Raw genomic sequence first — 56,819 nt, forward strand, 5'->3', positions numbered from 1 at the left:
TTTTTGCTCATGGGAGAGGGTAAAATGATCCTTGTCCTTCTCATAAACGTTCCCAGATAAAGTGAGACGCCACTCCTCACCTTCCACTTTCACAACTTCCACATCCACAGACGTCGACTCCACTTGCAGGTTCTTGATTTCCTCAGTAAATCTTTCCTGTTTATGTAGGTGATGGGTCTTTCCTCCATTGGAGCGCTGATAAAGAAGCGCTACACCAACAGTGGCAATCATTAAAATCAGTATAATTTCCATAAATGTTTCTCCTTTATCTATCAGAATGGACTGTTCCCCCTCCTAAAAATTCGACAAAAGTTTCCAATTCCCTTTCAATGGCAGTAAAAATCCCTGGTCCATAACGACCAGGGGTTCATATTTTATCAGCTTTTACTTGCTTGACGTGTGTTGTTTCAACATCCCCTAATTCAGGTTTAATGTCCTTTAACTCGAGGTCAATATCCTCTATCGCCTAAATACACGCTCTTTCACCCTCATCATCCGAACACGGTTATATCTTTGCACAATAATAAAAGGAAGATTGAACAAAATCGCATAGGCTACCATGATCCAGCCGGCCCACGGCGGGTTGAACAAAAAGAAAAAAGGAGCCGCGAACATCTGGAGCCAATGAGAAAGCTCCGAACGATTCGTCTGCTTTTCAAAGAGATCCCATTGCGAAGGGTTGCGCAAATGTGCTGCTGTTTTCCCTTTCCTAAACCACCTTCTTGCTTCAGGAATTCGGTCTTTCCACTTTTTCACACCTAGCCGTTCATAAATCTTCGCCCGCGTTTCCCATCTTTTCACACGATATAACCCGGCGAAGGCCTTCACAAATGCCTCCGGAGCAAGAGATACAAAACTACTCACACCAAGATGGATGCACAGCCAGGCGACTACATTGACAACCATTAAGAGGAACTCCTTTTTTTATCAACAATCGAACGTCCTTTCCATGTGGTTTGCCGCACGAAAAAGGTCTTCCACAAGGAATATGCAAAAACAAACACGAAAAAGAAGAAGTGTAGCGGAAACAACAGGGAATCATACCATTTGAAGTTTCCGATCCCGCCCCAACTCCTATGCATCAGTATAGCTAAGGCTACATACCCCACATCGCCCCACACCCCAAGGACAGGCAGGTTGATCAAAAAAGACAAGACAGCGGTGAGCCAAACAACGTTTGCAAACGTCATGATTGGAGACGCTGTCTTAGCCCCTGTTGAAAAGCTTTTGGCCCAGCCCTCCACCACTTGTTTCAGGTCAGAGTCATACATCCGCATATTTAATACACCACGGCCGCTATAGGCTTTCGTTTTTAACCCCTTGGAAGCTGCTAATCTAGTAAAGGCCAGGTGCTCAACAATCTCTTCCCGGATCGTTTCGTGACCTCCAAGCTTCCAATAGGTATCAGCAGCTATGACAAGACAGGGACCGAAACCTCCCTGGGTCCCGAGTCTTTCTTTAAACACAGTCGTTAAACCAGAGGAAGCCATAACAACCAGATGAAAAACGCCGGATAACTTTTCCCAAAACGAGCGCATTTCATGAAAAGGATGAACGGTGAGGACGGAACCTTCGCCGTCAAAAACATCCACCAGACGATCGGTCCCTCCATCAGAAAACCATGTGTCTGCATCCAAGAACACGAACGTCTTACCGTTCGCTGCTTTGGCTCCGTTATAGCAGGCCCATGACTTTCCCATCCAACCAGGAGGTAAAGGCGGGTTGTCCACCACTTTCACGCCAAAACTCTCCGCAGCAACCCACGTCCCATCTTCTGAATCATCGTCGACGACAATGATTTCCCGTTGTGGATCCTCAGACACTATAGTCGGCAGCAGACGTTTCAAGTTTTCTGCTTCATTCCGAGCTGGAATGATCAATGTGTACATCTCTGTATTCTTACGTTTTCTTTTAGGAAACGATAATTTGTGCCAAAAAAGGAGCAGGGTTGACAAAACTGCCAGGATCATCCCCCACATTCAGGCCACCTCCCTATGTACTTCCATTGTCGCCTCAGGAACTCTTGATTATACAAGGACAAGACCGGGTACAATGGTTATTAAAAAAAGAGGGTTCAATGATGCTTAAATTATGGATGGCACGATTACTGCGACTTTTCCCCAATCAGGCAGAAAGAAACCTGATGGTCCCGTTTCGATATGTACATAAGAAAGTAGACTTGATTGTCGATACCGGAGTCAAACCGACATCCATCAGCTTGTATTATCCGGATGCACCTGATGGAAAGCGACTCCCCGTTTATATGAACATGCACGGAGGCGCCTTCATTATGAATGAAAAAAGAATGGACGACCCCTACTGCCGTTTTCTTGCGAATGAAACGGGAGCTGTAATCGTCAATGTCGACTATGCCAAAGCGCCCGAGTATCCGTTTCCAAAACCAGTCGAACAGTGTTACGAAATCTACCAATGGCTCCAATCCCATGCTGAAGAACTCCATCTCGATCGCGACTACATGATGGTCGGCGGGCAGAGTTCAGGCGGGAACATGGCTGCGGCACTCTGCCTTCTATTGAAAGAGCGCTCCGAACGACAGCCGCTTCTGCAAGTGCTCTCCTATCCGATGCTCGACTTCGTCACCCCGCACGGTGATAAACCGGAGCCGGATAAATGGCGGGCGAAGTACCCGGAGGCCGCCCATTTTCTCAACTACTGTTATGTCCCAGAAAAAAACCAGGCCGAGCACCCGCTCGCTTCCCCTGTGAAAGCAGAAAACGTCGAAGGATTGGCGCGAGCGCTTTTCATCATACCTGAATATGATGCTTTTACTATGGAAGGAAAAGCCTACGCGGATAAGTTGAAACAAGCGGGTGTCGATGTAGACGTTCACGTTTTTGAGGGATGCTCACACGCATTCACCCACCAGGGGCCACAGGATCAAGCAGAGGAAGCTTGGCGTATGATTGCTAAAACAATAGGCCAGGTCACAGAATCGTAACAAAACCAGACCGATTATCCTTTGCCACCCCCTGCTTTTTGACTTATAATGACGGTTAGTGTCGTATTGAGTTTTATTAAAGCAGGTGATCCCTTGTTAGAATATAAAGTGTTAGGCTCCGACCCGTCCAAGGAGTATGTCATCTTTCTCCATGGCATCGGTGGAAGCGTCAACATCTTTTTCCCGCAAATGAAAGCTTTCCGCAAGTCTTTTAATATCATCGTCGTAAATTTACCCGGTCACAAAAATTCACCGAGTCTGTCCAGTTATAAAGAGAAGTTTTCCTTTGATACTGTGACAGACGAAGTCCTTGGTGTCCTTGATGACCTCGGGGTGGAAAAAGCCCACTTCGTAGGAATTTCTCTAGGTTCCGTCGTCATCCAACACGTATTGTCCACCGCCTCTCACCGCGTCCAGACCGCCGTGTTAGGGGGAGCTATTACTAGAATCAACCTTTTAGCAAAATTCCTTCTTGTTTTGGGGACGATGCTTAAAAATGTCACCCCGCACTTGTATTTGTATTCGTTGTGCGCGCGCATTTTGATGCCGAGGAAAAACCATAAAGAGTCTAGAGACGCCTTCATCCATGAAGCTTCCCAGATGAAAAGAGAAGATTTCTTAGGCTGGTATAACATCGTCTACTCGGTTCCGGACACGTTTACACACGTGAATGAGAACGCTGCTTCCGTACCCAAGTTATACATCACAGGCGAAGGCGACCACATGTTCAGAGATGATGTGATGAAAGATACCCAGCACATGCCCAACACCTCTTTCCTCCTTTTATCGGAAAGCGGCCATGTCGTGAACTTAGATAAAACCGAATCGTTTAACAAACTGGCCATTTCCTTCATTCAGTCGGAAGGTCAGATGGATTTGACGGACGTCACTGAAGAAGTCATCAACTCCAACCATTAGAAAAGCGCCGGCAGATTGCCCGGCGCTTTCTTTTTTATTTTGACTCCCAACTCTTAATCACACGAATTGCCCAATACAAAACAATCCAGGGAAGGACGAATTTTGTCACCCATTCCACAATCGCCATCAGGGTGAGGAAAATAAAATAAGGATTTACTCCAAATTGCGGGAGCGTAAAATAAAGGACGAGGATGAAAGCCAAACCAATTATCAAATCTTTCCTTGCTATTTTCCATCTTCCTATTTGCATTCTCTCAAACCTCATTCCCGGCTTAAATGTTCTTCCAATATCTTAATGACGTGTACGTTTCTGCTTCCTTACTTCCATATCCTCTTTGACTATGAGAGAATTCAAACCCTTTTGCTTCATAGAAAGGAATGCCCTGTTCATTGCCTTCCTGTACAGAAACCCATAGCTTCTTCGCTCCGTACTCCTCTTTTTGCTGTTTCACAAAAGCTTCCAGCAGCTTTGTCCCGATCCCCTCCTTTTTTCTGGATGGATCAAGGTACATGACATAAAGCTCACATGCCTCTTCATCGATCATCCCGCCACCACAAGCGCCGACAACCTTCTCCCCGTCTACAGCGACGATATATCCGCCCCATTCTTTCCCTGTATATGTGACCTCATCCATAATCCTTTCCTGTGTGTAAAACTGTTGGATAATTTGCTCTATGTAATCCGCGGGATATAACTCCGCATATGTCGTACGGTTACCCTCTGAACAGACACGCACAATCCCTTCAACATGAGGCGGTTCTGCTTTTAAGATTTCCACGATATCTTATCTCCTTTCTACTCTTTTTATAGCTCTATGGAATCGTGTTTTCACTGATTTATTTAAAAAGCCCAATCTCTCCAAATAAAAATTGAGTGATTGAGCTTTCATTCATTTCATTCCATGCTGGGTGGTTTGATATACAGCCACAAGGTATTCATAAATGAATTCTCAAAAGAGGGTGACTGTCGTTTGAATTACATCCTCTACTTCCATTATACCGCCAATAAAAAAAGATTTACAGACTACTTTTTCCGTCTTTCACCTCCTATACTGTTACATACAAATCTAAATACGAGGTGTTTCCTTATGAATGAAAAAAAAGATGTCATCGATCGCGGTCCTTTCTTTCATGGTACGAAAGCAGACTTGAAAATCGGAGACCTATTAAAGCCGCAGCACTTATCCAATTACCAGGACAAAAAATCCAACTATATCTACTTTACTGCCACATTGGATGCGGCTAAATGGGGGGCTGAATTAGCGAAGTCTACCTCTCAAGAGAGAATTTACATTGTAGAACCATTAGGGGAGTTTGAAAATGATCCGAATGTGACGGAAAAAAATTCCCCGGAAACCCAACACGTTCTTATCGATCAAAAACACCTTTGAAAATAACAGCGGAGTTAAAAACATGGGAACGACATTCCGAAGAAGAAATAAACAAAATGCTTACCTTCTTACAAAAGTTACGTGAACAAGGAAAAGATGTGATCTACGATTAATTTTTAACACCTATAAAGTTAAAACCCATTCATGAATTCGTAAAATGAATAAACTCCCCACAAAATAGAATTCACCATGAAAATTCATGGTTTACTTAAAACTTGAAGAGACCCTCGATCTAGAGGGGCTCTCCACGCTCCCCCCCCCACATTCACCCATTATCGTCTCTTACATTCCTAAGAGGTGCTTTTGAGTTCTGCCTCTTCTTTGAAATAGTCGGATTTGCTTGGCATAAGGACCAACTTGACCTGCCAAAAGCTCAGCACCAGCATGAACATCGAAGCAGCTATGATACTGTATCGAACCGGAATGATCTCACCTGTAAAACCAATCAATAAAATAAAGATAACCTGAAGAACACTTTGAAAGATTCCGTAGATGCTTGAGATCCTGCCCATCATTCTTACCGGAACGTTATTTTGATAAAAAGTCATGAATCCAGTACTAGAAAAGGAGTTAAAAAATCCTAAGATCATAAATCCAGTGGCTACGGTCCAGAATGAAACGGAGAAAGCATAGACTAAATAGCCCACCGATACCAGCAAATATCCACTGGCCATTAAAGCTTTGATCGACAACTTTTCAGCCACAAGCGACACAGTGGCTGCTCCTAAAATAGAACCTACTCCTGTCAGACTTATGAGTAAGCCGTAGTCTGTCTCAGATAAATGTAATACCTGTTGAGTAAAGACAACCTCCTGAGCATCCATGCCAAGGGCAACAATCATAAAAAATTGAGCTAAGAAGTACACTTTTACGATGAAGAGGTTGCTCTGACTGAATCGAAACACTTCTTTCCAATCGCTTTTTAACATGTTCACACTAAATTTATGTACGGTTTGATCAGCTTCCGTATCCACGTTTGGTAGCAAAAACACCATGATACCAGAAACAACAAAAGAAAATGCGTTGATCCAAATGGATAGATGTACAGAGGTAATAAGCAGCAGGGCACCAGAAATAGCCGGGCCGATCAAAAAGGCGCTTGAAGTAATCAAACTTCTAAACGAGTTAAATTGTTTTCGTCCCTTCTCAGGAACAACCTTTGTAATATAGGTAAGGGCTGCAGGTTCAAAGAACGCTTTTGAAATGGAGAGGAAAAATAGACATACATAGATAGGCCATATCGAGTTGAAGAAAGGAATGATCGCAACCAGAGCTGCACGAATGAGGTCTGTGCCTATCATGATTCTTCGAATGTTCACACGGTCGATCATACTCCCAGACCAAAATTTCGTGACTATCGAAGCGATCGGACCGATCATCCATAATCCAGCTACTGCAGCAGCTGACCCTGTGAGTTGTAAAACTAGGACATTTATGGCAACAAGATAAATAAAGTCCCCTAAAGTAGAGATGCCCAATCCAAACAGTAGCAAAAACGAATTCTTCTTTTGGGAGAAGCTTGGTTGACGAATAATAACACCCCATTTAAGAATCCTTTCTACAAAAATTGGAAATCACCTTTGGATATCAAGAGGTGTCACAAAACTTTCATAACTAAAAAAAGAAACCTCAGTCAAGCAGGCTCCCATCTTCTTGGTCTAAACGTAGTTACCCTAATAAATTCCACATTATTTTATTTTTTACTTGAATAATGGGTGAAGCACCTGCTAAAATTAGGGAACATTTGTTAATAATTACCACAAACGCAATAACTCCCTTCTTATCATCGATATTAGAATCAGCTTTCACTTTTTTCATGATCCTCTGACCGCTCAGTTCCATATCCTATTAAACTATCATTTCCGGTTGAAATTGAACGATCCATAAAAGGCACGCCCTGTCATGCCTTCTAAAAAAACATTTGAAAAGCAACGAACTGAAAAAGTTTCGGCTCTTGAACTTCCGTCATTATGAAGCCCTTTAAATTCTAATAAAGGGTTTAAAGTTGCATCATCACTTTTTTTTAGGAGGCATATATAAGATGAGATCTGTAGGTGTAAGCTTAGTTATTCTTGCAGCTATCTGTTGGGGCGTTAGTGGGGGAATTGCCGATACTTTAATGAATAAGGGCTGGGATCCTATTGTGATCTCCCTTTATCGAGGGGCTGTTGGATTTGTGTGTTTTTTTGTATGGTTTCTTTTAAGCATGAAACAAAATTGGAGCTCTTCTAGCAAATTGTACATATGGTCCTTATTGGCTGGTGCAGGTGTTGCTGGGAACTTCACTTTTTATTTTCTTACAATCCAGGCTTCAAGCGTGGCTGTTGCTTCTACTTTAATGTACACGGCACCGGTTTTCGTCCTTGTCATCTCATTTTTATTACGAATCGAACGTTCGACTTGGTTTAAATGGGGGTGTATATTGGGAGTACTAATGGGGATTATCCTCCTTACAGGTGCTTACAACACCGATTCGATATCCGTGGGTATTTTAGGGGTGGCCTCCGGGCTTGCTGCCGGCCTTTCCTATGCATTATTTATCTTCGGATTTAAAAACGCCTCTTCCATCGGAAAGCCACAAACCACTTTAACCACCGCATTTTTTTCATTTTGTCTTATCCTTCTGCTTTTCGCGGACATGGGAGAAGTCGCTAGGGTAATGACCTCAAACGACATAGGCTGGTTTCTTTTATTGGGGATTTTAGGGGCAGGAATTTCGTTCATATTGTATGTCATTGGCATTCAGTGGACGGCTCCAACGACAGCTTCGATGGTCGCTATGGTTGAGCCCGTAACCGCTTCATTATTTGGCTTTCTGCTTATCGGAGACCATTTGACCATCATTCAACTTTTTGGAATGGTGCTCATCCTGTTTACAGTTGTCGTGCTTAGTTTAAGAAAGCCTCCTCAACCTTCAGAGGAAAAAATAGCGGTAAATCAATATTAAATTATGCCACCCTATCATAAGATGAACGGTTGTTATTTAATTGTCAAGCTGTTCATAGACTAGCTTATCTATATTTATAGGGGGCAGGGTTCTATGCATAATGTATTACTGTTCTGCGACCCAGGGATTGATGATTCACTAGCCATCATGTACGCACTTTTAAATCCAAAAATAAATGTGGTCGGTATTGTTTCAAGTTATGGGAACGTTCCTCAGAAACAAGCCATTCAGAATGTATCGTACCTCTTAAAGCTGGCTGGGAGAGAAGATATCCCTATCATCGGCGGCGCAAAAAGTCCACTCAGTGGGGAAATCGCTGTGTTTTATCCGGAAATCCATGGGGAAGAAGGACTTGGACCCATACGCCCTCCGGAGACAATAGAAGGAGAAGTCGTAAATTTCGATGAGATCTTTAAAATTATCGATTCATACGCAGACAATCTAGTCATTCTGGATGTAGGAAGGTCTACATCTTTGGCGATTGCTTTTTTATTGGGAGGCCAAGAGAAATTACGAAAGGTAAAGGCCATTTATTGTATGGGAGGCGCCTTTTTAGTACCTGGGAACGTTACCCCTGTTGCAGAAGCTAACTTTCATGGTGACGCAATCGCTGCCAACCTCGTTTTAAACAAATTAAATCATATCTATATCACTCCATTAAACGTAACAAACCATGCCGTCATTACGCCCGAAACCATCCAGAAAATCACTTCTCAGTCTTTTAATGCTTTCACCCATCTTATCAAGCCGATCTTTGATTACTACACCACGGCTTATAAGAAGTTGAACCCGGGCCTTTCGGGCAGTCCTTTGCATGATGTATTCACTGTGTTTGCCTTAGTCAACCCAGAACAAGTCCGGTATATCGAACGCCAGGCTTCTGTATCCATAAACTTTGATAATACAAAAGGTGAAAGTATAGCCGACTTCAGGGCGAATTCCAGTGAACAAGCGACAGAGAATACAGATCATATCGCCATATCGTTCAACTACAAGGCGTTTGTAAAAGATTTTGTCACGGTGATGACTACTCGATATATATAAAACGGTTATAACCTTTTAAAATGATCAACCTCTTTCCTTCTGCCATCAAGTCCCAAGTATTAATGCTTATACATAAGGACAGGGCCCCTCTGCATATCTTCATAAAAAAGCGCAAAAAGGAGGGGCGAAATGATCATTCATGCTGTAGAAAACGGTGACTCCCTATGGAGGATCGCTCAGCGATATGGAGCCGATATCAATCAAATCATCCTTTTGAACCAACTGAACAATCCAGATGTGGTCGTGATCGGTCAGGCGCTCGTCATCCCTGAGCCAAATAAAGAATATGTCGTCCAGCCGGGAGATAATCTCTGGAACATCGCGAACCGCTATGGTGTCCGTGTTCAGGACCTTGCTGAGAAAAACAACATCGCGAATCCGGCACTCATTTTTGTGGGCCAAATGCTCCTTATTCCTTTTACAAATTATACGGTTCAGGCAGGAGACAGCCTTTGGAAAATCGCTAACCAGTTCGGCGTGTCTGTTTCGGAAATTGCTGAAGCGAACGGCATTGAGAATCCAGCCGTCATTTCTGTCGGTATGACACTCGCCATCCCTTCCCCTCTTCGTCCTGTGAAGGAAATCAACGCTTACATTACGAGAACGAATGCAGAAGGCGCGAGGGAAGTGAACACCCTTGGCAGCCATTTCACCTTCCTCTCTCCTTTCACACGGACTATCCAAACAGATGGAAACCTGACCGATTTGGATGACGCAGCGGTTTTACAGGCGGCGGCAGCTCAAAACATTGCTCCATTGCTGGTGGTCACCAACTTCGTCGGAGGCAGCTTTGATTCGGATCTAGCCGCCACCTTTTTACGAAACCCTGGGATTCAGGATACCTTCATCAACAACCTTTTGGGACAGATGCGTTCAAAGGGTTATTCAGGAGTAAACTTCGACTTCGAATATGTGTACCCGGAAGATAAGGAAAACTACAACGCTTTTCTCAGAAAAGTCGTCAGTCGTCTGCGTCCCGAAGGCTTCAGCGTCTCCACTGCCCTCGCACCAAAAGTACGCGAAGATCAGCAGGGACTGCTTTATGAAGCTCATGATTATGAAGCGCATGGAGACATTGTTGATTTTGTTGTGCTCATGACGTATGAATGGGGATGGTCCGGAGGAAGGCCATGGGCCATCGCACCGATCAACAAGGTACGTGAAGTGCTGGATTATGCCGTCACCGTCATATCTCGCGATAAAATTTTAATGGGGATGCCTCTTTATGGACGGGAATGGGAAATTCCATGGGTGCAGGGCACATATGCTCGAACGGTCAATCCTCAGGAAGCGATTCAACTCGCTGCAACCTACGGCGTTCCTATCCAATACAATGAAGAATACCAATCTCCTTTTTTTCGATATACCGATGAAAATGGGCAGCAACATGAAGTCTGGTTTGAAGACGCAAGAAGTGTGCAGGCTAAATACGATACGATTGAAGAGTACGGTCTGAGAGGTGCAAGCTACTGGGTGTTGGGCAGTCCCTTCCCACAAAATTGGCCGGTCCTTCAGCGTAATTTCAAAGTGAAGAAAATGTGAGGCCTCCTTTCCTTGGGAGGTCTTCTTTTATTCTAGTATTTTTAAAGTGAACCCGCCTGCTTCTACTTTCCTCCTCTCTCCCTCTACTTCTACGATATAAATGAACGGTTCATCTGTGGGATGGATCTCTTCCACTTTTTGATTTCTTTCTTTAAAAAAGAAGCGGATCTCTTGTTCATCCTCCGGGTCGACCTTTGAAGTCTCTTCCACTGCCTGTTCATATGTAAAATTAACCTCTGCAGCTTCATGCTCATGGCTTTGATCATAAATGCCCTGCAGCAAATGGATGACTTCTGCAAAACCTAAGAACAAAATTCCTGTGACGAGGCTGCTGATTAAAACAGTCAATCCTTGAACTCCTGCACCGAAGCTTTGACCAAGAATAATCACAAAGAACGAAAACGTCCCGAGGACCATGATCCCAAACGCACAGTAAGTCAAAAGCTTTGCAATCCTATTCGATCTTTCCAATGGTTTTTCTCTCCTTAATATCCTCTTTTTTGAATGGTCCACCAAGCTCTTTTTCACGATTACATTCTGTCTTTAACCTAAAAACAACCTTCGTGTGTATCCCTATGATGCCTCCTAAATGTTATGATTCACCCACCAATAAAGGCAGACAGGTGTAAGACAATCAAGATGGGCTTTTTCCCTTAATCAGATAAACATAGTCGAAACATAAAAGCCTACAGGGATGGTTAACCACAACGTAACGTTGGTCAGCACAATGTCCATATAGGTGACGCTTCCCCACCCTTTTTTCAAAAAATACCGCCAAACCAAAAAAGCGCCGGCTCCCCATACAGGAAGAAGCAGAAAAAAATCCGTTTCTCCAATGATTGCATCCGTGCGCCCCACTACCAACGGTCCGCTTGCAAAATGATAAGCCAGCCACAAAGCAAACAAACCGCTTCCCACGATGTTTCCAATAACAAGAAAAGACTTCAAAGCTTCCCCTCCTTTTTGTAAAACTTTTATAACCTAGAAGTCTATGCCCTTCCTTGTTCTTCCTCTACCGTGTACAGCCCACCATTCCAAGAGGTCCTGACTACGAAATCATGGGACAAAATTATGTAATAAGAGTGTTTCACTCTCGTGAACTAGTTCAACGTATTGAGTCCCGACCCGGAACGCTGCAAAAGCATATAAAGATATGGCTGCACCGACCATCACAGGCTTCCATTTATCAGGAATTTTTATTAACCCTTCCAGAGATACTTTCCATACCCTGGATAACCATCCCACCACGATGGAGTACACAAGCGTTAGAAAAAGAAGAACACTTGCAGCAAACGTCTTCTTAAAATTACTTTCTAAAATAAGGATTTCCACCTCTTCTTTTGAAGTGATCCCTTGAATAGGAAACTCATCGACGACATTCCCCCTCCGATCGTACCTCTCTACCATACGCTCGTCCTCAATTAGTCCAACGCCAAGAGGAACAGCATAATCCCCAACCGAAAGAAACATATGAATCCCCAAAATCATTGGCATCACAATAAGAGGAGAAAACCGTAACCACGTCTTCTTCACAATGATCCCCCTTTTACTCTTTCTTCTCAGCGAGCAGTTCCCTGATTTCTTTTAAATGTTCGATTTGCTCCTCTTGTTTATCTGTCACCCGTTTCGTCACTTTTTCCAACGTCTTCGTTATTGACCATAAGGAAAGAATGATAACGATACTTATGAAAACAGCCACTTGTACAACCCCCTTCCATTACTTTACGGTGCGAAATTAAATTAGTTTCATAGGAGAAGAGACTTTTTTGCTATCATGGAGTTCTAGTAAAGAATAGCTCAAAAGAAAAGGATCTTATGAACAAAAAGAAGCACTCGTCATTCCCTTAATCCTTAAACTCGTATTGATCGAATAAAACGTTTAGGATACTCGTATTGAAAATGTTTCTTTAGTTTCTTTTGTGTTCAGTATAGATGCTTTCATTAGGTGACTAGGAAAGGGCATTATTTACGATACTATATATAGCACATGTTGAGTCATCCATACGATACTCGCACCTATGTATATAGTTAAGGAGATTATAAGAACATGAATTTTGATCAATTAAAATATATCTTAGAAGTTTCAAAAGAAAGATCTTTAACAAAAGCGGCAAAAAATTTACACGTGTCAACACCAGCCATTAGTAAGGCCATCACTCAGCTTGAGAAAGAGTTTGGCATCACGATTTTCAACCGTACTCGTCAAGGGACAATTCCCACCTTAGAAGGCAAAAAGTTAATAAAAGGTAGTATGGACATTCTCAAGAAAACGGAAGATCTCTATAAAGAATTTCATCCAAATCAGTCGAAACCTTTGAAGATAGGATGCGGACCAGCATTAACCTATGTAATTTACGATGCATTTCTACTTTTCAATAAAGAAAACCCTGATATTGAGGTGGAAATCGTTGAAATGGATAAAGACGATATTCTGAAAGCACTCAAAGATAATGAAATATCTATAGGATTCTCCCAGTATGACCCAGAAGAGTTCCAGCGATCAGATATTACAGAATCGATTGATTATGATTTCCTTTTCAACGGTTATACATGTGTTTGTGTTAGTAAGCACTCTCCCCTTTATCACAAGGACCGCTTAACCGTTGAAGATATAAGAAATGAAAAATTCGTTCTCTATAATTCAGAACGTGTAAAAGCGATTAATGAATTGTACGTATCCAACATGAATCTTCTCTTCACTTCCAATAATATTGAAGTGTTAAGATCGGCGGTGCTGAATGGACATGCTATTGTGATTGTACATAACCTTACCTTTGTGAGACATCCGGATGTTTTGAATGGAAATCTCAGGGTCATACCTCTAGAAAAAACAGGTTTAGAAAGTTACAGTTTCTGGGGAGTGCGCTCCAAAAAAAGCGAGGTCTCACCCGAAGCAAAAGAATTTCAATTAAAAGTACTTCAGGCATGCCGTCTGTAAATAGTAAAAAAGCATCCATTCCCGTTATTGAATGGATGCTTTTTCAAACGTTTATGACCAAAAAAGCTCATGACTCATATTCTTTTTCTATTTCTTTATGGCTTCTCACAGTGTCAATGTGCCGGACGGCTTTTTCTATAGCCTCACGCTTCGGCTCTAAAAAAGGAGGCAAGGATAGTTTCTCACCAAGGGTTTCATAGGGTTCATCCCCCATGAAGCCCGGACCATCTGTAGCTAATTCAAATAAAATTCCTGGTGCAACATTTGTATATAAGGATCCGAAGTAATACCTTTCCACGTAACCAGAGTTTGGTAAGTTGACCTCTTCCAGACGCTCCTGCCATTGGTCTAATTCTTCTCTATCATTGACCCGGAAGGCCACGTGATGCACTGTACCAAACCCTTGTTGGGCGTGAGGCAGCTCATTGTTGTATTCAAGAATGAGTTGGGCTCCGTTTCCCCCTTCTCCCATCTCAAACAGGTGAAGGGATCCCTCCTCTGCAACTTCGTGCATAGCGAATACTTCATCTAATACCTCTTTAAAGTAATCATAGAAGGCTGTTCGGATATAGACAGGACCTAAACCGGTAATCGCATACTCAAGAGGTACGGGACCCTTTTCCCAAGGACTTCCTGAATCGACACCTTTATTATGTTCATCCGAAATTAACTGATAGTGTTGGTCATCAAAATCATAGAAAGATAAAATTTTCTTGCCAAATCGTTCACTGATGCCTGTGTGGTTGACCTGCAGCCGGTCAAAGCGTTTCTGCCAATACTCTAATGCCGCATCACTTGGTACACGAAACGATGTTTTTGAGATCTCATTTTTCCCATGGACTCCTTTCGGTGACCCAGGAAAATCAAAAAAAGTCATATCTGTGCCAGCAGTCCCCTTATCATCCGCAAAGAATAAATGATACGTTTGGATACTATCTTGATTGACCGTCTTTTTAACTAATCGCATACCTAACACATATGTGAAAAATTCAAAAATTTTTTCAGCACTGCTTGTAATGGCTGTGACATGGTGGATTCCTTTTAATGGATTCATAATTGTTCTCCTTCACATATAATCAATTTACTTCTTGAAATACACGTTCACCTCAAAGTATAAAAAGCATAAAATATAAAAAAGCAGGCGATCTCTACAAACAAAAAGATTTCAGAGACAGACAAAATCAGACTGAATGTCCAAACACCGGTAATGATCCCCGCTAGGAAAAGGTAGTTTTTCACTCCTAGCCTTTCTTGATGATATCGGTACTTATGGAAGACCAGCGATGTCCCAGTTACATAGATGAGGGTGGCCCCGAGAGCTAATGATATAAGTACATTTTGATCAATATCATAGAAAAAACCAAGCTGAATAACGGAAGCCATCACACTCATTGACATGTAGATGAACAAGTGACCATAAACAATAATTTGCCCAGAGGTTTTGATTTCTTTATCAATCTTTTTCTCTAAATTATCGAAGTACTGCCACCACATAGCAATGACTAACGTAAACGAAAGGAGTAAAACAATAAAATTCTCTCCTAGCTGGCTTTCTTCACCTAGCACCGCTACGATACTAACAATAAATTCACCAAACAGGATGATGGTTAATAGCCCGAACCTTTCTAACAAGTGAGGAGTGTTAATAGGTACTTTTTTCATATACTTACGTCCCAGTAAAGGGACCATCATATCGACAAAAATCCCCAAGTACAACACGAAATATCTGATCCAGGAATCAAACAAACAAGATCCTAACGAAATAAACGTTCCGATCAGGAAGCCATACCCAAGAAACTGAGCCAGCTTTTTCTTTTCCAAAACCTCTTTTCGGCTCACTTGGATATACTGCATGGATACAATGAATCGAACTCCTATATAACCGACAAGAAATGGTAGGAAATAGGCATCAAAATCCACAGATAGACTAGCAGTCATCAGAATGACGAAAACCATCTGTATGCTCATCCATATGCGATCACCTGTCATATCTGTTCCGAATCGGTTGATAAACAGCGTTTGACCCACCCAAGCCCACCAAATCGGAATAAATATCAGAACAAATTTAATGATATACTCGATAGGAATGGTATGGTTTTCGACATGCAGTAAGGTATGTGTTGCTGTGGCAATGGCGGCAACAAAGATCAAGTCATAAAACAGTTCTATCCAATTCACTTTTTTATGAGGCACTTCAAACCCTCCGTTTTTACTGCTCCTTTTGATACATTTCAACAAAGGCTGTAAACCCATGAATTAATGATTGGAGATTACTTAACGTTCTAGGATCGGTGATCTGGTTCGTCTCAGAATCGATGATTTTGTGCACTTCACCTACTAGAACCTTTGGACCACTCATGACATTGGCTTCCATTGCGACAAGTGTTTGTCTTAGCTGCATTTGAGCAAGCGCCGTCCCTGCACGCCCTGGGCTAGCTCCGGCGACAGCAGCCGGTGTGTTCTTAAAGACTGAATCCTGAACGGGACGAGAAGCCCAATCCAAGGCATTTTTAAGGCCTCCCGGCATTCCCGAATTGTATTCCGGGGTAATAATGAGAGTTCCATCGGCCCCTTTTAGCTTCTCTTTAAAGATAGCCACCTCTTCAGGGTCTCCCCCCTTTTCAATATCTTCATTGAATAAAGGCAATCGGTTGATTTCCACAAACTTTATCTTCCATTTTCCTTTTGACTCACGTTCCACGGCCTCTAAAAGTTTTTTGTTGAACGAGTCTTTTCTCAAACTTCCGCATATGGCTGCGATTTCTAACATATCCATCTTCCTTTCAGTACTTTTCATTATTTTCACTCCACCAAGATGATGCCTTGATGAATTCAGTCGTTCTTAATTCGTGCCCGTAGTCCGTCATATGAAGCGATACACGTGCCCCCATCAGACTTAGGTGTTTTTTTAGTTGTACAGCTTCACTCGGAAGAACCATACGGTCCATCGCCCCCGCGGTTATGAAAATGTCCAGTCCATCCAATTCGGCATCATCGTATGATTTTAGAGGGTGGCTGGGGTGGAACAATAGAGCCGTACCAAACCAATCGGGTTCGTGCATCAATAAGCTCACCGCCACATTGGCCCCATTCGAATAGCCGATGATGTGAAGGTCCTTCATTTCAAATTGATACGTTTCGGATGCTTCTTGTATAAACTCCAGAAGATCCTTTGTTTTTATCATTAAAGAACCTTCATCCATGGAACCGTCTGTGTTCCTTTTAAAATATCGAAACTGGTTATTTTCAACGACGTCTCCTCTAATCCCTAATACAGAAAAAGACGAATCCAATCGAGCTGCTACCGGTAATAAATCCGTTTCCCTTCCCCCTGTTCCATGGAGAAGAATAAATACTTTTTTGGATTCTTCACTCCTGTGGAAAAAATGTTTCAAATTTATTCACTCCCCTTATCTATCTCCTGACTATAATGGACTTGGTAAAGATTTTAGACGGGATTCAATTTCCACACGTCGATGTTCTAAGAATGGGGGCAAAGATAGTTGTTCTCCCAAATGTTCAGAAGATTCGTCCAAGTTAAAACCAGGACCATCTGTGGCCAGCTCAAACAAGATACCATTTGGTTCATTAACGTATAAGGAGCGAAAATAGAAACGATCGACAAAACCTGAAGATTTGAAGCCGTCTTTTTTAAGATACTCGATCCAATCATATAACTCGTCCTCGTCCTCAACTCTGAATGCCACGTGATGGACACTTCCTTTTCCCTGTCTTTCTTCTTGGATATCTTTCCGCTGCTCTATATGAATTTCCGAACCATTTCCACCTTCTCCAGTCTCAAACACATGAACGATGTTGTTCGATTCAGTCTCATACTCTCCCGTTTTCCTAAAGCCCATTACCTCTGTAAGCATTTGAACAGACGGTTCTAAATACCTTACGGTTAACTTGACGGGACCTAATCCTGTGATTCCAAATTCTTCAGGCACTCCGCCCCGCGACCAAGGTTTGCCTGAGGAGACACCACTATTGTTTTCATCAGAAATGAGAGACATTTGGTGACCTTCTGGATCCCTGAAAGGCAGAACAGCATGGCCAAAACGCTTTGTCATTGAGTCATGATCGACTCCCAGTTTGGTAAAACGACCCCTCCAATAATTCAGGGCCTCATCAGAATCCACACGTAATGAAATGGAAGAAATACTGTTAGTGCCTGGGTGTTTAACAGCCAGGTTTGGTATTTCAAAGAAAGTCAGTTCCGTACCCGGATTTCCTTTTTCATCTCCATAAAATAGATGGTAGTACTGGGTGTTATCTTGGTTTACTGTTTTTTTCACCAATCGGAGACCTAATATTCTAGTATAGAAATCCAAGTTTTTTTGAGCATCAGCAGTCAAAGAAGATACATGATGTATGCCTTTTAATTTCACGGGAGTTCCCCCTTAATCAGATTTTCATAGTGAAGATAAGTTCGCTTAAACATTTAAACATTTGACATCAAGCTCCATTTACTTCTAAATTAACAATATAAATGGTTAGGAGAATATTTTATGAGTAAGGAGAATGACTTGAGTTTCCAAAAAAACAAACGTATGGGATTGCTCATTTGGTTTCGACTTTCACGCGTTTATAACCAGAGCATTCGTTTAAATAATGAACATTTAAAGCAATGGGGGCTGACAAGTGCGCAATTTGATGTGCTGGTCCAGGTTGGTATCAGTCAGGAAATCACTCAAAAGCAACTCGCTAAGAAACTGTTTGTGACAAAAGGGAATATTACGCAACTCATTTCCAAAATGGAGAAGTTAGGCTGGGTACAAAGAAAACAGGACTGGAAAACGAAAACAATCTCTCTGACGGATAAAGGAATTCAACTATTGGATGAGGTAGCGCCTGGACAAGAACACTTTCAAGCCAATCAATTTTACGGGCTCGATGAAAAAGAACAAACCCAACTTAACGACCTGTTGAAGAAGTTACAAAAGCATTTGGAAAGCAATGATGAAAGTTAGAACCACCATGTAAAAATGGTGGTTCTTTTTTTACCTGTTACTTTTCATTTAAATCTTTTTGAGCAGACAGATAACTTCCAATCACGTTTTGGTAGCTTGGTAGATGGTTGGCAAGCAAGTTTCCAAAACCTTCCACATCGTTTCTCCAGTCCCGTTGCAGCTCTGATGCAACACTGAACCAGTTCATTAATTGTGCTCCTCCATGAGCCATTCTACTAAGAGCAGCATCTGCCACCTGTTTGCTCGTGGTACCTGATGCGTCAGTCACTACGAACACTTCATAACCCGCATTCAATGCTGAAAGTGTCGGGAAAGCTACACAGACATCCGTGACCACACCTGCAATGATCAATTGTTTTCTACCAGTTGCTTCAATAGCTTTAACAAAATCTTCATTATCCCAAGCATTGATCTGCCCTGGACGTGCAATCTTAGGCGCGTTGGGGTGAAGATCTGTGACCTCTTGCATGAGCGGTCCATTTGGTCCATTTTCAAAACTTGTGGTTAAAATGACAGGTATATCAAAAAACTTGGCTGTATCTGCAAGCGCAGTGACGTTGTTTTTAAATTCGTCCACCCCATAATCTCTAACTAAACTGGAGATCAAACCTGTCTGATGATCGACTAGAAGCAATACCGCATCATCTTTATTAATTCTTGTGTACAAATCCGTCATCCCTTATTCCTCCTGTATAAACACATAATTAAAGAACGATAACCTTTAATAATGGAAACGTTTAATGGCCATCATTCGATTATCAGTTTATAACTAAACTGATAAAGTGTCAATAGATCAGTTTTCACTGGCTTCCCTAAAGAAATTTAGATTTTAAGATTCGACTACATATATTTATAATCCCTATTTTATTAAAATTCACAATCCGCTGAACAAGTTCTAAAGGACCACTTATAAAGTATAAGACTCCTTTTACTTAATGTAAATTCAACTTATTTCAATGTTTGTTAACTTAAAGTTAATAAAAGCCACCGAAAGTAGCAATCCCACACCTTAATAATGGAAGAACCAAACCGAAGAATTCTTCTTAACCAAAAGGGAGCGACTAGAATCTATGACCTCTAGTCGCTCCCTCTTGCTTTTTTTGTCAGAAACTGAATCTTTTCTCTATTTTGCTCTTAACTTTTTCTGTTGTGTCTTTACACTCTCTTTATGAAAAGGTGAATTCTTGGCCTCATCCACCACACTGAACACGTTTTGATCGGGATCGAAGAAATCAAAATGCTTCATTCCACCAAAATCTTGGATCTCAGTCGTCTCGACTCCTGCATCATTCAGCCTTTGGAAAGCGGCTTCAATATCGTTGACCACAAAATTGAAGTAGCTATTCTTTTCGCCTTTGGTTATCTCGAATTCCGTAGGCTGTGGACGTGTCACTTCAATCAGTCCGAACTGCGCGGTACCTTGAGGAAAGAAAAAACCCGCGCCCCCTTCCCATGAGTCGATTTCCTGTACGTCCAAGTTTTCCTCATACCATTTTTTTGACTTCTCTAGGTTTGTCACCGGGACGAACACACTCCCCAATTGAAACATGCGAAACTCCTCCTTTTTTTAATGGAACCACCATACAAAAGATCTCCGGTTAAGCAAACGTCCTTATGTATCCACCTGCTGCTCCTTATCCATTCCTACCTTGATTTTCAGTAAAAGCACTGTCGTATCTTGCTTGATCATTCGCTTCACCTGTTCCTGATCCTGAAAATCAAAGGCTTCCATCGATCCTGAAGATGACTGACGGTATGCTCCCTATAAGAATTCTTCGCCTAATTCAAGCTTTATTCCTTCTTCACTAACCGCATACTCCCCGTTTCATTTAGGGAAAGCAAGCGGAGTCAGGAATAGACCGAGGAGAAGTACAATCACGATTCCACTCATGACCAACACCCCTAGGGTTCCATTGAACGACTCTTTGACCGCATGCACCTTAGGTTCTGGAATCGGCTCTTTACGGTTTTCCACATAACTCAAATGCTCGACCGTATTTCCTCCCGCTGCAGGCTCCCACCCGTCCCCACCTTTTTGCAACCAGATTTCAATTTCGTCTCCTTCATATAGATCCATTTTACTTCCACCTGCCATGGCGATCCATGAGGGAATGTACGTATAATACACTTCTATGGAGCGCTCGCGATTTATAGAAGCAGGTGCCTTCCTATATTGTTGGACGCTAAGCTCCATTTTTCTTAATTGCTTAGGTGAGTCTTCTGTAGACAGGTCCTTCACTAGTTCATCGCTTTCCACACTTCCGATGACATGCAGAGGAGCTTCCCTCTTGATCTCTTCCACTTCTTCAGGATCCATTGCGCCATAAGCTATATTGGGAATAAGCAGAAGAATGAATAAAAGCATCAGGAGTGGATGAAGCAGCCGGCTTTTCAAATCACTCTCCCCCTTCCGATCAAGAACCTCTATATCTATTATCCCACTTTCTTTATTTTCTGTAAATTTGACCCATCTTTATTGGTGTGGAGGGGAGTTGTAAAAATAGGAGAGAACATATAAAATCCATATATAACTTGATATCCTCACCTGAAGGAGCATCTTTATGTCCAATCATCTTAAAACCAAATTCAATCGATACTTTGACCGTCTGACTCCTTTTCAGGTAATCGTATTGTTCTATGCTACGGCAGTTATCGTTTCAACGATTCTTGTAAGCCTGCCATTCTTACATAAGGAAGGCGTAGAATTAAGCTTTATCGACGCCCTTTTCACGGCCGTCAGTGCGGTCAGTGTAACCGGGTTGACTGTCGTATCAACGATGGATACGTTCAACACCGCTGGATACTTTGTTTTGATGTTCATCCTTCAGTTCGGCGGGATCGGCGTCATGACACTGGGAACGTTCGTCTGGCTGATGCTCGGCAAAAAAATCGGCTTGAAAAGCAGACAACTCATCAAAACCGACCAGAACCGTTCTACGTTTGCAGGGATGGTTAAACTGATCAAGCAAATCCTTTTGATCATTCTTCTCATTGAATTGGTGGGTGCCATCATTTTAAGCGTCTACTTTACGCAATACTTCCCGACTACGGGTGAAGCCATCGTTCAAGGAATGTTCGCCTCCGTCAGTGCCACGACGAATGCAGGTTTTGATATTACAGGCGTATCCCTCGTCCTTTTTGAAAATGATTATTTCGTGCAATTCATCAACATGCTTTTATTGACCTTGGGAGCGATCGGTTTTCCTGTGCTCATTGAGATTAAAGATTACCTGACACATAAGCAAAAGAACGTGATTCACTTTTCCCTTTTTGCAAAATTAACGTCGGTAACGTTCGGAGTGCTGGTGGTCGTCGGAACGATCCTGATCTATCTTTTAGACAGAAACCATTTCTTCGCAGACAAGTCTTGGCACGAGGCTTTCTTTTTCTCGCTCTTCCAATCCGTAACCACACGGAACGGAGGGCTTGCGACCATGGACGTGGCGGAATTCAGTGTACCGACTTTGCTGGTCATTTGCATTCTCATGTTCATCGGTGCATCTCCGAGTAGTGTAGGAGGAGGAATCCGGACGACGACTTTCGCGATTAGTGTCTTAAGTGTCATCGCCTATGCACGAGGAAAAAGTCACGTCCGCGTTTTCAGACGGGAAATCGATCCTGATGACATCTTCCGTTCGTTCATTGTCATCAATACAGCCATTGCAATTACAGGCATTGCGGTTATCCTATTAAATTACTTCGAACCACAGTTTTCTTTGATGCAGATTTTATTTGAAGCGTGTTCGGCATTTGGTACCACCGGCCTTTCCATGGGGATCACCTCTGACTTGCATGCCGCCGGCAAAATCATTATCATCACGCTCATGTTTATCGGAAGGATCGGCATTTTCTCCTTCTTATTCATTATTCGAGGAAAAGGCATCAAAGACAAATATCATTATCCGAAAGAACCGATGATTATCGGCTAACAGGAGGAAACCAACGATGAAGAAAACATTTGCTGTTGTAGGACTCGGCCGCTTCGGCGGGAGCATCTGCAGAGAACTGAGCCGGGAAGGCATGGAAGTCCTTGCTTTGGACCTCGATGAACACAAAGTCAATGAGTATCGCGATATCGTTTCTCACGCTGTCATGGCTGATTCCACCGATGAACTCGTCCTCAAAGAGTTAGGGTTCAGGAATATTGATCACGTCATTGTAGCCATCGGTGACAACATTCAAGCCAGTATGTTGACCACGTTAATTCTAAAAGAGATGGGTATTCGCATGATCACCGTGAAGGCCCAGAACGATTACCACGAGAAAATATTGAACAAAATCGGAGCGGACCAAGTCGTCCACCCAGAAAGAGATATGGGAAAACGTATCGCTCACCACATCATTTCCGATAATATCCTCGATTACATCGAGCTATCCGACGACCACAGCGTCGTCGAAGTGAAGGCAGGAAGGAAGATGAGCGGAAAGACGTTGATCGACTTAGACATCCGCGCCCAGTATGGGTGTAACATCGTAGCGATCAAACGCGGAAAAGATGTCATCGTATCCCCAATGGCCACTGAACAAGTGAATGCCAGCGACATTCTGATTGTGATCGGAGCCGACAAGGACGTCAACCGCTTCGAAAAAAATCTCGTCGTCGAGGATTAATAAAAGCAGCAGCTGTCAGACAGCTGCTGCTTTTTTCAAGATTTGAATATCGCTTGATTAACACGGGTGACCACTCCGTAAACAAAGCGGAACATCAACGGAAACACAACCAGGCCCATAATGAAACTGAGCCAAAATTCTCCATCACCGGTTAAAATGGCTGCAGTCAACAAAAAAACAGCAGCAATTATGTACATATAAACGGCCACCCAATAATACAAAGTCATAAGCTTTGATTCCTTGTAAGGTCGGCCGAACAAGAACGTAACGATCCTCTTCATCAAACACTTCCTCCATTTTTACAAACTAAACGTTTCTTGAATCTTCTTTGCCACAACATTTGGTTCAAGTTCTGAATTATTGATCTTGATGTAGTTATTCTCATTGATTTCACCATCTCTTGTATTCATCCGCAAATGGTCCATCGAAGCGATCATTCTTTCTTCCGATGCTTCCACATCTCTCTTGGAAGGTTTATGCTCAAGCCTGTTCGACGTGCGGTTCCTCTTGATTCTTTCTTCCATATCCGCCTGCAGTTCAACGAAATAAACGTCTCCACCTTCCTGTTCAAAAATGTCGATCATTGTTTCAACAAAATCCCAATCTTCCTGCTTATTGAATGCCCAAATAAATGTAAAAATCATGCCGTACTGATCACTCTCCGCATAAGTACGGAAGATTTCCTCCCTGAATAACTGGGACAAACGCCACATCTCGTCACTGAATCCAAAAAACGGTTGCAGCAGTTCGATCGTCATGTGATTGTGAAAGAGCTTCAATTCCGTTAACTTTTCTAACTCCTGTCCGACTGTCATTTTCCCAACAGCTTGAGGCCCGAATAATAAAACAAGTTTAATCCCACTCACCTCTTTTCTTTTGGTTGTATTCTAAGAGAATGTTTATTGAATAAGCATACAGTGAAATTTGAATTTTCTGGTAAAATGATCATGACTAGATACGTAAGGTGACTTTTAAAAAGGAGGTGGTGTTCGCTGAAGGAACTCCTCATCATATTTATAAGTCTCTTCCTAGCTGAAATTGTTTCTGAATGGATCCATTCTCTCATCGGCTTTGATTATAGTTGGGTTACGAATCGATTTGATATGCTATTGCTATTGGCTGATTTCAGTATTTCATTGATCATCTTCGTGCCCGTGTACTTAATTTTAAAGAAATTAATCCTTAGAAAAAATCAATAGACCTCTATGTTGAGGTCTATTTTTTTCGTTCACCTTTCTCTTGAGTCCATTACTTGTCACTCCACTTGAAATAACGGGAAGCAAGCACAATGGAGACGACTGCAATTGCTAGTAAGATCCCCACTTCGAGCCCGAATTCAGAAATTGGAGCTTCATTCCAAGTGCCACGCAGCAATTGAATGACATAATACAACGGCAAAACCTTCGCGACATATTGAAGAATGGTCGGCATCATCTCCAGCGGGAACGTAGCACCGGAAAGAAAAAGCATGAGGTTTAGAAAAAGTGAACTGATGGCCGCTGCCGACTGTGTATTTTTAGCCAAAGACGTAACGAAAAGCGCAAACGGGAAAAAGGCAAGAATGCTGATGAATAGAGCCAAAAGTGTACTACCGATATACATCGGAACCTGCAAGTCGTACATGACCATACCGAAAACCATTAGCAACACAGCAGAAATAACGAAAATCACGGTTCCCTGCACGGTATGGGCAGCAAGGATCTTCCATGGCTGAAGCGGGGTGGATTGATACCTGCGGAGGACGCCTGTTTCACGATAGCCGGCGAGTACGGTTCCTAAAGTAAAAAACGAGGTAGTGACAATGTTGACACCGATCCACGACGGAATGAAGACTTCTGCAAAAGTAAACGGACCAGCCATGTCGCCGCTGAACATCGAACCGAACAACCAGATCATCACAACAGGAAAAAGAAACGTCCAAAAAACGCTAAGACGATCGCGGAAGAACATTTTCGTTTCCAAGTTTGCCAGCTTCATTACCGTATTCATCCGGTTTTCTCCTTTTCTAAGTATTGAACGAACAAGTCATCAAGCGAGCCCCGATCAAACTTGAAGTTCTTCAGTTCGATGTTTTCGTCATGGCAGTAGGTGAAAATTTGATAGGCGGTATGTTGGAGGTTCTCACTGAACACTTTGAATTCAGCTTCTTCCTTCTCCACACGCACTACATCACCTAACGCCAACAGATACTCATAGGACATCCGTTCACTTTCAAAAGCAAGGTAATGGGTCGCGACATCATCCAGAAGAGCGTCCGGGTTATTCAATGCCTTGATCTCCCCGCTGTAGATCATCGCGACACGATCACAAAGCTTTTCCGCTTCCTCCATGTAATGCGTTGTCACTACAATTGTGCTGCCATTATCTCTTAAGGTGCGAATCATCCCCCACATTTCACGTCTTGCATGGGGATCAAGGCCCATACTCGGTTCATCCAGAAACAACAATTCAGGCTGGTGCAACGTCGCCAAAGCAAGGGTGACCCGCTGCTTCCACCCACCAGAAAGATCTTCGAAATGGACATTGAGTTTCTCTCCGAGTCCGAGCATTTCAATCAACTGATCCTTTTGGGTTGTGCCTTTATAAAAGCTTGAAAACAAGTCCAGCGCCTCTTTTACTTTCATCTTCTTCTGTATGGAGGTCGCCTGGAACTGCACACCAATGCGGCGGTTCAGTTCGCGCAGCTGTTTCTCGGGGTTCAACCCCAGTACCTCCACTTCTCCTGACGTCGGTTTCTGGATCCCTTCCAAAATCTCAAGTGTCGTCGTTTTTCCGGCCCCGTTAGGTCCGATGATCCCGAAGATTTCTCCCTTTCTTACCGCAAACGAAAGGTTTTTAACCGCTTGGGTTGCTCCGAACGACTTGGATAGATTTTCGACCTGGATGACGTGTTCGATGATAACCGCTCCCTTCTTTCAAGTTTTATATATGTATCTACGCGTAGATATCAGAGAAGTTTCGTAAAAAGTTATCTTGCCTTATGCCACCTATCTACTTGAAGATATCTTTGAGACGTTCCCGTGGATTAGGAAAATGAACCAACTCCGCCCCACCTCACCTATGTATAATCAGCCACTCACTAGGTGTATTCGAATAGGGGGTTAATTTTCCTCCTTTTTCAAAGTTTTCTTTACCCCAATCCCTATTGTTGTACCTATCAGACCGCCTATACAAAGACCGACAACCAAACTCCAATCGATTCCCTCACCATTCCATAAGCTTATAAGGAATATTCCTGCAAGGACACCGACCATCCACCCAAACCAGGATTTTAAGAATCTTTTAATACGAGTACCCCCTTTCATTAGGAAAGTGTCCTGTTTCCAAAGTCCACTAGCGTTTTTTTGGTATGGTTGCTAAAGCAGATACATCCAACTCTTCACTTTCAATGACAATCGCTGTCAAACCAGCCTCCGTTTTCGTTTCATGCCATTCGCCTTTTCCCCAATAGATGGCATCCCCACCTTTTACAGTTGTAAATCTTTCTTCTTCCCCTCTGACCATCCCTTCTCCTTCGACCACAAGCAATAGCTGTGGAACGACGGCTTGATGGTAACCGATCACTCCATGTTCATCTAAATGCATACAGCCGATATGAGCATCTTTATGGGTCTTGGTTATGCCTGACATGATGAAATCCGATTGGAACTTTTCAACCTTTTTACCCGTTTCTTTTTTAAAAGAGTAAATATCCATGTTTACCTCCTGATCAACTTCTTTAAATGAATGAGCTTCTTATGAATTTATGCAGTCGATTGTGAAGCGACCGGCAGATACCTCGTAAAATAAGCGCCTAATATGAGGAGGACAATCGTGAGGCCCCAACTAAAGATGCCAAGACCATCCAACCAGTAAGCTACAAGGTTAAGGACAGCAATGGCGTAAAAACAGATGGATGTCAACGCCGTTTTCCATCCCTTTACTCCTTCTTTCTTTCGCTTATGTATGAATGCAGAAACCGATACCAATAGCGCTAGAAGCAACAAGCTGGAGAGCAGTATTTTCATAAAATCAATCCCTTCATCTCTTAATAATTTCCCATATAAGCCGTAAACTGAATGGAAAATCCGACAAGAAGCAGAACCCCTACAACAAGACAACCGATATGGATGATCCTCTGAAATAACGTTTCTTCCTTCACTTTGTTAATCGTCGCAAGCGGCAACAGTGTTAAGAGAACGCCAAATAGTAAAGCTAAATCCATGGTTTATCCCCCTTATTGAAACAAATGATGTAACAAGCGATCTTTATCATCAAAAAATTGCTTCATAATGGTGTAGTGGGTCGTCATTTCAAGTGACGTCTCTTCCATTCCTCTCTCAGTCAACTCTATGATTTTCGCATCAGGGTAGGCCATCAACAAAGGAGAGTGTGTAGAAATGATAAACTGGGAGCCTTCAAGAACGAGATCATGAATCCTTCGAAGCATCGACATTTGCCGTAGAGGAGAAAGCGCAGCTTCCGGCTCATCCAGTATGTATAGACCTTCCCCATGGAAGCGCTCGGTGAACGCAGCAAAAAATGATTCACCATGCGACTGCTCGTGCAGGGACTTCCCTCCGAACGAATCAATGATCTTCCTTCCGCCAATTTCCTTGTCCAGTTCTTCAATGTTTGTGGCGACATTATAAAAACTTTCCGCCCGGAAGAAAAAAGAATCCTTAGGTCGATGAACCCCTTTGGCGAGGCGGAGGTATTCATCTAAATTGGAGTGAGAATCATAGTTTGAAAAATTAAAGTTGAGCGTTCCACCTTCGGGGTTAAAACCTAGTGCAATCGCCACTCCTTCAAGCAATGTTGATTTCCCCATTCCGTTCTCACCAATAATGTAGGTGACATTCGGATGCAGTTCCACCCCCTCAAAGTTTCGAATCACCGGCAGATTGAGCGGGAAATTCTTATAGGATTGAACCTTTTCACCTTTTAGATCAATGGAACGAATATACTGGGTCTGTTTATTTAACTTTGTCATTCTACCACCTCTACAGATAAGTGTTTCGTCTACTTCTGATCCCTGCCTCCAGGAGGACGATGACCGCCGCAGAAGCGAAAAACATAAGGATCATGTTTTCCGTTGATCCTCTAACAGCACGGATGTTTGCAAAAATGATGCCTGCATATACGAAATATTTCAGCACGCGTTTTCTCTTTTATTTCCTTACCTCGCGATCCGTCGGCATGACGATCGCAGCCACAAGATAAATAAGCCAGGTCAATCCTCCTGTGAAAAATCCTGATACGACCACAATGATCCTCAGGATGCTCACATCAATGTGATACGTTTCACTGAGACCGCCGAGGACTCCTGACAACTGGGTTTCATTCGTGGAACGATATAATTTCTTCAAATCCTTTTCCCCTTCCTTAAACCTTATTCAAAAATCCACTCAAAAAATGTGATGACATAATAGAGGCTGTAAAAGAGCAATACTTGCATCCCTAAAGATAAAAGCAATACAGCTACCGCACGCTTTATCGTAGGCTGTTTCAACTGAAGGAAATAACCGAGTCCCCAAATCACATAGACCATGAGGATACTAAGGTTTTCACCTATATATGGACCTTCCTGTTCTACAAAGTGAGTGCCGAAATAAAGAAGAAATCCCCAAGCTAATAAAAGGACCAATAAAATGAGATTAGTCATATGAATTTTTTGACGAATGTTAACCACTCCTTTGTTTAAGGTTCACTGATCCCCATCGCCAGAAGAAGAAAGAACATAACGATCAGCACGCCGCCGTTCAATACAAACCCGGCCGTACCTGCGATAATTTTTTTAGATAGCACGGCACAGACGATGCCGATGATGGAAAGGGAACTTTCGACGGTCACCATCAAAGGCAGATTGACATCTGGGCCACGAAACATAAAAAATAAAACAACATTAACGAGCACCGTACCGAATGACATCCAAGCCCATTTGTTCAAAGATCATCTCTCCTTTACAAATTTCATCACTTCTTCCCTTTTTTCTAATGCGAATATGATCACTGTAAGAAAAAGCCATATATTCTCTTATACGGTTGATCTTCTGGATAGGTTTCATCATTCATCAACAAAAAAGCATCTCCCTAAAAATGGGAGATGCTTCTAGCCTTTCTCATCAGACCTGTCCGCAAATAGATTTTCTTTCATCGCATAAATCGCCGCCTGTGTGCGATCATGGACCTGCAGCTTGCTTAAAAGATTACTCACATGCGTCTTCACCGTTTTTTCTGTTATGTACAAGTCACTGGCAATTTCTTTATTACTTTTTCCAAGCGTGATTTGATAGAGCACATCTTTCTCCCGGTTCGTCAGCTTGAAATGGACGCCAGGTTCTTTCTTTTCCGCTCCACTACTCATTTGCTCCAAAAGTAGATTCGTCGCCTTCGGATGGAGAAGTTTCTCCCCTTTGGACGCGGCTCGAATTGTTTTTACAAGTTCATCGGGGTCAACATCTTTAAGCTGGTACCCGACAGCACCGGCTTGCAGGGCAGGAATGACATGATCCTGATCCGAATAGCTTGTCAGGACGACCACCTTTGCTTCCGGATGGGCTTCACGTAATTTTTTCGTCGCTTCCACTCCATCCATGACCGGCATCATCAAGTCCATCAGCACAACATCCGGCTTCCATTCTTCATATGCTTTCAGTGCTTTTTCTCCATTCTCCACTTCACCGATGACCTCGATATCTTCCTGTGTATTCAGAAAAAATTTCAGCCCTCTTAATACGACAAGATGATCATCCACGAGCATCACACTAATTTTCATGCTCACTACTCCTCTCTCTCCGGTACGGTAAAAAGACATCAATGGTTGTGCCTGCACCTGGTTCGCTTTTCACAGAAAGTTCCCCACCTAACAGTTCTGCCCGTTCTTTCATACTGATCAGTCCAAGCGTCCGTCGATCGTCATCCGCTTTTATTTCAAACCCACTCCCATCATCCGTCACAGTCATGCCCACCCCTCTTTCTGTATCAAAAAGGCGGACTGTCACATCTTTCGCATTTGCGTGTTTCGCGACATTGTTCATCGCTTCCTGACTAATTCGCCATAGCGTCTCTTCTGCCTGTCGCGACCAGTCAGGAAGACGTTCCATATCAAACTGAACACAAAGACCAAGATGCTCCCCATAATTTTTCATGGCAGAAACCAATCCCTCTTCAAGGCCAACGGGGCGCAGCTGCCAAATCAATGAACGCATCTCTTTCAGAGACTGCTGGGACATGGACAGCATGTCGTCCATCAATTCTCCAAGCGTCGAGTCATACTTGGACACGATTTCCTTCGCACCCTTAGCCGTCAACGATAAGGAGAAAAGCTTCTGATTCACAGAATCATGCAAGTCGCGAGCCAGGCGCTTCCGTTCCTCATGAAGCAGCAATTCCTGCCTTTTCTCCTTTAGAGCGATGCTTTCATAAACCAGTGTCAAATGTCGTCCCAGTGCAATAAGGAACTCCCGGTCATCAGTATGGAACGAGGTGCCCTCTGGTGGTTCGATCCAAACGCATCCCAGGATATCCTGTTGTCTCATCAATGGTAGGACAGCAAGAGATTCTTCAACCCTGACTTCTTCTGTCAACATAAAAGAAGGCTTCTTGCCCCCTTCATTTTTTATGTAACAACCGGTGGATAACCACCCGAAAATCTTGCTGCCTTCCTTTTCCAAAATCTCTTGTAAATCGTAAAAGTCGTCGGCAGACCATAAAAACCCGGCAAGCTGGTTCAATTTTTCAAAACTCTCCGCCCGCCTTCGTTCCTCTTGATACAAACGTGTCCGGCGGATTGCCGTCCCGATTTGGAAGCCTAGCGATTGAAGCAAGGTCAATTCTTCCTGTGAAAATTTTTCTTTCCGAGGAGAAGCGACGTTTAGCAAGCCGAAAGACTCCTCCCCATCCCCAAGTGGAATCGTGGCATGGTGGGTAATCCCTTTTGTGTCCCCCCAAGCGTGCTCGATCGCCTCATTCAGCCGTTTACATTCGATGATGTTGACCGGCTGGTTCAGCTTCCCATTGCGATAACGGCTTAAACAATAACAATCCCCGCTGCACATCGGCTTGTAGTCCCCCCACGATAACGCTGGAGGAAGCCCATGATGAGCAGCGAGTACATACTCTTCCGGACTGTCGATGAGAAAGATCCATCCCGCATCCAGCCTTGTCAGCTCGAGCAACTTTTCCAACACCGTCTGAAGCATCATCGTCATGTCATTACACCGGTTAAGCGTTTCAGCAATCACTTTCATAATGTTCAACTCTTCGACTCGTTCATATCCATTCATTTTTGCACCTCCTTCTGTTTTCGTTGTGTCGAATTCTAAAGTAGTTTCGTCGAATCCCTTAATATCTCAGCTGGATTCTTAAATAAAGATGTCGAATACTTAAATAACTTTGTCGAATTCTCAAATAACGCCCATTTCAACTGCTCTTCACGTCCAAAAAACGATCAGCCATAAATTCAGTCAACAACAAATCGAGCTTCTCTTCCATTTCCGGTTTCAAACGATTCTCCTCAAAGTGTTCCGGATCAAAAATCAGCTGCCCGGGAGCCACCGCTGCGTAGAGCCCACGTCCAACGGTGCGCATCTGGTTCAGTGCATTGATGCCGCCTTTTCCACCTCCGGAAACAGCAAGCAGCAATGTGGGTTTCCCTTTAAAATGGGAACCGCTTAAAAATTCGAGCGCATTTTTCAACGCGCCGCTCATACCATTATGATATTCCGGCGACACCCAAATAAAACCGTCCGCTTCAGCAACAACTCTAAGCAGCCACTGGACCGATGGATGATCCCCCTGCGTTTCTTCTCCATTGAATAATGGAAGATCCAGCTTACTTAAGTCGACCAACGTGCCATTCCATTTATGTTGTAACGTCTGAGCGACCATCTTTGTCCGTCCATTCGTCCTCGGTGTTCCACTAAAAATCACGATACTCATTGTTCATAACCTCCTTACTTCTTAGGTTATGGGAAAAGGCATCGTCTTGAATCATAGTATGGAAGGAATATCATCTACACCATTGGTCTGAAAACATGCGTTCGTCTATAAAGGAAGAAAATCATCCGGTTGAACGGATTGACCTGGGGGAAGCGGTTGAACCTCCCCGCCTTCTCCTGGAGGAAGGGGCCGGGTGTGAACGGAAGGAGAAAAAAGATCGAAGAAAGCCTTTCTGGACATGAACATGGTTTCTTCGTCTACAAGCAAAAAGACTTTTTCCCGCTCATCGCCATAATAGATGTGCACCAGTTCTTCAACGCCAAAGTCCAGGGTTCCTAGTTTCTTCCCTTTTGTCCATTCTTCTTTCACAGGAGAGGCTTTCTGAATTCCTTTTACTATTTTCATCATCTCTTTTGTGGATTTGACCTCTATCTTTCTTTTCATCTCAGAATCATAAAGAATAACGGTAGAGGGAAGTCGAGTGACGTCTTCGTCCCTTGAATGCTCAACCTCTACAACTTCCTCTTTGGCGTCATAAGCATCCACAGGCGTGGCACCGAGCAGCACAAGCATCAACACGAAAATCAACGTCTTCATCCACTCACCCTTCCTAGGATTTTATACAAAAAACACTTGAACCTTTACCGGATTCAAGCGTCTCTCGCTGCTACTTTTTGAATAAGGACATGATCTTACCGAGGGTTCCGCGGGAATGTTTCACCGAATGTTCCAGCCGTTCATTGAACTCACTTTGGGAGCGCCATTCTTTCTTCTGCTCCTCCCGCATCTCCCGGATTTCTTTTTGCAGAAACTCCGACTTCTCCTGCTCTTCACGCAGCAATTCTTCATACTGTTCTTTCTGCTGCTGCATCATCTTATCCATTTTCGTGTGCGTCTTTTGTGAAAAATTCCCGACCCCTGAACTGATGACGTGGTGATCCTGTTTTAAACGGGATACGGTCGTTTTCAATTCAGCCATATCATTTTTCAACTGGACATTCATTTCTCTTGAGGCCACAAGCTCACTGGCCAGGAAACGGAACATCTCTTTCATCTGATCGGAATCTTGCATCTGCGTTCCGTCATATGTATCGGAAAGCGCGAGTTCGCGAGACTCATAGCCTGCGAGAAGATCCTTCTGCTCTTCTACGATTTCTTTTATTTTATCTTCTTTCGGCAATTCCGAATCGCGGATTGTTTTGAGAGCCTCGACATCTGACCTCACAAAGATCCGCCGGTCGCCATCTTTGAAAAACTCATACCCGTTCTGTTCCAAAAGCTGCCCATACCGTCTGACCGTCGTTGTGGCGATCCCGACTTCTTCAGCTACTTCCTTCGTAGAGAAAGCGCGTTCGTTCGGTTGTATATCGTGTCGCATATCGGGCCTCCTTTTCTTCCTATATAATCGTTAACAAACTTCACTACTTCTATTATAAGAGTTTTTCGACTTTCTGCCCATCCACATTCCGTTTTATTTTTTCTCTATTAAACTTCTGTGTTTCATGTCATTCACAAGAATTTCTCCATCCGGATGTCCGCCCACTTGCTTCCGTTCCAATACGTGAAATCAGGAATCCTGGCAATCTCTTCATACCCGAGCTTCTTGTACAGCTTCTGTGCCTTCTCATTAAATTCGAACACCCCAAGCTCAACCCGGTCTAAGCCTGCCTCTTTAATCCGGTCTTCCAAATAAAGAATGGCTTCCAATCCGATGCCTTTCCCCCGACCAGCTGCCTCACCAACGGTAATTCCAATCCAGGCTGTATCTTGTTCTTTCCTATGTAAATGACCGGGGTTGACCATGTAATTCATTTCTCCAACAAGTTCACCATTCATATAAATGAGGAAAATCTCATGGTTCTTCAATCGCTGTTTCAAATTTTCCGCCGTCACTTCATACCTTTTCTCCAATGCGTCCTGATCCGGATTTGGTCGAACCATGGGGATGAGCGCAGGATCGTTCTCCCACCGGTGATAGGCCGATGCGATTTCATCCGTTGGCTCTGTCAGTTTTTCAAATGTAACTCCCATGACTGCTTCCCCCTTCTACATAACCTTACTCATGCATCCGTCAAATTTCCCATGCTATAGTTTTCGGAATGTTTTCTCTATATATGGGAGTCTCTATCTAATCCTTGTTCTTCTATTAAAACATATCCAAGCCCTTTCAAGCATAGATTCATTGGTTTACAATGAGATGAGCTTGAACATCAGGAGTTCAAGTGTGCGGAAAACAATACTCATAGTCCTCACGCTTCTCCCCGTTCTCACCGCTTGCATGAATGAATCAACCAATAAGAATGCTCAGAAAAAAAGAATGAAGAGAACAGCCAGGCCTATACCGCTGACAACGTCTACCAATGGCTCCATGAATCGAACCTGTTGGAAGGAGAGAAAGAACCTTTACCGGATAACGTCCAGGAACACGAGCAATTCGTGAACGGCAACTCCATAGGAGATATCGACATCATCGTATATGAAACCGCTGAAGGAACAAAGGACCTCAAAGATCATCCGTTCGCCCTTGTCCATGAAAATATCGTCCTCATGTTCCTTGGCCAGATGGCACAAAAAGATAGCTTCCAAGCCGTCCTTGAAGCAAAAAAGCCCCTGGATGGACTCTATAGAGGCTATTTCAACTCTGCAGAACAACAATCTTTTGTCCGGCAATTCCGTGATGAGGCATTTAATGATTCAAAGAGACCGTCACCCATTTTTACAACCTGGGGGATTCATTGAAGTCTGATAAGTTCACAAGGTTCATGTATCAAAAAGAGGTGACATGGAAAGGCACGCTCGTCCAAACGTTTCCTGACTTTCTCGTCGTTGATGCAGGAGACTCTTACAATGGAGTGAATTGGTTGAATATCGAAAGTAACAGCACAGAGATGCTGCCCTACACCTTTGTCGTGGAAACCCGGAACCTCGAGGGAGAATCATTAGACTTGAATTTGGAGAGAGGAGACTCCATTACGGTCAAAGGACAGATCCATTAACAAGGATCATTAGACAAGGAGACTCATTGGGGATTAGAAAACGGAGTTATCATTCAATAAAGTGTGTTCAGACAATTTCTGAAAGGCTTTTCACTCGCCCATACCCCAACTATAGTGTTAATACATTCACTTCTAACAAGGGTGATGTTAGGACTCATTTGTGTACTTACGAAAACGCGGCTTGCTGAAATAAGCACCTGTAAGTAAGAACAACAAAGATGCAAGCACCCCTGCTGCCGCCTGGTCAATTAATAAAGATACAGGAACAATGATCGATGACAATAGAAAAAAGAATTTTATCAATGTTATCCCTCCATAAATTTCTCATGTAAATAAACACCTATAGGGAAGGACGGTCAGCCTCCATCGTATTGGCAAGAAGGATGTAAAGGAAGATGGAGAACGGAATTGTAAAAATAAACAAGAGTCGAATAGCCATAGGATAAAGACCAACACGGTGAGCCATACCTGCACAAACCCCATGCAGGGAATGGTTCGTCACGGACCTTTTCATTTTTCATGCCCCCTCGTACCTCGAAAAAGTCTATAGAACTACTCATTCCTTTAAAAGGAATGAAGTCTCATCGTCTTAATCATAACAACAAACTTGAAGACGGTTCCCATCTAAATCATAGAAATCGAAATAATAGTTTTCTGCGTCTTTATACTTGTTCCCGACGTTTACTTCTTTCTCTTTCAACTGGTCATATGTTTCATCCAAATCCTTAGTGAAAAAGATTGGATAGCTCCGACTCGATGACTCCACGTTTTCTTCCTCTTCAATGGTCAAGGGCACCGGATGATCGCCGATGGACAGCACCCGGTAGCCATCCCCTTTAAAAGAAACGGTAAACCCCAGCTTTTCCTCATACCATGTACCGGCTTTTTCTACGTCCTTTACTGCCAGACACATCGTATCAATCTTTTCAATCATACCGAACCTTCCCCCTGCCCATATATTTTCCTTGCATCGGCCTTTTTCTGCGCCTGCCACGTCCGAATCATATTGGGGACTCCGACACTCAAACTGACTAATAAACTCCACATGACATATCGCCACTCTCCTGTAAATAAAGCGACCGCAATAAAAAAGAGGAGTTGCCCCACAAGGGCGAACCATGAAGCAATCCAGGCAAACGTCAGGTTTTCTTTCATCCCATCCCCACTCTCTTATGGTAAATGATTCCTTTGACTCATCGTATCACAAAAATGGCCGGACAGAACAAAAAAAGCCACTGAATCTTTTCAGTGACTTTCCCGGTGTTTACCACCAATATGGATAGTAATATGGCCACCATCTGCGGATCCCCCAAAATGGAAAGCCGAACAGCCCAAATGGTCCAAAGAATGGGAAAAAAAGGCGACTGTCTTCCTGGTTGACGCTCCTATTCTGCCCCTGCTGGCTTGTGGGCAGAAGTAGGTTCATTTGATTTTGATCATAGCTGTGCAACAGCCCTGTATGTGTCTGCCCATCAGCCATTTCAATCATGACCATTTGGTAAAGGTTTTGTCTACAGAAGTCATGGACATTTTGAGGCTGGCTGCCACTTCCCTGCATCTGTGGATTCCCTGTATTGTTCACCTTGACACCCTCCTTCGACTCCTCACATTTTATGCAAAGCGCCCAGGAAGGTGAATATCTGCTGAAAGAATAAAGACCCTTCAGCCCCCCATCAAGTCAACAGTTTAGCTAGCAAACCATAAACAGTTCTTTTATCATATCCCTTACAGAAAAAGATTTCTCAAGTACAGCACACCATAGAGGACTCCGCCGAGAAGCCCTATAAATAATCCGACCATGATAAATCCATAAGCGAACCCTTTAATCATGGAGATGAAATCGAGGGCCATGTTTTTTAAAGTGCGTAAAATAAAGTTCATGCAAAGACTCCTTCTCTACTGCCATTTCTTAAATGATCTCCAAAGTTTCTTCCACTTCTGTTCCACAGGCTTTTCTGATTCCGAGCGTTGTTTCTGCCATTCATTGTAGCTCGCAATCCCGATTAACACGAGCCCGGCAATCAGGAGGTAGACCCACCAAGGAACGTTGCCCCAGTACGGACGTGTCTGATAGATGATGTTGAAAATGAGCACGCCCATCCCGACAAGGAAGTACGATTTGATCCTGAACTGCATGCCGGCAACCATCGAAGCGAGCGATAAGCCGCCGATAATCCAGGCATCCCAGATCGTGTGGCTCTGAATCGCATCAAGGACAAGATAGCCTGAAATGAAAAGCAAGGCAGCGAACTGAACGTAATTCATCGTCTCTGCAGACGCAGACCAGATGTTTTTCCTGAGAAACGCAAGGACAAGTAAAACCGGCAGCGTCTGAATTTCTGCCATGATTAAATCAGGGATGTATTCATTGTGTGCTGCAACAATCATTAAATAAGCCCCGTACAAACTGGCTGCCGCACCTGTATAAAAGACGTTTCGAAGAAAATTTTCGTTCCACTTCTTTCCACCAAGATAAAACCATAAGCTTAGCAACACTACTGGAAGAATGCGAATCCAGACACTTTCATCCCACAAGGTGTACAAATTCAAGTAACCAATGTACAGGAGTGCCGTCCATGTGTAGGCATCAACATTGATCCCTGGTCCGATCAATCTTTTTTCCAAAAGCTTTCCTGCCCCAAGAAGAATGACGATTCCCAAAGCCAGCACCACGCTCATGTCCATATCGGTCCAAAACACCCGCAGCTTTTCCCATAACGCGAAGGTCAGGATCAATGGGACGAAACGGACGAGCGGCCATGGCCTCTGATGCAGGAAGAAAAGGTTGAAAATGGTGTAGGCGATCACGAGCAGCCATTCACCATCCGCCTCAAAAGGAACATCGCTGATCACGACGAACAGACCTAAAATGGAAAATGGAATGATGTACCACTCGATACGCTTTTTCCACTCGGCAGAGACGAAGAACCAGAGCACCGCATACAAAAAACTGCTGGCCAAAAATGCATATTCATAAGGAATTTCATCCCACCCAAGCTCTTTCGGAAGCGTAACAACAAGGAAATACCCCGTCGTCAGGGCAGCATACAGCATGGTTTTTGTTCCAGACTCTCTTCCTGCTTTCAAAGCACTGAAGACGTAAACCGCTAAGGGAATCAACAATAGGATCGGGTGAACATTCTCTGTTCCGAGCTGATCCAATAGAACGAGAAGGACAAGGAATGGCTGAACGATATGTCCCAGCAAATAGAAGTGTGGACGCATCCCTTTTGATTTCTTTTCTCCCCATTCTCCAATGACAATCAAGAGTACAGGAGCGAAGATCATATACATCAATACATTAGAAAATGAATCGATACGCAATGGCTCGATCAATGATGTATAAAAAGCGAGGGACGCGACAGATACAAAACTCCAGTAGTACGTCTTTTGTGAATAACGGACAAGCAGGTACATCATCCCGATGCCTGCAAGTAACAAAAGCGGCCGGACAACCATCGGGTCCACGCCGTCATCTACGAGCAGGATCAGCATGGCAGCCACGTAGGTGCCCTGAGCGATATAAAACGTCGACATCTGAAAGTCGCCTTCTTCGGCCTTTTTCCATCCATAGTGGAGACCGAGGAGAAGAACGCCTGTCAAAGCCATATGAAATGAAATCGAATACCCTTCACTGTAGGCAGGAACCCATTCAAGAAACTTTTGATAAAAGATGGCAGAAGCAGCCACCAATCCAGATGGAAGCACCCAAACTGCCGTATGCTTCAGATCGGCATGGGCAGCACTCTTTTTCACAAAATAAGAAAGCAGACTGACGATGAGCAGCATGACGGCACTATACCCGTATTGCAGGTCATAAAGCGCGAAATATAAACACCCCGTCAGCATAAATAAGGATGTGTAAAGGTTGCTATCCTTCAAAACCTGCAGCCACTTGACTTTTGTCCAGATTCCTCCGTATAGGAAAAGCAGTGAAGCCGCTGTGAACAAGAAGAAGAACCAGGGACCTGTCTGTATCAAATCCCATAGCTGGGCCGAACTAACAAAAAAGAACACAGGAGCTAAATACATGAAAATCGTATGGTTCGTCACATTAGATAAGACAATATAATGGACCATGATCACAACATAAGCAGCAAGCAAGAGCCATGAGCTGCTTTGCTCCTTGATCAGAATGCTTTCATAGGTGATATAAATGAACGTCAAAAAGGAGACAATTCCGCTCGTCCATCGGAAAACCTTTTCAATGAACGTATGGTTCCTGAACGCGTACGCAAACCCAAGATAAAGGAGGCCGACAAGCGCGTACACAAGTGAATCCACGGCATATAACGGCGTATTGTCAACGAGTTGATACACGGCATACACGAGCATCACAGAAAAGACAAACTGATATTCTTTCGTTTTGTAAACAAAAACCATCGCCATATAGACACTGGCTGTCAGCAGCAGGTTGAAACTATAAAATACTTCATTTTCAAAGAAAAACAGCATCAACAAGGTGGAAATGACGAGATTCAACTGGGCGAATAATGGCAACTCTTTGATGAATAGCTGAAGTTGATTCTTATTTCTTAACCGGATATATGCAACAAGCAATCCGGCATTGTACAACATCAATCCAAGGTAAAAGGCATCAAGGGATAACGGAAGCGCTCCAAGCATGAACCCTATGGACAGCGATAGAAACAAGAGCGAAATCCATACATAAAGGCGCGAACGATGGACGAACACATGCCTCACATATAGTGGAAGCGGAATCGCCGTCCCCATCAAGCCAAGCAGGTGCCTTCCTTCACCATTCAGAGATAAATAGGTACCGAAAAGCTCAAAGTAACCGATGGCGACAATGATGATCGGAATGAGCAGACTTCCAAGTGTTAAGAATGCGAACGCGGTCTGTTTGATCTTCAAGAAACGGCCGGTCCCATAGCTTAAAGCGAAGAAAAAGAGTGACACACAGGAGATTGAAACGACCTTTGTCGCCGCTCCCATCTGGTCCCACTGACTCGTCGCCACAATTAAACCTGTGATCAACAGGATGGATACGCCCAAGATGAGCGTCCACGTGATGTTGCGTTCGCGGATTTGTTCTGGCGTTCGTGCTTTTTTCTTTTTGACAGGCTTCGGTTTTGGTGCCGGCTTTGGCTGCCGGACGGATTCGGGTTGAACCTCTTCCTTTTCTATACCTTGGCTAGTCTCTGGAGATTCATAGTCTGCCAGATACGCCCCCTGTGCCTGCATCAGTCTCGAGAACTCTTGATCTGTTATGTACCCATTCTCCTTCAGGTGATTCAACTGTTCCCGAAATACCTTCTGTTTCTCTTCCTTGGATAATGCGCCCACTTCTTCCCCTCCCCTGATTGCTTATTTAGTGTAATTTTACACCTAAACATGTATATTTTCAACATTTTTCCACCAATTTTCAAACTCTTTTAACAGCCAAAGCCTCCCAAAAAAGAAGGTTGCTCGCTTCGGGAGCAACCACTACCTTATTTCAACCAAATACTATTTAGGAGTCCATTCTCCATCTAATACCATCGCTACTATTTTGGAAGGTTCAGGGACTTCATATGTTGATTCTGAAAAGATTTTCGAATTCCCTTTTGCTGAAACTCCATTCCACCCCATTCACTTACATTTTTTGTAATTACATAGTAACATATTCGCCAAGTCTATTTGCTTATGATTTCCCCCAAGGTTTGATCAAGCACCGGATATTGAAAAGTAAATCCCTCTTCCTCTAGTCTTTGTGGAATCACCCACCTGCTTTTCAATACAAGCTCGGTTTCCGTTCGAATGATAGCCGAACCGATTTCAAGCATCCACTTTGGTGCAGGCAGCCCAAAAGAACGGTCTGACTTTTCCCGAAGAAGGCGCATAAGTTCTTCGTTGGTGACTGGATTCGGCGCTGCACAGTTGAAGACTCCTTCTAACTCTGGATTCTCTTTTAAAAATAAGCAGATCCGGAAGAGGTCTTCCACATGAATCCAACTGAACATCTGCTTTCCAGAACCCTGAGGCCCTCCAAGTCCGAATCTAACCAAGTTTTTATAGGGGGTCATCACACCGCCTTCTTCTCCTAACACAATGGCTGTACGGAGAGCGGCTTTTCGCGTATTCGGGGTTTGGAAGGCGAAGAAATGGTCTTCCCAATTCGTAGCTACATCCACGGAAAATCCATTCCCAATTTCTCCTTTTTCTTCCGTCATCGGACGATCCTCCGCGTGACGATAGATGGTAGCCGTACTTGAGTTCAGCCAAACTTCTGGTGGATGATCGCATTTCTGAACCGCTTCTCCAAGGATATTCGTTGTTAAGACTCTAGATATCATAATCTCATTTTTGTTTTTAGCGTTATAGCGGCAGTTGACTGACTTTCCTGCAAGATTAATGAGCAGGTCCGCTTTTTCAAGCGCCTTTATGATACCCGCTCGATCCTCCCAATGGATGTACCCTTGACTTCTGGAGATGACGTTCACTTCATATCCAAGATCCTTGAATCTCTTTTGAAAATGTTCTCCTATAAACCCGGTTCCCCCAGCAAGGACTACTTTTTTCATAACAAAAAACTCCCTTCCTAACGTACACTCCTCTTCTATCCATTCTAAGGAGTCCCTATTTATTTGTACAATTTTCCAATGCAAGTGACCTGGACCAGGACACCACTGACCTCTACCTGCCTGCCACGTACCTCCAGGTCGATGACAGAAATTCCCTTCACGTCTATACTGACAATAGAAAGACAGACAGGGAGGCAGAGGGAAAATGAAACTGATTGTGGATATCAATGAAACGTACGAAGAAACGAAGGTGACCGTAGAGTGTAAGAAGGTGGATCCATCCATTAGAAAAATCCTGGATGCATTGGAGGAAGAAAAACAAGACTTGTTGATCGGAGATAAAGAGGATCGTCAGCATCTCCTCAAGCCCATAGACATGGATTATTTCTACACAGAAAGAGAAATCGTCCATGCCGCTCATAAGGATGGACCCTACAAATTAAAAGAAAAGCTTTATGAGCTGCAAGACACACTGCCTTCACACCAGTTCATCCGCATTTCGAAATCCGTCCTCGCCAATTTGTACAAAATCAGTCACTTTGAGCCCTCTTTCCATGGCACACTGGTCGTTCATTTTCATTCCGGCAGCAAAGAATACGCATCCAGGCATTATGTAAAAGAAATTAAAAACACGTTAAAAATGAACAGGAGGAAAGAAAAATGAAAACATTTCTATTCAGAAGCATGGTCGGCATTTTCTTTGGTGCCTTTCTCGCGATTCTCATGACTTTCGCAGTTATTTGGTTCGGAGATGTGCAAACACTTTCGGGTAATGCCTTTATCCGAAATTCGCTTGGCAGTATGTTCTGCGGCTGGTTTTTCTCTGTCACGCCTTTGTATTTTGAGATGACTGGACTCAAACTATGGCAGCAAACCCTTTTACATTTCATCACGGTCTCTCTGCTCTATTTCATCATCAGCTTCGGCATTGGATGGATTCCTTTTCAACTGACGACCTCCTTGCTGTCGATCCTGTCGTTCTTGCTCATTTACTTCTTCATATGGATCGGCTTCTACCTTTATTTCAGGTCCGAATCGAGGAAGTTGAATGAAGAACTGAATCAACTCCCATAAAAAAAGACTCGAACCTATGGATGGGTTCGAGTCTTTTCAATCAGGAAGAAGTAGCAAGCAGCTCCCCATCTTCTTCATAATGGTCGAGCACAGCATCGACATAATAAATATCTCCGTAACAAGCATCATACTGTTCGGCTTCTTCACGAATACAGCTGTATTTCCCTGTATGTTTTAATTCTTCATATTTCATTGATGAAAATTCGATAGCCAATTCCTGCGTATATTCCCCGCCATTATTCATCACAAAATCAATGAACCCTGAACCAAAATTATACGATTGAAGCGCTAGTTTCACATCCCCATCGGACTGTTCCAACGTTTTTGCGAAATAAGCCACCCCCTGTTCGATGGACTGCTCAGGATTTTCAATACAGCCGACTTCCCCACAATGAGATTCTGACGCCTGCATTGGATCGTCCCCACGCCCACCAGACTCCTGCATCATCAAAGCTAGCAAGATATCCTTGTATTCACCGATGCCTTCCTCTTCTGCGTATGTTTTGACTTCATCTTCATACTGGAGGACCTGCTGGGGAAGGGACGGTTCTTTTTCTTCGACCGTTGTCCAGCTGCTCATGATTCCGTCCCCCAACTGACTTTTCATCGTGAAAAAAACGAGTCCGAGCAGAAAGAGGGGGAGAAGGAAGGTTCCCCATGAGCGGCCTTTGTTTCTATGATTCTTTTTCGCCACCCCTTCTCCCCCTTTCTTCGACTAGATTCTATCAATATCTTATCATGTTCCAAGTCAAATGGCTTTGAACTTGCATGAAAAGAGCCGATTCAGGAAGAGGTGATTTCAAAACTACTTTCATAAAAGGAATAGATCCATAAAATCATTTCATAAATCAGGGTGACCGCTACGACCCATCCCCACATATATAGAAACCATTGCTGGAAACCGGAATAGACGGATGTGTATGCTGGACTCTCCAGCATAACCATTGTAAACGCATAAAACATCCCAAACGTAAAATTCCTCGACCATTGACTCACATGGTATGTGAACACACCTTGATTCCACCCGAGTTTTCTCACACGTTGGTAGGCCCTTACTAGTTCCATTCCTTCGACTAGGAAAAGAATGACTGTAGCGCACCACCAGATGAATGTGACAAATGAAGAAGGGAAAACGCCTGCAGTAACTGTGGCCAGCCCCGTAATTGACAAGGCCCCATGCAAAATGCAATTGGTATTCGTCCAATCTTCTGTTATGGACCACGCTGTTTTCCTGTAACGAATGATGAGAAGAGCTGAACTGTTTAAATAAAACAGAATCCCTATGATGATCACACTTTCGATCAAAACTTCAGGAATTTCAGGAAAAAGTTTGGACCACACTATAACCAGCGACTGGGTAGACACCGTGGAGAGCAGAATGCCCCCATGGCTATGATGAGATGTTGGACGGTGCCACAGCTTTTTGAAGTTGTAAAGACATAGGAACAAAAAGAATAACCAAAGGCCTGTATTCAAAACCGTTACAATAACAGCCAATAATTGTAATCGCTCTAAATTCTCCAGGATTACTTGGGCGGATACAGACAAACCTGCCACCCAGGAACCTATGACAAAGGAGTTGACAGGGTTGGATAAGAACGGCTTCCAAAACCCTTTTTGCAGACTTTGCCTGATGAGCAGAAGATAAATGATGAGAGTCAGCAGCAGATAAAAAACAGAAACCACAGCTCCATTAGTGAAAAATTGCTGCCAAGCCCCATAAAGAAAGATACCGATGGCCATGACGATGGCACCGGCGGCCGGATTCACGATTTTTTTCTCTTCGTATATCATATCTTTCTACCTTTCTATCAAACGACATTTATCTATTGTAAGTCGATTGATCGAATATGGAAAGAAGAGCAACAAAAAGCCGTCACAAAAAGTGACGGCTAAATGCTTTTCATCTAATGTTTTTCATCTAAGTAGATAAATTCCGGTTCGGGATGGCTCAAAAATTCATGATGCGAGATCGTCCACGCATAAGCTCCAGCATAATCAAAAATCACAACATCCCCAGCCCTTAGTTCTTCCACATATTCACTTTTCACAAGCACATCATTCGGCGTACACAGCTCCCCGGCAATGGTCACTTCCGCCTTTGTCACACCTGGTCTTTCGTAAGGGAGCTCCCATTCTTCGACTGGATGAATACGGAAAGGGTGACTCATTTTCCAAGCAGCAGGCAGCCTGAGGTGGTGCGTTCCTCCCCGGATGAGGGCAAAATGATGATCATGGTTGGCTTTGACATCGATGACTTCGGTCACGTACGATCCTGAAGCTGCCGTCATGAACCTTCCAAGTTCCAGCACTAAAGTCAGTCCGTCCATTTGGGGCTCCAGTTTATGAAGGCCGGAAGCGAACGTGTCCCAATCAAACTTATCTTCCGGGTTCCAATAATTGATGCCGATGCCCCCTCCAACATCGACCGTCCGGATGTCCAATCCGAAACGGTCCCTCCAACTTTTCGCTTTTTCCAAACACATGGACACAAATTGCAGGTGTGCCTCAGCCTTTAGGTTGTTGGACATGGCATGGAAGTGAAATCCTTCTACACTCACATGACTCATCTGCTGCGCTTTTTGTATGATCATCGGTACGTCACGTTCATCCACACCGAATTGAGTCGGAACGCCGGACATCATATGATGACTTTCAGGAACATCACGACTCAAATTGACGCGGATCATGATCGGAGTAACGACCTCTTTTTGTTTGGATAGCCATTCGATGCGGTTTAAGTCATGGAAACTTTCAATGTTCATGGCTTCTACTCCAGCATCGATCGCCTTCTCTATTTCCACCTGTTTTTTTGCGGGAGCTCCGAACAGCACAGGACTTTTAACCTTCTCCAATTCCCCACCTGAGGCAACTTCAAATCCATCGACTAGCGGGGCGAGAGTTCCTAGAATGCGCGGATCAGGATTCGCTTTCACCGCATAAAAAAGCCGGCAAAAAGCCGGGAGACTGCTTTTTATGATTCTCACATGATTTCGCAACTGACCTAAATCATATAGATAAGCACAAATCGGCCCATCTTGCTTTCGTTTTTTATTTTCAATATATTGTTCGATTCTCATGGCTATATCCTCACACTTTCTTCAAGCTAAAGGGTTTGGCACTTCCGTGTAGGCATCCCCTTTACTATTGCTCAGTCTCATTTGGGTCAATGACTTATGCATGACCGTGGGCTGGAATAGAAACGTTCGATCCTCAGCCACCTGGCCGGCCAAATCATCCACCAGGGACAATCGATCCAACTCTTCCTTTACCACTTTTTTGACTTCCACCCAAAAAGTCTTTTCCGGCAGTCCGGAATATTGTACAAGCTGACGGATGATTTCTCCTAAATGGTTTTGAAAGACGGTGTAATACAACTTGTTGTGCATCGAAGAGCGGTCATTCGTCACACTGACGGAATCAGCGGCGAACTTTGGAGAAATCCCTTGTTTCCGAAGGCGTTCTGCATAAACCCTCGCTCCTCCCCAGTCCCGGAAAAAGAAACGGGTCAATCGTCCATTTTTGAACACAGGAAGGCTGTTCTGGAGATGGCCTTCCAATGCCACTCCATACTTGACCATCATCGTCATATAACCCGGGAGCACCTTTTGGATATAATGGCAGAAAAACTCTTTGGCCGCCCGTGTCCGAGTGAAGTGATTATTCGTCTGAAACTCCTGGACAAGCTCATGAAGAATCGTCAAACCACTGATCGGAGACCTGGCGTACAAACTCATTCCAGCAACGGCCACTTCTCCGTTTTCCAAATGTGGGTGGAGAGATTCCCGGATTAACATCGTCAGATTACGGCTTTTTAACCGCTCCTCAGAGTGGAAAGCAGCCCCGCCCCATTCGTTTAAGGGGACAAAGGAACGCAACTGTGGCTCTCTATCTTTGATTTCCCGGATCATTTGGGAGAAAACGGTGGAATTCATCGCTGTCTGTGTAGAGATTGAACGGACGGTCGACGTCATCTGGCTGTTCACAGCAAGCTTCAACACTGGCGCTTCTTTCCTTTTAGGAGCTACCGTCCGGAACGAAGATGTCGCCTCAGCATTTATCGGCTTTGAAGATAACAAGATCACTTCTTCATTTTCGATTTCCTTTTGATAAATCTCAGGGATCGCATGTTCGAACTGCCAGGGATGAACAGGCAAGATCGTGTACAGACTCTCTTCGTATCCACGATCCTTTAACTCCTTGTTGCCTGCCTCAGCGCTTTCTGGAAAACTGGATTCGAACGTTGCTCCTGTACTCCATACCAATGACTTTTTCACGGCTGCCAGGCGGATGGGAAACGTCTGATGAAATTCCGGTGAGTAACGGAACGTATCTTCATAGGTCAAACCAATTTTCGTCTTGGCACCAGGATGAAGATGGTGTCCTTCAACGACAAGCTGTTCAAAAAATAAATGGGCGTCTGCCCCTTTTTTCAATACGTAGTCGATGGAGGTTTCCACATCAAGGTCAGCCGCTTCTGTAAGCACCGTTTGCTCCCATCCCTCATGAAAAGTTAGGGCGAGCGCAAGATTTGCCGTTCCATTGTTCAACTCCTGCACAAATGTGTCCCGGTTTGGATAGTCTTCTTTATTAAACAAAAGAAATACAAGCTCTGCCGCGGAACATACAGAGCGAACCCTCTGTCCTTCCACCAGCAAAGGGACATCCACTTCTACGAAGCGGAACGCCGATTTATTGATAACCGGAAATAAGATTTTGTTCCCCTGCTTTTGAACCAGCAAATACGTACGCTCTTTCTGTAAATGAGAGTCTCCACTTTCAATCATTATTCTACGTAAATAAGCATCACTACCATCCATTATGGTCCCGCCGGAATAAAGATCATCAATGTTTTCGCGAATGATGGAATTCGCGAGCTTCAATAGGATGCCTTTTCTTGATTCAGCGCGACGGGCCCAAAAACGGGCGACATCAGCAGAGTGAACGCTTTTCAGGAATTGAAATGCCTGATCTTCTTCTTTTTGCAAACCAGGATTCCGCGACCTCATACGTTCAGTTAAAGGCAGGATCATTTTGTTTCACCTCTTTTCTTTTGGCAAAAGGATGAGGAATTTCAACATAGAGATTATCGGTATATTGATCGGTCAAACGCATTTTCACGAGAGCCTTCATCTTCGTCGGTTTCGTAAGAATCTCCTCTTTGTCGAGCAAGTCTTTTGTTGGAATTTGTTTATCCTCTTTCATTTGTTCATACGTTTCGCGGATCACCTGCTCAACTTCACTCCACATCTTTTCTTCTTTCACAGATGTTCGTCTAGCCAGTGCAACGATGATCTCCCCTAGATGATTATGGAAAAGCGCATGGGAGAACACATCCAGCAACTCAGACCGATCTTTCGTTAGTAGATTTGTACTTGGATCGATCGGCTGTTGATCGAAATACTGTTCTAAGCGTTCGTTCATGATCCGAATACCTCCGTAATCTCGGAGCACTGCCTTTTTCGGCTTCCCTTTTTCAAAAATGACCACACAATTTTGGAGGTGAGCTTCCATGCTAATCCCGTATTTTGTAAGCAAGGTAAGTATACCGGGCAGCACGGTCTTCGCATAGTCATGGATGAATGCTTCATGTGAAGGATAGGCTGCAGCCAGTTCTTCTACGATCAGCTTCCTTGAAAATGGTGAAGGCGCAAGCAGAGAAGCCGCCGGAACTGCCACTTCTTCTTTTTCCAGGTCACGCTCTGGGTTTTCACGTAAAATCGCCGCCGCATTCTTCTGCAGGAAATTCCGGTTCTCTTCTTCCGCTGGTTTATAATGAATACCGACCTCCTCTCCCATGACGGAAAGGGATTGTGATAGACCCTCATCACGACTGAAAATGGTTTGCAAGAGTCGGGATAAGGTCGGACCGTTTTTTGTCGATGCCGCTGAAACTGTTCGAACCGCGCTAGTCATCTGTACGTTGACAGCAGTTTTGATGTGATGTTTAGACCGATCGTCCAGTGGCGCAAGGGACCGGAACGAAATCAGTGCTGAGGTCGGGATTGTGACTTCATTGATCGGAAGTAGTAATTTTTCTTTCAAGTCATCCTTATAATATCTTGTAATGGTATGTTCCCACTGCCATGGGTGGATCGGAATGATTTCATAGTCTTCCGCAACTAATTCATTTGTTTGACAGACGTGTTGGAATGCATTTTTCAACTGCGGGTATTCTTGCAAAAGGACGGACTTCGTGCTTTCACCATTTTTTGAAGTCATATGATATCGCTCTTTATGAACGAGCAGTGGCAGGACGTCCGGTTTCCCTTGCCATTCCGGTGCATACCGGGCGACATCTTCAGGCGTCAGGCCCATTCTTGTTCGGCTGCATGGGTGAATGGTATGCCCCTGGATGACCCACTGCTCGAAAAAAGTCAGCGGGCTTTTCAGAGAAGCTGCATAAGAGAACGCATCTTCCGCCAGGTTTTCGATTTGTCTTCTTCTATGCTCCGCTACTGTAAGAGCTAGTGCCAAGTTCGTCACACTGTTGAGAACTTCTTTATAAAAATCAGACCGATTATTTCCCGGGAAAAGCAATTCTAAACAAGTTTCGGTTTTATCGACCAGTGATTGGTTATTTTCTAGATCCACAAAGAGGATGTCTCCATTAATATCGATGTGTTGGAATATGTAAAGAGTAGAAATGGGTACGTGAAGTGCTCCATCTTTTACGAAGAGGACCAGCGTATTCCCTCGGTTCCTCCATTCATGGGAAACGACACGCTCCCGAAAAATCGCTTGAATCAGTTGATGTAACGTAAGGGTGTCTGCTCTTTTCACATGTTCTAAAAATGATGATTGATCACCAGGTAATTTCTTTTGTATTAGATTCTTGGCTTCCACTGCGTTCACCTCCGTGGAGGAATAATGTTGTATTGTAAATCTGCCTATTCCCTAAAACAATGAATGATAATCGGACCTACTTGTGTTCATAGCCTTAGCTTACTCCCAAGTCCATGTCCATTATGCTTCTAAAGTTGTTGTATGATTGGTTTTATTTTATAATTGAAAACAGTTATCAGCAAAAATAAAGCTTACAAACGGGAGACATCGATATGAAACGAGTATTTGAACAAATTCAGAACGATCATCGCATCTTTGTTGGTTCTGAGTACAAGGACCGTTCTCATTACAAAGTCGATGATCTCATCCAAAATAAAAAAGCAATGAAGGAATTGTTGGAGATTCAAAAAGATCAACTGGACGCCCCTAATCTTGCCATCACTGGTTTATTGTTCGGAAAGATGTATTCCGTCCTCACGATGGGGTTGTTCGAGACGATGGTTAACCATGGAGTCGTCATTGATGCAGGCCCTGAAATGATTAGTATCGAACTGAAAGAGAAAAATGCAATGAATTATATTGTAGACGAGTCTGCTGTTCACAAAATCGCGGACTTACCAGAAGAGAAAGTAAAAGAGTATATTCATACGTTCATTACTCAGCACTTACAACCATTGTTTCAAACCGTCGCACAAGTGTCCAAGTGCAAGACGACACACATGCGCTCCATCGTCTCTCACAACCTTCATCAACGGAAAGGCACGCTTGTGAAAGACCAAGCAGATGAATGGACAGAAACCGTCTTCCGCTGGTTCACCACCCATGAACTCTTCAAGGAGAACAAGCGGAACCCATTACATTTCAAATTCCGCTTCTACCAGGCGGACAACGGAAAAGAAACGTATGTCAGACGGCACTGCTGCATGAAATACATGCTTCATGACGCAGACAAAGCCAAATGCTGCCCCACATGCCCTCTCATCCCAGATGAAGAACGTGACGACCGCATCAAATAAAGCCCGAGCTCACCAAAAGCTCAGGGCTTATTTTTATGCGTAGTTGGAAAAATAACTGGGATAATATGTATGACCTGGTACACCAATATTTTCCACAACTTCACACTCATCTACAGTCTTTCTATATAAATAATGAAAATCCCCACAGGCGTTTCCTGTGGGGATTTTCATAGGTTAGTTCATTTCTTTATACTTTTTTTCTACCAGTTGGACTAAACGGGAATCATCACTTAGCCCTGAGATATCCTTAAATGCAGCGGTAGGGCCTTGGTCTGAGACTTTACCCTGCAGCTGACTAGCTTCAGGGTCTGCTTCATTTTTGTAGCTCAGTGCAACGGCAATGACCTCTACTAAATGTTGCGGATCCTCTTTCACTCGTTCTAAATATTCTACAGCTGGCCTTACAAGACGATCTTTCGGTCCAAGCTTACGGATTGGAGCACGGCCTACACGGGTAACTTCATCCGACAAGTCCGGGTTCAAGAAACGGTTAATGATCTGGTCAATATAAGCCCTATGCTGTTCCTTGCCGAACCCATACTTCTCAATCAGTACAGCTCCCGTTTCTCGTAATGCGCCTTCCACCTTCTCCTTGACTCTATAATCATCCATCGCATCTTTGATCGTTGAATGACCATAATAACTTCCAAGGTAGGCTGTCGCTGCATGGCCCGTATTGACAGTGAACAACTTCCGTTCGATATAAGGAGTGAGGTCCTCCACATAGGTGATTCCTTCCACTTCCGGCTGTTCTCCTTTGATGGCAGTCGTTTCTACTACCCATTCATAATAGGGCTCCACTTTAACTGTCAAAGGATCTTCATTGTGCTGATCAGGGACGATTCTGTCCACCGCCGCATTCGGAAAACCAATCGAATCTTCCAGCTGATCGTGCAAGGACTCCTCCATATTTTCAAGCACATGCTGTTTCAAAGCTTCCGACCCACCAATCATGTTTTCACATGCAATGACATTTATAGGTCCCGCTTGATCCATCATACGTTTTTCTAACCCTTCCGACAAAAGCTTTGCAATGACGGGAAGAATGTTAGGTCCAACAGCGGTCGTAACAAGATCCGCATGAGCGATCGCTTCCACCACCTCTTGTGCCTGTTTCATACTATTCAATCCGCTCACATTCTTAACTTCGATGGTAGAATCGTCGCCAGCTAGTTTCACTTGGTACTGTTTGCGTTCATTCAATAGGTGTATCAACGCTTCATTGACATCGACAAAAACCGTCTCATAGCCGGACTGATCGAGAAGCGCACCGATGAACCCTCGTCCTATATTTCCTGCACCGAAATGAACAGCTCTCATCTTACTCCACCTCGCTGAACGTCTGAAGAACTTCTTCCTTCGTTTCCGCTTCAATCAACTTTTCAACATTCTCCTCTTCAGAACAAACGATCGCAATCTGAGAAAGGATTTCTAAATGCTCATTCCCTTTACCTGCAATACCGATAAGCAGCTTCACAATGTTTCCGTCTCCGAAATCGACCCCTTCCGGTACAGTAACAACAGAGATGCCCGTTTCATTAACAGATTTCTTCGCATCCTCCGTCCCATGAGGAATAGCTACGAAGTTCCCCATGAATGTAGACGTAATTTCCTCACGCTTCAGCATTTCTTCAATATAAGCTTCATCCACATACCCTTGTTCGTTTAAAATTCCACCAACATAGCGGATCGCCTCTTCTTTTGTTGCCAGGCTCTTGTTCAATTCGATGTTTTCTTTTTTCAAAATGTTTGTAGACATAGTAAAACTCCCTTATCCTTTAGATTTTAAAAATGTATAAAGCTTGTTCGCTATAAAGCGAAGGATTTTTTCTTCATTTTCTGACTCTAAAATCGACGTACACTCTTCATCTTCAATAATGAGAGAACTGATATAACTCAACGTTTCCAGCCCTTCTTGACTTGGTGCTTCAGGTGCGAGCATGATTAGCATCGTCTTCATGGGCATCTCTTCTCCGTCCATTCCCTCTACTTTTAGAGGTTCATTCAGAATATGGACAGAAAAGGAAGGTTGGTCGATGGAAGCACTTCTCGCATGATAAAGAGCAAGGCTGGTCTCCGGGATTCCTAGGCCGCCGATTTTTTCCCGTTCCAGCAAATGATCAACGATAGGGTTCACTTCAGAAACGGCTCCGGACTCTTTCATATGTTGAACGGCTTGCCCCAGGGCACCATCCACATGAGCAGCCTCTATATTCGTCACAAGCAGGTGGTCAAGAACCTTACTTATGCTACGAGCATAACGTCCATAAGCTCCGATTTTCTCTTGAATGGCTTGAAAAGTCTGAGCCTCTCCACCCTTCGGTTCCGTAACCGGCTTCTTCATCTGCTTTGTCACACGTACCCTTCTAATTGCATGTTCGATTTTGTGAATATCCTTTTTAGGTAAGACAGGACTCACCTGTACGTATCCTTCTACATCAACTAGACGAATGGTGGATACAATCAAGTCGTAGTGGGATGTATCCATACCCTTAAGGTCAAACAGCGAATGATGTTCAATTTGTTCAATTTCATTGAATTTCTTTTGCAATTTGGCCGCCAGTATTTTGGCTGTGCCAATCCCGCTGGAACAAACGACAAGCACGTTGATTCCGGCCACACCTTCCATGTTGAGAAGCGCAGATGCAAAATGCATGACGATAAAAGCCGTCTCTTCACGCGGAAAATCCAACCCTGGAAAGACTTCCTGAAGCGATTTTTTCACTTCTTCGAACAAAACTGGATAATCTTCCTCCATTTGATCAGTAAATGAGTTTTCGATATCCATGTTATGCTGCAAACGGTAAACACTAGGTTTCAAGTGAACCACAAGATCATTCAATAATCGGTCATACTCGTTGAAATCCATCCCTACACGCCGGGAAACTTTAGCGATCAGCTGTTTCGCTTTAAAAGCGATGCTCATACTTGATTCTTCAAGCAGAGTATCACGATTGTACCTCGCTTTCGCCCCCATCAAATGCATCGTAATATAACCAGTTTCGGCTTCTGGTATAGAGAGTTGAAACGCATCAGCTAATTGATCGATCAAACCTTCCGCAAAAGAATACTCTTTCGTAGATCGAAGCTTTTCCAGCTGTGTTTCATCGATATGAATCTTTTCCCCTTGCTGCATACGCTCAATCGCTAAAGCAAGATGCACGACCAACGCGATGTAAGCACTATCTGCCAGAGGATACGATAAATCCTTCCGCAACTCATCCACGTGGTGTTCGATAAGCGCAAGCGTTTCTTTATTTACGATATCCAGTAGCTGTCCGGATAAAGAATCTTCAACCGCTTTATTCCCTTCCTGGATGTTCTGCCTCACCATGGAGAAAAAATCAAGCTCGTTCATATGGGTCATAATTAATTGGCTGATGGCTTCTCGGATCCCTGATTCTTCGCCAACCACTTCGACGCCATAGCCTCTTTTTCTAACAAGCTTCAACTGAAAGTCCTTGAGGTGTTCTTCAATCTTATCGAGGTCATGACTGATGGTTGCGACCGTGACACCGAGATCATTCGCAATCGCCACCAGCTTGACAGGTCCACGAGTTTCCAAAAGCTTAGATAAGATCAACACATGTCTCTCTTCCGGCGTATAATCCACCGAGGCTTGCTGTCTTAACTCCATTTTCAGCATTTTCTTCTGATCCACAGGCCCTTTCACCAAAAGGACCCCCCCAGATTCTTTCTCGAATGACAACTCCCTTGCGGCCAGGATATCTTCCATCCCTTTCAAATCCCGATGCACTGTTCTTGTGCTGATATCGAGTTCTTTGGCCAATTGTTTCACCGTCACTGGATCTTCCTGACCAAGCAGGCGATCTAAGATCTTCCTTTCACGGCCCGTCACATACATCCCCGATCCACCTCCTTCAAGGACAAGATTTAATAACTATTGTTTCTATACTTCTATGATATGTTGCATCGTAAGGGTTTTCAATGATTAGAAAAGTCATCTTCGTCACACGATTCGTGACAAAATTTAATAACCACTCCTTGTGGCAGAACCGCGCCATCCTTGTGTGACGGTGGAGGCTCACGCTCTCTTTACATTGGGAAGCCCGTAACTTCATTGGGAGCTATAAGATTATAGGCTCTTTAAGTTATCAGTGGCTGCGGGACATTTATCAGTGAGTTTTCATGATTTATCAGTGACTTTGGAACTCCTATCAGTAGCTTTTAGTCATTTATCGGTGACTTTTTAACTTTTATCATTATCAGATAAACAGAGGCCTGATCAAAGTGATCAGGCCTCTGAGGGACTTATTCAGATTTAAGTTCGTTTACGAGTTCATCATACTTCGGACTGTTCAAGAAATTATCAACAGAGATGTGGTGAGCATTTGGTACCCTTTGGATCGCACGTTCCGTCAAGTCTTTGTGGGTAATGACGATGTCTACGTCACTTGGCAGATCATTGATCGCCATGTTCGTCACGTCAATTTGAATTCCTGCTTTCTTGAACTTGTTCTTAAGGAGAGACGCTCCCATCGCACTGGATCCCATACCCGCATCACAAGCGAAAATGATTTTATCGACATTGCTGCGGTCTACGGAAGGAACGACGTCTGTGTCTCTATCTGAAACCTCTTCATTCGCCTCTTCTTTTTGCTCTTCTTGTTGAGAATTCAACTGTCCAGAAACAGAGCTCTTCTTCCCTTTCATTTCTTCCATTTTAGCTGTAGCTTCGTTCAAATTTTCTTCCTCATCATTTTTACTGAATTTAAGAATCAAGGAAGCGACGATGAATGATGCCAGTGTCGCAAGAAGAACACCTGCAATCACACCAAGGTGATCCCCTCTAGCTGTCAATGGCATAAGCGCGACAATACTTCCCGGAGAAGGTGTCGCCGTTAAACCAACACCGAAAGCAACGAATGTTGTTGTTCCAGTTACACCCCCAGCAATGGCTGCTAAAATCAAGGACGGCTTAGACAAGATGTACGGGAAGTAAATTTCATGAATACCACCAAAGAAGTGAATGATGGCAGCTCCTGGTGCTGTCTGGCGCGAAATTCCTTTTCCAAAGATACTGAATGCCAATAGAATTCCTAATCCAGGACCCGGGTTTGTTTCAAGTAAGAATAGAATCGATTTTCCTAATTCCTGTGTCTGATCCACAGCAATCGGACTTAGAATTCCGTGGTTGATCGCATTGTTCAAGAATAAGACTTTTGCCGGTTCTATGAAGATGTTAACCAGCGGCAGTAATCCCGCATTTACTAACGCTTCAACGGCAGAACCTAAAATGTTCGTCAGCCCTGACATAATTGGACCGATGATATAATAACCGACAATCGCAAGGATCGCTCCCACGATACCAGCAGAAAAGTTGTTGATTAACATTTCAAATCCAGACTTAATTTTACCTTCAAAAAGTTTATCTACCCATTTGATGGCCAGACCGCCAAGTGGACCAATCAGCATCGCGCCAAGGAACATCGGAATGTCCGCTCCTACGATGACACCCATCGTAGCCGTCGCACCGACGACTCCTCCACGAAGTCCGTGAACCAAACGTCCACCTGTAAAACCGATCAGTAGTGGCAGCAAGTAGGTGATCATCGGACCGACCATTTCTGCTAAATCTTCATTAGGAATGTATCCATCTGGAATAAATAAAGCCGTGATTATACCCCATGCAATAAATGCTCCGATGTTCGGCATGATCATTCCGCTCAAAAAGCTTCCGAACCGCTGAACACGAGCTCTTGCACCTGTTTGTTTTTTCTCACTCATGAGATTTCCTCCTCGTCTCGTTTGTTCTCTTTTTCTGTACTTTTATAGTAAAGCGGTTACACCCCTGTTCTCAAGACAATCTAAATGCAGCTTTGTCAAACGCGACGTGACAAATCTAAAATAGGCCCTTCGAACCTTGCTAAATAGGAATCGTTTTTTCATAAGTTGGCGCTTTATAACGCAAAATAAGCCAAATAAGGAGGAAAAGAAATGAACGTTGCGCAACTTTTAATCAAATGCTTAGAAAACGAAGGCGTCGAATATATCTTCGGTGTTCCAGGAGAAGAAAACATCGATGTTATGGATGCTCTTCTGGACTCATCCATCGAATTCATTACGACGCGTCACGAAACGAGTGCTGCTTTTATGGCCGGCACCTACGGAAGACTGACGGGTAAGCCGGGAGTCTGTCTGGCCACACTCGGACCAGG

At 43.7% G+C, this 56,819-nt stretch carries 68 protein-coding genes and 2 pseudogenes (2 of these 70 running past the window's edge); 16 read left to right on the forward strand and 54 right to left on the reverse strand.

Features of this window, described 5'->3' with window-relative positions; genetic code table 11:
- The 3 genes and pseudogenes from GLV98_RS10835 to GLV98_RS10845 all read right to left on the reverse strand — a co-directional run.
- A pseudogene (locus GLV98_RS10835) lies at positions 1-252 on the reverse strand (DUF4097 family beta strand repeat-containing protein); it reaches 615 nt to the left of the window's first position.
- A 207-nt stretch (positions 253-459) separates the two neighbouring features.
- Entirely contained in the window at positions 460-906 is a 447-nt protein-coding gene (locus GLV98_RS10840) for a glycosyl-4,4'-diaponeurosporenoate acyltransferase (protein WP_160914989.1), read from the reverse strand.
- On the reverse strand, positions 906-1,979 hold the full coding sequence (locus tag GLV98_RS10845; RefSeq protein WP_160914991.1) for a glycosyltransferase: 1,074 nt from the start codon (positions 1,977-1,979) through the stop codon (positions 906-908). Before GLV98_RS10845 ends, GLV98_RS10840 begins: the two co-directional genes overlap by 1 nt.
- 101 nt (positions 1,980-2,080) lie before the next feature.
- On the opposite strand from GLV98_RS10845, the gene GLV98_RS10850 reads away from it, so the two are divergent.
- Together GLV98_RS10850 and GLV98_RS10855 are read left to right on the forward strand one after the other, a co-directional pair.
- Positions 2,081-2,959 carry an alpha/beta hydrolase gene (locus tag GLV98_RS10850; protein WP_160914993.1) on the forward strand — a complete coding sequence of 293 codons (879 nt, stop codon included), beginning with the start codon at positions 2,081-2,083 and terminating at the stop codon, positions 2,957-2,959.
- A gap of 93 nt (positions 2,960-3,052) precedes the next feature.
- Positions 3,053-3,877, forward strand: a complete 825-nt coding sequence (locus GLV98_RS10855; protein WP_160914995.1) for an alpha/beta fold hydrolase — start codon at positions 3,053-3,055, stop codon at positions 3,875-3,877.
- A gap of 34 nt (positions 3,878-3,911) precedes the next feature.
- On the opposite strand, the gene GLV98_RS10860 is transcribed toward GLV98_RS10855, so the two are convergent.
- Together GLV98_RS10860 and GLV98_RS10865 are read right to left on the reverse strand one after the other, a co-directional pair.
- Complete coding sequence (locus tag GLV98_RS10860; protein ID WP_160914997.1) at positions 3,912-4,127, reverse strand: hypothetical protein; 216 nt, start codon at positions 4,125-4,127, stop codon at positions 3,912-3,914.
- 22 nt (positions 4,128-4,149) lie between these two features.
- Positions 4,150-4,656, reverse strand: coding sequence for a GNAT family N-acetyltransferase (locus GLV98_RS10865; RefSeq protein WP_337193744.1), 507 nt, complete (start codon positions 4,654-4,656; stop codon positions 4,150-4,152).
- Positions 4,657-4,965: 309 nt separating this feature from the next.
- Between GLV98_RS10865 and arr the strand changes: the two are divergent.
- Positions 4,966-5,381 (forward strand): annotated as a pseudogene (arr, locus tag GLV98_RS10870) (NAD(+)--rifampin ADP-ribosyltransferase).
- A 177-nt stretch (positions 5,382-5,558) separates the two neighbouring features.
- Here the strand turns inward: arr and GLV98_RS10875 are convergent.
- Together GLV98_RS10875 and GLV98_RS10880 are read right to left on the reverse strand one after the other, a co-directional pair.
- Positions 5,559-6,761 carry an MFS transporter gene (locus GLV98_RS10875; protein ID WP_202410014.1) on the reverse strand — a complete coding sequence of 401 codons (1,203 nt, stop codon included), beginning with the start codon at positions 6,759-6,761 and terminating at the stop codon, positions 5,559-5,561.
- 175 nt (positions 6,762-6,936) lie between these two features.
- Positions 6,937-7,086, reverse strand: a complete 150-nt coding sequence (locus tag GLV98_RS10880; protein ID WP_160914999.1) for a hypothetical protein — start codon at positions 7,084-7,086, stop codon at positions 6,937-6,939.
- A gap of 223 nt (positions 7,087-7,309) precedes the next feature.
- Between GLV98_RS10880 and GLV98_RS10885 the strand changes: the two genes are divergently transcribed.
- From GLV98_RS10885 to GLV98_RS10895, 3 genes are all read left to right on the forward strand, one after another.
- Positions 7,310-8,215: a DMT family transporter gene (locus tag GLV98_RS10885; RefSeq protein ID WP_160915001.1), complete on the forward strand. Its 906-nt coding sequence runs from the start codon at positions 7,310-7,312 to the stop codon at positions 8,213-8,215.
- Between the two features lie 93 nt (positions 8,216-8,308).
- On the forward strand, positions 8,309-9,259 hold the full coding sequence (locus tag GLV98_RS10890; protein ID WP_160915003.1) for a nucleoside hydrolase: 951 nt from the start codon (positions 8,309-8,311) through the stop codon (positions 9,257-9,259).
- 129 nt (positions 9,260-9,388) lie between these two features.
- A complete protein-coding gene (locus tag GLV98_RS10895; protein ID WP_160915005.1) occupies positions 9,389-10,801 on the forward strand; it encodes a LysM peptidoglycan-binding domain-containing protein in 1,413 nt (470 codons plus the stop codon).
- A gap of 27 nt (positions 10,802-10,828) precedes the next feature.
- Here the strand turns inward: GLV98_RS10895 and GLV98_RS10900 are convergent, their stop codons facing one another.
- From GLV98_RS10900 to GLV98_RS10915, 4 genes are all read right to left on the reverse strand, one after another.
- The gene (locus GLV98_RS10900) at positions 10,829-11,272 is read right to left on the reverse strand and encodes a hypothetical protein (RefSeq protein ID WP_160915007.1); all 444 of its coding nucleotides are present in this window, start codon (positions 11,270-11,272) and stop codon (positions 10,829-10,831) included.
- A gap of 186 nt (positions 11,273-11,458) precedes the next feature.
- Entirely contained in the window at positions 11,459-11,749 is a 291-nt protein-coding gene (locus GLV98_RS10905; protein ID WP_160915010.1) for a hypothetical protein, read from the reverse strand.
- Positions 11,750-11,857: 108 nt separating this feature from the next.
- Complete coding sequence (locus GLV98_RS10910; protein ID WP_160915012.1) at positions 11,858-12,334, reverse strand: hypothetical protein; 477 nt, start codon at positions 12,332-12,334, stop codon at positions 11,858-11,860.
- 13 nt (positions 12,335-12,347) lie between these two features.
- Positions 12,348-12,500 carry a hypothetical protein gene (locus tag GLV98_RS10915; RefSeq protein ID WP_160915014.1) on the reverse strand — a complete coding sequence of 51 codons (153 nt, stop codon included), beginning with the start codon at positions 12,498-12,500 and terminating at the stop codon, positions 12,348-12,350.
- A gap of 348 nt (positions 12,501-12,848) precedes the next feature.
- Here GLV98_RS10915 and GLV98_RS10920 point away from each other — a divergent pair, with 348 nt between their 5' ends.
- A complete protein-coding gene (locus GLV98_RS10920) occupies positions 12,849-13,739 on the forward strand; it encodes a LysR family transcriptional regulator (RefSeq protein ID WP_160915016.1) in 891 nt (296 codons plus the stop codon).
- Between the two features lie 67 nt (positions 13,740-13,806).
- Here GLV98_RS10920 and GLV98_RS10925 read toward each other — a convergent pair whose 3' ends face one another.
- From GLV98_RS10925 to GLV98_RS10945, 5 genes are read right to left on the reverse strand one after another with little or no spacing between them, the layout of a single operon-like run.
- On the reverse strand, positions 13,807-14,793 hold the full coding sequence (locus GLV98_RS10925; protein ID WP_160915018.1) for a ring-cleaving dioxygenase: 987 nt from the start codon (positions 14,791-14,793) through the stop codon (positions 13,807-13,809).
- A 47-nt stretch (positions 14,794-14,840) separates the two neighbouring features.
- Positions 14,841-15,932, reverse strand: coding sequence for a low temperature requirement protein A (locus GLV98_RS10930; protein WP_160915020.1), 1,092 nt, complete (start codon positions 15,930-15,932; stop codon positions 14,841-14,843).
- A gap of 16 nt (positions 15,933-15,948) precedes the next feature.
- Positions 15,949-16,536 (reverse strand): NADPH-dependent FMN reductase, encoded by a 588-nt coding sequence (locus GLV98_RS10935; RefSeq protein WP_160915022.1) that lies wholly within the window; start codon positions 16,534-16,536, stop codon positions 15,949-15,951.
- Positions 16,523-17,134 carry an alpha/beta hydrolase gene (locus GLV98_RS10940; protein ID WP_160915024.1) on the reverse strand — a complete coding sequence of 204 codons (612 nt, stop codon included), beginning with the start codon at positions 17,132-17,134 and terminating at the stop codon, positions 16,523-16,525. The genes GLV98_RS10935 and GLV98_RS10940 overlap by 14 nt, the downstream gene beginning before the upstream one ends.
- A gap of 30 nt (positions 17,135-17,164) precedes the next feature.
- On the reverse strand, positions 17,165-18,130 hold the full coding sequence (locus tag GLV98_RS10945) for a VOC family protein (protein ID WP_160915026.1): 966 nt from the start codon (positions 18,128-18,130) through the stop codon (positions 17,165-17,167).
- 120 nt (positions 18,131-18,250) lie between these two features.
- Here GLV98_RS10945 and GLV98_RS10950 point away from each other — a divergent pair, with 120 nt between their 5' ends.
- Positions 18,251-18,712, forward strand: coding sequence for a MarR family winged helix-turn-helix transcriptional regulator (locus GLV98_RS10950; RefSeq protein WP_160915028.1), 462 nt, complete (start codon positions 18,251-18,253; stop codon positions 18,710-18,712).
- Between the two features lie 37 nt (positions 18,713-18,749).
- Here the strand turns inward: GLV98_RS10950 and ycaC are convergent, their stop codons facing one another.
- From ycaC to GLV98_RS10965, 3 genes are all read right to left on the reverse strand, one after another.
- Positions 18,750-19,388, reverse strand: coding sequence for an isochorismate family cysteine hydrolase YcaC (gene ycaC, locus GLV98_RS10955; RefSeq protein ID WP_160915030.1), 639 nt, complete (start codon positions 19,386-19,388; stop codon positions 18,750-18,752).
- 447 nt (positions 19,389-19,835) lie between these two features.
- A complete protein-coding gene (locus GLV98_RS10960; protein WP_160915032.1) occupies positions 19,836-20,261 on the reverse strand; it encodes a VOC family protein in 426 nt (141 codons plus the stop codon).
- Between the two features lie 276 nt (positions 20,262-20,537).
- Positions 20,538-21,107, reverse strand: coding sequence for a hypothetical protein (locus tag GLV98_RS10965; RefSeq protein WP_160915035.1), 570 nt, complete (start codon positions 21,105-21,107; stop codon positions 20,538-20,540).
- 166 nt (positions 21,108-21,273) lie between these two features.
- On the opposite strand from GLV98_RS10965, the gene GLV98_RS10970 reads away from it, so the two are divergent.
- Together GLV98_RS10970 and GLV98_RS10975 are read left to right on the forward strand one after the other, a co-directional pair.
- Complete coding sequence (locus GLV98_RS10970) at positions 21,274-22,641, forward strand: TrkH family potassium uptake protein (RefSeq protein ID WP_160915037.1); 1,368 nt, start codon at positions 21,274-21,276, stop codon at positions 22,639-22,641.
- A 16-nt stretch (positions 22,642-22,657) separates the two neighbouring features.
- A complete protein-coding gene (locus tag GLV98_RS10975) occupies positions 22,658-23,323 on the forward strand; it encodes a potassium channel family protein (RefSeq protein ID WP_160915039.1) in 666 nt (221 codons plus the stop codon).
- A 35-nt stretch (positions 23,324-23,358) separates the two neighbouring features.
- Here the strand turns inward: GLV98_RS10975 and GLV98_RS10980 are convergent, their stop codons facing one another.
- The 18 genes from GLV98_RS10980 to GLV98_RS11065 all read right to left on the reverse strand — a co-directional run bounded on the left by GLV98_RS10980 (position 23,359) and on the right by GLV98_RS11065 (position 34,275).
- Positions 23,359-23,604 (reverse strand): hypothetical protein, encoded by a 246-nt coding sequence (locus GLV98_RS10980; protein WP_160915041.1) that lies wholly within the window; start codon positions 23,602-23,604, stop codon positions 23,359-23,361.
- 18 nt (positions 23,605-23,622) lie between these two features.
- Positions 23,623-24,180, reverse strand: coding sequence for an AAA family ATPase (locus GLV98_RS10985; RefSeq protein ID WP_160915342.1), 558 nt, complete (start codon positions 24,178-24,180; stop codon positions 23,623-23,625).
- 391 nt (positions 24,181-24,571) lie between these two features.
- Complete coding sequence (locus GLV98_RS10990; RefSeq protein WP_160915043.1) at positions 24,572-25,312, reverse strand: ABC transporter permease; 741 nt, start codon at positions 25,310-25,312, stop codon at positions 24,572-24,574.
- On the reverse strand, positions 25,309-26,223 hold the full coding sequence (locus GLV98_RS20270) for an ABC transporter ATP-binding protein (protein ID WP_337193748.1): 915 nt from the start codon (positions 26,221-26,223) through the stop codon (positions 25,309-25,311). The genes GLV98_RS10990 and GLV98_RS20270 overlap by 4 nt, the downstream gene beginning before the upstream one ends.
- A 433-nt stretch (positions 26,224-26,656) precedes the next feature.
- Positions 26,657-27,019 (reverse strand): cupin, encoded by a 363-nt coding sequence (locus GLV98_RS11000; protein WP_160915045.1) that lies wholly within the window; start codon positions 27,017-27,019, stop codon positions 26,657-26,659.
- 47 nt (positions 27,020-27,066) lie between these two features.
- Entirely contained in the window at positions 27,067-27,330 is a 264-nt protein-coding gene (locus GLV98_RS11005) for a hypothetical protein (RefSeq protein WP_160915047.1), read from the reverse strand.
- A 20-nt stretch (positions 27,331-27,350) separates the two neighbouring features.
- A complete protein-coding gene (locus GLV98_RS11010; RefSeq protein ID WP_160915049.1) occupies positions 27,351-27,527 on the reverse strand; it encodes a hypothetical protein in 177 nt (58 codons plus the stop codon).
- 12 nt (positions 27,528-27,539) lie between these two features.
- Positions 27,540-28,295: an AAA family ATPase gene (locus GLV98_RS11015; protein ID WP_160915051.1), complete on the reverse strand. Its 756-nt coding sequence runs from the start codon at positions 28,293-28,295 to the stop codon at positions 27,540-27,542.
- A gap of 10 nt (positions 28,296-28,305) precedes the next feature.
- On the reverse strand, positions 28,306-28,461 hold the full coding sequence (locus GLV98_RS11020; protein WP_160915053.1) for a hypothetical protein: 156 nt from the start codon (positions 28,459-28,461) through the stop codon (positions 28,306-28,308).
- Positions 28,462-28,473: 12 nt separating this feature from the next.
- Complete coding sequence (locus tag GLV98_RS11025) at positions 28,474-28,671, reverse strand: PspC domain-containing protein (protein WP_160915055.1); 198 nt, start codon at positions 28,669-28,671, stop codon at positions 28,474-28,476.
- A 23-nt stretch (positions 28,672-28,694) separates the two neighbouring features.
- Positions 28,695-28,967, reverse strand: a complete 273-nt coding sequence (locus tag GLV98_RS11030) for a hypothetical protein (protein ID WP_160915057.1) — start codon at positions 28,965-28,967, stop codon at positions 28,695-28,697.
- Positions 28,968-29,002: 35 nt separating this feature from the next.
- Positions 29,003-29,251 carry a hypothetical protein gene (locus GLV98_RS11035; protein ID WP_160915059.1) on the reverse strand — a complete coding sequence of 83 codons (249 nt, stop codon included), beginning with the start codon at positions 29,249-29,251 and terminating at the stop codon, positions 29,003-29,005.
- 162 nt (positions 29,252-29,413) lie between these two features.
- Positions 29,414-30,079, reverse strand: a complete 666-nt coding sequence (locus tag GLV98_RS11040) for a response regulator (protein ID WP_160915061.1) — start codon at positions 30,077-30,079, stop codon at positions 29,414-29,416.
- Positions 30,069-31,589, reverse strand: a complete 1,521-nt coding sequence (locus GLV98_RS11045) for a GAF domain-containing sensor histidine kinase (protein ID WP_160915063.1) — start codon at positions 31,587-31,589, stop codon at positions 30,069-30,071. Before GLV98_RS11045 ends, GLV98_RS11040 begins: the two co-directional genes overlap by 11 nt.
- A 136-nt stretch (positions 31,590-31,725) precedes the next feature.
- Positions 31,726-32,244, reverse strand: coding sequence for an NADPH-dependent FMN reductase (locus GLV98_RS11050; RefSeq protein WP_160915065.1), 519 nt, complete (start codon positions 32,242-32,244; stop codon positions 31,726-31,728).
- Between the two features lie 105 nt (positions 32,245-32,349).
- Complete coding sequence (locus GLV98_RS11055; protein ID WP_160915067.1) at positions 32,350-32,841, reverse strand: hypothetical protein; 492 nt, start codon at positions 32,839-32,841, stop codon at positions 32,350-32,352.
- 70 nt (positions 32,842-32,911) lie between these two features.
- Positions 32,912-33,622: a hypothetical protein gene (locus GLV98_RS11060; protein WP_160915069.1), complete on the reverse strand. Its 711-nt coding sequence runs from the start codon at positions 33,620-33,622 to the stop codon at positions 32,912-32,914.
- Positions 33,623-33,753: 131 nt separating this feature from the next.
- Positions 33,754-34,275 carry a GNAT family N-acetyltransferase gene (locus tag GLV98_RS11065; protein WP_160915072.1) on the reverse strand — a complete coding sequence of 174 codons (522 nt, stop codon included), beginning with the start codon at positions 34,273-34,275 and terminating at the stop codon, positions 33,754-33,756.
- A 351-nt stretch (positions 34,276-34,626) separates the two neighbouring features.
- Here GLV98_RS11065 and GLV98_RS11070 point away from each other — a divergent pair, with 351 nt between their 5' ends.
- On the forward strand, positions 34,627-34,983 hold the full coding sequence (locus GLV98_RS11070; protein WP_160915073.1) for a hypothetical protein: 357 nt from the start codon (positions 34,627-34,629) through the stop codon (positions 34,981-34,983).
- The gene (locus tag GLV98_RS11075) at positions 34,980-35,240 is read left to right on the forward strand and encodes a hypothetical protein (RefSeq protein ID WP_160915075.1); all 261 of its coding nucleotides are present in this window, start codon (positions 34,980-34,982) and stop codon (positions 35,238-35,240) included. Before GLV98_RS11070 ends, GLV98_RS11075 begins: the two co-directional genes overlap by 4 nt.
- Before the next feature lie 147 nt (positions 35,241-35,387).
- On the opposite strand, the gene GLV98_RS19990 is transcribed toward GLV98_RS11075, so the two are convergent.
- From GLV98_RS19990 to GLV98_RS11105, 8 genes are all read right to left on the reverse strand, one after another.
- A complete protein-coding gene (locus GLV98_RS19990; protein ID WP_202410016.1) occupies positions 35,388-35,543 on the reverse strand; it encodes a hypothetical protein in 156 nt (51 codons plus the stop codon).
- 37 nt (positions 35,544-35,580) lie between these two features.
- A complete protein-coding gene (locus tag GLV98_RS11080) occupies positions 35,581-35,754 on the reverse strand; it encodes a PspC domain-containing protein (RefSeq protein WP_160915077.1) in 174 nt (57 codons plus the stop codon).
- 75 nt (positions 35,755-35,829) lie between these two features.
- Entirely contained in the window at positions 35,830-36,174 is a 345-nt protein-coding gene (locus GLV98_RS11085) for a VOC family protein (protein WP_160915080.1), read from the reverse strand.
- Positions 36,171-36,395, reverse strand: a complete 225-nt coding sequence (locus GLV98_RS11090) for a hypothetical protein (protein ID WP_160915082.1) — start codon at positions 36,393-36,395, stop codon at positions 36,171-36,173. The genes GLV98_RS11085 and GLV98_RS11090 overlap by 4 nt, the downstream gene beginning before the upstream one ends.
- Before the next feature lie 109 nt (positions 36,396-36,504).
- Entirely contained in the window at positions 36,505-36,822 is a 318-nt protein-coding gene (locus GLV98_RS11095) for a hypothetical protein (RefSeq protein ID WP_160915084.1), read from the reverse strand.
- Positions 36,823-36,965: 143 nt separating this feature from the next.
- A complete protein-coding gene (locus GLV98_RS19995) occupies positions 36,966-37,121 on the reverse strand; it encodes a hypothetical protein (protein ID WP_202410017.1) in 156 nt (51 codons plus the stop codon).
- Between the two features lie 15 nt (positions 37,122-37,136).
- On the reverse strand, positions 37,137-40,547 hold the full coding sequence (locus tag GLV98_RS11100; RefSeq protein WP_160915086.1) for a hypothetical protein: 3,411 nt from the start codon (positions 40,545-40,547) through the stop codon (positions 37,137-37,139).
- Between the two features lie 329 nt (positions 40,548-40,876).
- Positions 40,877-41,764: a TIGR01777 family oxidoreductase gene (locus GLV98_RS11105; RefSeq protein WP_160915088.1), complete on the reverse strand. Its 888-nt coding sequence runs from the start codon at positions 41,762-41,764 to the stop codon at positions 40,877-40,879.
- A gap of 205 nt (positions 41,765-41,969) precedes the next feature.
- Here GLV98_RS11105 and GLV98_RS11110 point away from each other — a divergent pair, with 205 nt between their 5' ends.
- A complete protein-coding gene (locus GLV98_RS11110) occupies positions 41,970-42,428 on the forward strand; it encodes a LytTR family DNA-binding domain-containing protein (protein ID WP_160915090.1) in 459 nt (152 codons plus the stop codon).
- Positions 42,425-42,838 carry a DUF3021 domain-containing protein gene (locus GLV98_RS11115; protein ID WP_160915092.1) on the forward strand — a complete coding sequence of 138 codons (414 nt, stop codon included), beginning with the start codon at positions 42,425-42,427 and terminating at the stop codon, positions 42,836-42,838. Before GLV98_RS11110 ends, GLV98_RS11115 begins: the two co-directional genes overlap by 4 nt.
- A 40-nt stretch (positions 42,839-42,878) precedes the next feature.
- On the opposite strand, the gene GLV98_RS11120 is transcribed toward GLV98_RS11115, so the two are convergent.
- The 5 genes from GLV98_RS11120 to GLV98_RS11140 all read right to left on the reverse strand — a co-directional run bounded on the left by GLV98_RS11120 (position 42,879) and on the right by GLV98_RS11140 (position 49,684).
- On the reverse strand, positions 42,879-43,532 hold the full coding sequence (locus GLV98_RS11120) for a lysozyme family protein (protein WP_337193745.1): 654 nt from the start codon (positions 43,530-43,532) through the stop codon (positions 42,879-42,881).
- A gap of 89 nt (positions 43,533-43,621) precedes the next feature.
- Positions 43,622-44,632 (reverse strand): hypothetical protein, encoded by a 1,011-nt coding sequence (locus GLV98_RS11125; RefSeq protein ID WP_160915094.1) that lies wholly within the window; start codon positions 44,630-44,632, stop codon positions 43,622-43,624.
- A 113-nt stretch (positions 44,633-44,745) separates the two neighbouring features.
- On the reverse strand, positions 44,746-45,918 hold the full coding sequence (locus GLV98_RS11130; protein WP_160915096.1) for a type III PLP-dependent enzyme: 1,173 nt from the start codon (positions 45,916-45,918) through the stop codon (positions 44,746-44,748).
- Positions 45,919-45,939: 21 nt separating this feature from the next.
- Positions 45,940-47,871 carry an IucA/IucC family protein gene (locus tag GLV98_RS11135; protein WP_237417113.1) on the reverse strand — a complete coding sequence of 644 codons (1,932 nt, stop codon included), beginning with the start codon at positions 47,869-47,871 and terminating at the stop codon, positions 45,940-45,942.
- Positions 47,852-49,684: an IucA/IucC family protein gene (locus GLV98_RS11140; RefSeq protein WP_160915098.1), complete on the reverse strand. Its 1,833-nt coding sequence runs from the start codon at positions 49,682-49,684 to the stop codon at positions 47,852-47,854. Before GLV98_RS11140 ends, GLV98_RS11135 begins: the two co-directional genes overlap by 20 nt.
- A gap of 212 nt (positions 49,685-49,896) precedes the next feature.
- Between GLV98_RS11140 and GLV98_RS11145 the strand changes: the two genes are divergently transcribed.
- Positions 49,897-50,640 carry an IucA/IucC family C-terminal-domain containing protein gene (locus GLV98_RS11145; RefSeq protein ID WP_160915100.1) on the forward strand — a complete coding sequence of 248 codons (744 nt, stop codon included), beginning with the start codon at positions 49,897-49,899 and terminating at the stop codon, positions 50,638-50,640.
- Positions 50,641-50,814: 174 nt separating this feature from the next.
- On the opposite strand, the gene GLV98_RS11150 is transcribed toward GLV98_RS11145, so the two are convergent.
- The 4 genes from GLV98_RS11150 to GLV98_RS11165 form a co-directional block, all read right to left on the reverse strand.
- Positions 50,815-51,960 carry a mannitol-1-phosphate 5-dehydrogenase gene (locus GLV98_RS11150; protein ID WP_160915102.1) on the reverse strand — a complete coding sequence of 382 codons (1,146 nt, stop codon included), beginning with the start codon at positions 51,958-51,960 and terminating at the stop codon, positions 50,815-50,817.
- A gap of 1 nt (position 51,961) precedes the next feature.
- Complete coding sequence (locus GLV98_RS11155) at positions 51,962-52,399, reverse strand: PTS sugar transporter subunit IIA (protein ID WP_160915104.1); 438 nt, start codon at positions 52,397-52,399, stop codon at positions 51,962-51,964.
- A gap of 12 nt (positions 52,400-52,411) precedes the next feature.
- Positions 52,412-54,505 carry a BglG family transcription antiterminator gene (locus tag GLV98_RS11160; protein WP_160915106.1) on the reverse strand — a complete coding sequence of 698 codons (2,094 nt, stop codon included), beginning with the start codon at positions 54,503-54,505 and terminating at the stop codon, positions 52,412-52,414.
- A 407-nt stretch (positions 54,506-54,912) separates the two neighbouring features.
- Positions 54,913-56,388: a PTS mannitol transporter subunit IICB gene (locus GLV98_RS11165; RefSeq protein ID WP_160915109.1), complete on the reverse strand. Its 1,476-nt coding sequence runs from the start codon at positions 56,386-56,388 to the stop codon at positions 54,913-54,915.
- A 210-nt stretch (positions 56,389-56,598) separates the two neighbouring features.
- Between GLV98_RS11165 and GLV98_RS11170 the strand changes: the two genes are divergently transcribed.
- Positions 56,599-56,819, forward strand: the 5' portion of a protein-coding gene (locus GLV98_RS11170; protein WP_160915111.1) for an acetolactate synthase large subunit. The gene runs 1,414 nt beyond the window's last position; only the first 221 of its 1,635 coding nucleotides appear in the window; it begins with the start codon at positions 56,599-56,601; its stop codon lies off the right edge, out of view.

The sequence above is a fragment of the Halobacillus litoralis genome, assembly GCF_009856415.1.
Taxonomy (GTDB): Bacteria; Bacillota; Bacilli; order Bacillales; family Halobacillaceae; genus Halobacillus; species Halobacillus litoralis_C.

Excerpts from the sequence above, each read along its gene's own strand:
- GLV98_RS10925 (WP_160915018.1), bottom strand. The coding sequence starts at position 14,793 with ATGAATCCATTAAAAGGAATCCACCATGTCACAGCCATTACAAGCAGT.
- GLV98_RS10960 (WP_160915032.1), bottom strand. The coding sequence starts at position 20,261 with ATGTTTCAATTGGGGAGTGTGTTCGTCCCGGTGACAAACCTAGAGAAG.
- GLV98_RS11060 (WP_160915069.1), bottom strand. The coding sequence starts at position 33,622 with ATGCGACACGATATACAACCGAACGAACGCGCTTTCTCTACGAAGGAA.
- GLV98_RS11105 (WP_160915088.1), bottom strand. The coding sequence starts at position 41,764 with ATGAAAAAAGTAGTCCTTGCTGGGGGAACCGGGTTTATAGGAGAACAT.
- GLV98_RS11160 (WP_160915106.1), bottom strand. The coding sequence starts at position 54,505 with ATGTATGTGACGGGCCGTGAAAGGAAGATCTTAGATCGCCTGCTTGGT.
- GLV98_RS11130 (WP_160915096.1), bottom strand. The coding sequence starts at position 45,918 with ATGAGAATCGAACAATATATTGAAAATAAAAAACGAAAGCAAGATGGG.
- GLV98_RS10850 (WP_160914993.1), top strand. The coding sequence starts at position 2,081 with ATGCTTAAATTATGGATGGCACGATTACTGCGACTTTTCCCCAATCAG.
- GLV98_RS11015 (WP_160915051.1), bottom strand. The coding sequence starts at position 28,295 with ATGACAAAGTTAAATAAACAGACCCAGTATATTCGTTCCATTGATCTA.
- GLV98_RS10845 (WP_160914991.1), bottom strand. The coding sequence starts at position 1,979 with ATGTGGGGGATGATCCTGGCAGTTTTGTCAACCCTGCTCCTTTTTTGG.
- GLV98_RS10980 (WP_160915041.1), bottom strand. The coding sequence starts at position 23,604 with ATGAAGAGGATCGTTACGTTCTTGTTCGGCCGACCTTACAAGGAATCA.
- GLV98_RS11010 (WP_160915049.1), bottom strand. The coding sequence starts at position 27,527 with ATGGATTTAGCTTTACTATTTGGCGTTCTCTTAACACTGTTGCCGCTT.
- GLV98_RS11005 (WP_160915047.1), bottom strand. The coding sequence starts at position 27,330 with ATGAAAATACTGCTCTCCAGCTTGTTGCTTCTAGCGCTATTGGTATCG.
- GLV98_RS11085 (WP_160915080.1), bottom strand. The coding sequence starts at position 36,174 with ATGATTGAAAAGATTGATACGATGTGTCTGGCAGTAAAGGACGTAGAA.
- GLV98_RS11155 (WP_160915104.1), bottom strand. The coding sequence starts at position 52,399 with ATGTCTACAAACATTTTGAAAAAAGAAAACATCGAATTGAACAAGAGC.
- GLV98_RS10860 (WP_160914997.1), bottom strand. The coding sequence starts at position 4,127 with ATGCAAATAGGAAGATGGAAAATAGCAAGGAAAGATTTGATAATTGGT.
- GLV98_RS11110 (WP_160915090.1), top strand. The coding sequence starts at position 41,970 with ATGAAACTGATTGTGGATATCAATGAAACGTACGAAGAAACGAAGGTG.
- GLV98_RS10975 (WP_160915039.1), top strand. The coding sequence starts at position 22,658 with ATGAAGAAAACATTTGCTGTTGTAGGACTCGGCCGCTTCGGCGGGAGC.
- GLV98_RS11030 (WP_160915057.1), bottom strand. The coding sequence starts at position 28,967 with ATGACTAATCTCATTTTATTGGTCCTTTTATTAGCTTGGGGATTTCTT.
- ycaC (WP_160915030.1), bottom strand. The coding sequence starts at position 19,388 with ATGACGGATTTGTACACAAGAATTAATAAAGATGATGCGGTATTGCTT.
- GLV98_RS11040 (WP_160915061.1), bottom strand. The coding sequence starts at position 30,079 with ATGAAAATTAGTGTGATGCTCGTGGATGATCATCTTGTCGTATTAAGA.
- GLV98_RS10895 (WP_160915005.1), top strand. The coding sequence starts at position 9,389 with ATGATCATTCATGCTGTAGAAAACGGTGACTCCCTATGGAGGATCGCT.
- GLV98_RS11000 (WP_160915045.1), bottom strand. The coding sequence starts at position 27,019 with ATGGATATTTACTCTTTTAAAAAAGAAACGGGTAAAAAGGTTGAAAAG.
- GLV98_RS10990 (WP_160915043.1), bottom strand. The coding sequence starts at position 25,312 with ATGAATACGGTAATGAAGCTGGCAAACTTGGAAACGAAAATGTTCTTC.
- GLV98_RS11050 (WP_160915065.1), bottom strand. The coding sequence starts at position 32,244 with ATGAGTATCGTGATTTTTAGTGGAACACCGAGGACGAATGGACGGACA.
- GLV98_RS10920 (WP_160915016.1), top strand. The coding sequence starts at position 12,849 with ATGAATTTTGATCAATTAAAATATATCTTAGAAGTTTCAAAAGAAAGA.
- GLV98_RS11165 (WP_160915109.1), bottom strand. The coding sequence starts at position 56,388 with ATGAGTGAGAAAAAACAAACAGGTGCAAGAGCTCGTGTTCAGCGGTTC.
- GLV98_RS11045 (WP_160915063.1), bottom strand. The coding sequence starts at position 31,589 with ATGAATGGATATGAACGAGTCGAAGAGTTGAACATTATGAAAGTGATT.
- GLV98_RS10890 (WP_160915003.1), top strand. The coding sequence starts at position 8,309 with ATGCATAATGTATTACTGTTCTGCGACCCAGGGATTGATGATTCACTA.
- GLV98_RS10950 (WP_160915028.1), top strand. The coding sequence starts at position 18,251 with ATGAGTAAGGAGAATGACTTGAGTTTCCAAAAAAACAAACGTATGGGA.
- GLV98_RS10885 (WP_160915001.1), top strand. The coding sequence starts at position 7,310 with ATGAGATCTGTAGGTGTAAGCTTAGTTATTCTTGCAGCTATCTGTTGG.
- GLV98_RS10935 (WP_160915022.1), bottom strand. The coding sequence starts at position 16,536 with ATGAAAAGTACTGAAAGGAAGATGGATATGTTAGAAATCGCAGCCATA.
- GLV98_RS11135 (WP_237417113.1), bottom strand. The coding sequence starts at position 47,871 with ATGATCCTGCCTTTAACTGAACGTATGAGGTCGCGGAATCCTGGTTTG.
- GLV98_RS11080 (WP_160915077.1), bottom strand. The coding sequence starts at position 35,754 with ATGAAAAGGTCCGTGACGAACCATTCCCTGCATGGGGTTTGTGCAGGT.
- GLV98_RS11115 (WP_160915092.1), top strand. The coding sequence starts at position 42,425 with ATGAAAACATTTCTATTCAGAAGCATGGTCGGCATTTTCTTTGGTGCC.
- GLV98_RS11065 (WP_160915072.1), bottom strand. The coding sequence starts at position 34,275 with ATGGGAGTTACATTTGAAAAACTGACAGAGCCAACGGATGAAATCGCA.
- GLV98_RS11145 (WP_160915100.1), top strand. The coding sequence starts at position 49,897 with ATGAAACGAGTATTTGAACAAATTCAGAACGATCATCGCATCTTTGTT.
- GLV98_RS19995 (WP_202410017.1), bottom strand. The coding sequence starts at position 37,121 with ATGAACTTTATTTTACGCACTTTAAAAAACATGGCCCTCGATTTCATC.
- GLV98_RS10840 (WP_160914989.1), bottom strand. The coding sequence starts at position 906 with ATGGTTGTCAATGTAGTCGCCTGGCTGTGCATCCATCTTGGTGTGAGT.
- GLV98_RS11055 (WP_160915067.1), bottom strand. The coding sequence starts at position 32,841 with ATGAAGACGTTGATTTTCGTGTTGATGCTTGTGCTGCTCGGTGCCACG.
- GLV98_RS11090 (WP_160915082.1), bottom strand. The coding sequence starts at position 36,395 with ATGAAAGAAAACCTGACGTTTGCCTGGATTGCTTCATGGTTCGCCCTT.
- GLV98_RS10970 (WP_160915037.1), top strand. The coding sequence starts at position 21,274 with ATGTCCAATCATCTTAAAACCAAATTCAATCGATACTTTGACCGTCTG.
- GLV98_RS11150 (WP_160915102.1), bottom strand. The coding sequence starts at position 51,960 with ATGAGAGCTGTTCATTTCGGTGCAGGAAATATAGGACGAGGGTTCATC.
- GLV98_RS11125 (WP_160915094.1), bottom strand. The coding sequence starts at position 44,632 with ATGATATACGAAGAGAAAAAAATCGTGAATCCGGCCGCCGGTGCCATC.
- GLV98_RS10880 (WP_160914999.1), bottom strand. The coding sequence starts at position 7,086 with ATGAAAAAAGTGAAAGCTGATTCTAATATCGATGATAAGAAGGGAGTT.